The sequence below is a fragment of the Staphylococcus caeli genome (assembly GCF_900097965.1).
Lineage (GTDB): Bacteria > Bacillota > Bacilli > Staphylococcales > Staphylococcaceae > Staphylococcus > Staphylococcus caeli.
Genome location: NZ_FMPG01000003.1, coordinates 172,189 through 229,859 on the forward strand (window position 1 = coordinate 172,189; position 57,671 = coordinate 229,859).

Consider the following 57,671-nt stretch of genomic DNA (forward strand, 5'->3'; position numbering starts at 1 on the left):
AATTTGTGTATTGGCATCTGCTTTTGCCTTATTTAATGAAGCTAAATCATTACGCGCATTTGCAGAATCTACAATTGGTTGTATTTGACCTACATTTGTAACATTATTTATACGATTTATGAAATCTGTCTTTTCAGCTTCCGGTAAATCTGTAAGACTATCAATTTGTTTAATTGCATCTTCTTTCGCTTTAGCAAGTGCGTTTGCTGTATCTTTTGCTTGTGCTGATGTTAATGCACTTTGCACTCCTGCTTCTGTTGTAGCACTTTGAACATTGTTTTTGTAATTAGTTTTTTCTGCATCAGACAAGTTTGTTAACGCATCTATAGATTTTATAGCTTCATTTTTCAAATTTGTTAATTGATTCTGTGTTTGTTTGGTTTGTGCTTCAACAACAATTGGTTGTATCTGGCTTATATCAGTTGCCTTGTTTATACGGTCCTTGAAAGCTGTTTTTTCTTCAGGTGTTAAATCAGTAAGGCCATCTACTGTATTATTAGCGGCAGTCTTGGCATTGCTTAGAGCATTCGCTTTGTCTTGCCGTGTCGCACTTTGAACTACACTAGGTATATTAGACTTGTCAGTCGAATTATTGACTTGATTTTTATAATTAGTTTTTTCTTGTGGTGTTAGGTTTGTTAATGCATCAATTTGTGTATTGGCCGCAGCTTTTGCCTTATTCAAACCACTTGTTTGATTACTATCTGTTGCCTGATTAACAATTGTATCAATTTCTTCTAATGTTTTCGCATCTTGAATACGTGTTTTAAATACTGCTTTGTCATTATTAGAAAGGTCAGTTAAGCCATCAATGCGACTCTTTCCAATTTCTTTCGCCGTACTTAATACAGATGCTGTAGCAGAAGTTAAAGTTGCATCCGTATTAGCATTATTTACAGTCGTTAGTAACTTCAATTTTTCATCATCAGTTGCAGTATCAAATTGTTGAATTTGGTCATTTATTGCTTTCTGTTTGTTAAGAAATGCGGACAGTTTATCGAAAGTTATGACTGCTGATTTATCGATGGCAGTTAATCCAAGGTTTACCCTTCTGTTATAACGAATTTCTACCTTATCACTTGCTTTAAAGTCTTGTGCATTCAAAATAATTTCTACATCTAATTCATTGCCTTCTGCTGTTACAGAAATAGCTTTATCTTTTTCAATATAATATGTCCCTGTAGCGCTATCATACGCCATATCTTCACCAAGATTTTTCACCGAAACAATATTCTTCTTCATCGAATCACTTAAACCGATGTCTAATCTAGTTTTTGCGTTAAAACCTAAATTCAACCCCTTAGGTGTAGACACAGGAAATCTCAGTCTAATTTGCCCATTTTTTAAATACGTCACATTTACTTGGTCTACAGTTAATGTAAAGTTTTTTGTTGATATATTATTATTATTATTTACTTGCGTTATAGAAGCTAGATCTTTATAATCTGTATTATTTTGCGGTGGTGTCACGGCTAACGTTTGAATTGCAGCTCTACTAATAAATGTGCTAGCTGATCTTAATGCTGTACGTTGACGTGTTGTTCTTTCTGAATTTGTAATGGCAGCAGGTTGATATAAATCACGTTGTTCTTGTGCTTGTTTCAAAGCCTCTGCAGTTACTGCATCCAAAATTTCTTTTGAAGAAGCTTTATTATAATCAATATCTAAATTTTCTTTTACAGCTTCAACTTGTTCTGAATCTAAGTTACTATTTAACATCGCATTTACTAACATTTCTTTTTGACCAGCATCTGCTTTGTCTATTGTTTCTTCATAATGTTTTGCAGTTGATTTCTCGTCAGATGAAGATACATCTGCTAATTCATCCACTAATTTTTTAGTGTCTGTGTCAATGTCACCATTTTTATCAACATGCTTTTCTACCGCTTTTTGTTGCTCTATATCTTGCTTTGTTTCTTTTTCTGTAGATTGTTTTGATTCTTTATCTTTTGTTTTGTCGTCTTCATTTTTTGTTTGTTTTGCTAATGTTTCATCATGTTGCTCAGCTGATTTCTTTTCATCACTGTCAGCTTCATTTTTTTCTTCTTTATTTTCAGTAGTATCTTTTATTTTATCGTTACTTGTAGTTTCTTCTTTTGCTTCTTCTGAGTTCTTGTCGTCTGTTGAAGCGTTATAAGATTTGTCTTCATTTAATTTATTTTCATCTGTTGCTTCTTCATTAGTTGTTTTCTCTTCTGTATCAGCGTCATTCTCTTGTGCTGATTCAGTATCTTGTTGTTCAGTTTTATCATCTGAATCTTGCTTCGTTTCATCGTCTGAATCTTGTTTTATTTCTTCATAAGATGATTGTTCAGTCTTTTCCTCTTGTTTCGCTTTATCTTCAGCTTCTTGTTCAGCCTGCTCATTTGCTTCCTGTTTGGCTTTCTCTTCAGCCTCTTGTCTAGCCTTATCTTCAGCAGCTTGGGCATTGATTAAAATAGGATCTATTTCAGATTCTGAATTTACTTTTTTTATATCATCAATAAATTCAAGTCTTTGATTATCACTTAAATTCATCATATTATGTAATTTTTTCTTAGCTTGCTCTTGTTTTTCTTTAAGTGCTAAAAGTGCTTGTACTTTTGAATCATCTTTTTGATTCGAACTGTCTGTTGTTGGAGTTGTTGTATTCTTTTCTTCAGTGTTCTTTTCTTCAGTATTTTTTTTCGCAGTATTACTTGCAGCTTCATTTGATGCGCCCTCAGTGTCGTCATCAACAATTCCTTGTTGCGTTGATGTAGTCCCTTCTGCTGCCTGTACTTCATTATTCACATTTTGTACACCAAAGTATAAAAGTGTCCCTACTAATATTGATGCTGTACCTACAGTGAATTTACGTATAGAATATCTATTAGCTCTATTTGGTAAAAAATCCAACTTTTTTGAAGTTCTTCTTTTATTAGCCATTATTTGTCCCCCATTAAAAATTACTCAAAAATAATATCCAATAATAAATTAATGTAAAATCTCGATTTAATATTTTATATATTTAAGTGTACGCTACACACTATAACAAACTTGATTCCAAAATAAATATAAATTGCTTAATTGTAATTAAATCTTTACAAACTATAAGTTACAAAACTTAATTCACTTGTAAAATAACTTTAGATTTCCGACATTACACACTTGCAAATAAAAAAACGCAGATTCTCAAAGAATCTACGTTTTAATAATGTTTAAATTAAATTTACATTTATTGTTCTTTCGACATATAATGTGACTTTCCTTTTAAGAAGATACTTAAAATAAATGAAATCGCACTTAGTCCAGTGGCAATGAGGAACGCACTATTTACACCATTGATTGATGCAAGCTTTTGCACAAATTCTAATACTTGTGATGTAGCCATTTGTTCCCCGCCCATTGCTTGTGCCATTTCTTGTAAACGATCTTTAATAAATGGACTTGTTTTATCTAAGGTTTGAGCATAACCGGTAGCATATTGTGTTGTTTGCGTTGACATAACAGTTACTAATAGTGCTGTGCCGATAGAACCTGCAAGTTGTCTTAAAGTATTTGACAATGCGTTTCCATGTGCAATTAACCTTTGAGGTAATGCATTCATGCTTGCCGTCATAATAGGCATCATGATGAAACTCATACCGAATGAACGGATAATGTATATAAACATTAAATGCCCATATGTTGTATTCATATTTAATTTTGTTAATTCCCATGTCGCATAAGTCATTATTGCAGTTCCTACTAAAGCTAGTGGCTTAATACCGATTGTATCTAATAGCTTACCAGCAATCGGACCCATAACACCCATAATTAATGCACCAGGTAGTAATAGTAATCCAGATTGTACAGGTGTAAAGCCACGTAAGTTTTGTAGATATAATGGTAGTAATATCATTCCGCCGAATAGGCTCATCGTTACAATCATGTTGATGACTGTAGTTAATGTAAATCCGGAATATTTAAGTACTTCTAGATTTAACATAGGTACTCGCATTGTTAATTCTCTAACTACAAATGCAATAATAAATATGACACCGAGGATGAGTGAAATTACTACGATTGGCGAACTCCAACTATTGTTACCTGCTTCACTGAATCCATATAATAATGCTCCAAAACCAATTGTACTGAATATAATGCCCGGCACGTCTGCTTTTGGATTAGTCGTAACTTGATATACCCTAAACCAAATATATGAAATTGCCAATGAAACTAAGCCAACAACAAACATTCCATAGAACATCACATTCCAATGGAAGTTTTCAACAATATAACCTGATAATGTTGGTCCAATTGCAGGTGCTAAAATCATAGCAATTCCTAATGTTCCCATCGCGGCACCACGTTTTTCAGGTGGAAAAATTGTCATAAAGACGTTTGTGCCCAATGGCATTAATATTCCGGCACCAATCGCTTGTAATACACGACCTACCATCATCATCGTAAATGAGCCTGACATACCACAGACAAGTGAACCAATTGTGAATAATGTCATTGCTACTAAGAATAATTTACGATATGAATACTTATTAAATAAGTACGCACTCACAGGAATCAAAATACCATTAACTAGCATAAACCCTGTCATTAACCATTGTCCTGTATTTGCTGAAATATTAAAATCGGTGTTAATTTTTGGTAAGGCAACATTCAATAATGTTTGGTTTAAAATAGCTATAAACATACCAAACACCATTGCAAGTAATACTTTAAGTTGTGTTGTACCCTTACCAAACATAAATGAACTATGCTTATCTTTTAACTTTTCATTCACTTTTGCTTCTTCAGAATTCGGATTTATCTTTTCATAATCTTTATCCGACTGTTGCATTGTATCAGTATCATTTATTTGTGTGTCGAACGTTTCGACACTTTCTTGTTGCTGCAATGCCTGACTAGCATCTGCTGACTCCCCGGAAGATTTTCCTACATCTTCCGCATTATTTACTTTAAATTTAGATTGATAATTTTCATTAGAATAATGATTTTCATGTTTTGTTTGTTCCACTGGCTGACTTAACTTTTTATTTTTTCTTTTAGCTAGAAAAACATTAAGCAAACCAACTAAAATGAGCGCTATGACTACGTAAACTATAATGAAGGTCATTGTCATTTATAGACCCCCCTTAATTTTTATGAATTTTAACTTCAGCGTTCATTCCTGGAACAACATTTTTAGATGGTTTTGAATCAAGTGAAATTTTCACAGGTACCACTTGAGATACTTTAGTATAATTTCCATCAGTATTTGATGAAGGCATCATTGAGAAACTTGAAGCTGTAGCTTTACCTACTTCTTCAACTTTACCTTTAAGGTCAGCATTTTCACCATCAAGTTTAATATCTACATCTTTACCTTCTTCAACATCAGCAATATCTTTTTCATCGACATTTGCTGTAATGTAAGAATCATCTAAATTATAAGCGTAAGCGATTGGAGTCCCTGCTTGAGCCACAGAACCTTCCATACCATCAGTTTTTACGATTGTACCATCTTGAGGCATTTTGACATCCATACTTTGTGACTGTCCACTATCACTTTTAGCAGTAATTTCTGCAACTTTGTCACCTTTATTTAATTTTTCATTATTTTTCACATCAAAAGACTTGATTTCACCAGAAGCTGGGGCAGATACTTTGATTTGCTCTCCATCAACTTTAGCGTTATCTGTACTTACAAAACTTGTAGCTTGATTATAAAAATGGAAACCGACTACTCCTATAATCACAAGAACTACAATGGTAACGATGTTGATTAATACCATTTTCTTCATTACTCTTTCCTCCTATTTGCTTTTAAAATTCACTTTATATATTATAGATACATGTTCAACAAAAAAACACCAACACTTGAATAGAATGTGTTGGGTAAGTTAGTTTCGCTTTTTAAGGAGAAAATATGAAACAAAAAGCAAAAACAAAAATTATTCGTAATATGATTACACTTTTAGAAGAGCATCCGTTTGAAAATATAACAATTAAAATGATTTGTGCATACAGCGGCATCAATCGTACTACTTTTTATGATTATTTTGTCGATAAATACGACTTATTATCAACGATACAGGACTATCATCTTCGTCACTACAAGCAAATACTTAACGTACTTTATGACAGTTTTGATATTAATGAGGTCAACCAAGCTAAGTTGTACCAATTTTTCAAAGTCATCCTATCTTACATTCAACGCCACTATGGTTTCTTTCACGCTATATTTGTGACGCATCCAAACCGTTATCTATTTACTGATTATGTCAAAATCACAAAGGAAACATATACTAAAATGTTAGATGACTATACAACTGTATTAAAGAAAAAGCAGTTTGTTATTTATGCCATTGGAGGACAAATTGGTATTATCTATTTTTGGATTCGTGAAGGGTGCGAAGAAACTCCAGATGAGTTAGCACAAATTTTACTTGCAAATGCTATCAAGTTAAGACGTTAATTTCATTGCTTTAAAATATGACTTTCAAGCATTCAAAGCATTTATTCTATTAAAAAAGTTGAAGTGTGACAGAGATCCAATGTTCCTAAATAGTTTTCGTAGTCGCAACACAGCAAGAATAGCTATCAGTGAAAAATTTTAAATAAAGTCATTATTAAGTTAACCAATCACTATTTAAATAGTAATCGAGGCTAGGACAGATGCGATATCCTAGCCTCGATTTTTTGTATTCCTTATAAGTATAAATTAATTTTTGTTTACTGATGGTATGTGTTTGAAAACGTAATAATTAATGACTTGTAATAAGATTAATAACACACCCGCTATCATAATGATGACGACATAAGGAATATAGCTATCTTCACCCATTATACCTACTAATGGGGAAATGAGGCCACCCAATAAGAATTGAATCAATCCCAATAAACTTGAAGCACTGCCATTACCACCAGTACGTTCATCCATAGCAATTGAAAATCCTAGTGTCGCAACTCCAGTTACAGGTGCCACTAAAATAATAAATCCTATAAACAACAACCAAATTGATGCATGTGTAAATAATGTCACTATTACAACTGCAACACCTATTAATTGTATAATCGTTAATATTCTTAATAGCACTTGTCTGTCAATATAATCAACCATTTTCCCAGTAAGTTGGCTTGAAATAATCAGCGTAATACCAATGGTTGCAAACATAATGCTAAAGTGTTGCGCAGATATATTGTAGATACGCTGTGTAATAAATGGTGACGCAGATATATAGCTAAATAATATAATAAATGTTACACCTTGAATGAGCATCGGCAAAACAAAACGCGGCGTCTGTAATAACTGCTTGAAATTCATAAATATATTGCCTAGACGTGGACTATCTCTTTGTTCTGGGGCCAATGATTCTGGGATTTTAAAAAGTGTTCCCAATAACATACTCACTCCAAATATCGTTAAAATGACGAACACCATGTGCCACGTAGCAAACGACAGTATTACGCCACCTAGCGCAGGTGCGAGTACTGGCGCCACACCATTAACTAACATAAGTAGCGCTAAAAATTTGGTTAATTGTTTGCCACTATATAAATCACTAGATATGGCTCTGGAAATCACTGCGGCAGCACCACCACAGAAACCTTGAACAAATCTTAGTGCAACCATAAACCAAATATTATCAACAAATATAATACCAATACTTGCTAATGTGAATAATGACATTGCGATAAACAATGGCTTTTTCCGTCCAACAGCATCTGAGATTGGGCCAACAAATAGATTACCTATCGCTAAACCTATCATGAAAAAGGATAATGTTAATTGTACATTAGACGTAGTTGTATTAAAATCTGATTGAATTTGGGGCAACCCAGGCAAAAACATATCGATTGATAATGCACCTATCGCCGTTAATGCACCTAATATCACGACAAATGACAGGGGTTGCTTTTGATTGTTTGGTTGATTAGACATTTTCTTCTCCTATTATAAATAAATGTAAGTATATTAAATAAAAATAGTTATCCGTTAATATTAAACATTTGGACAAATCAAAGCTAGTTCGCATGTTTAGTTCTATTATAATTTTAGTTATCGTCTTCGATTCAATTAAAATTATAGGCGACTGCATTGTTGTTATTATATCTTTAACTATGACGCATTAAAACCTTATTAGACAAATTAAATCATAGCAAATATTAAAATGAGTGGGAAACGTAATCAAATCATTGTGATTATATTGCCCACTCTCGCTATTTATATAGCCTTATATTTTATTTGACTTGCTAATTGATTGTGCCTACACTAACTACTCGGAATATTTCACAACTTTGAAGTCATTAGCACTATCATCGCTTTCTAGTTGATAATCAACTTTCCCATATTGGCCATTTTCCTTTAAAGCTTGTGCAGTTACATAAAAAATATTACCTTGTTTCACTATATCTGTAATTTGTGGTTGCTGTAAATAAGACATTCTATTTGATTTTACACCACTTTTCGTCGACTTATAATTATCAGTATCTTTCTTAAGATAACTTGAAACTAATGAAAAGTCACTTTGACTGTGTGCCATATTGATTGCCGAGGTGTAATTACCGAAAAAATTAGCCACCTTATTTCTGAAACTATTTTCTTCTTTTTCCTTTTTATCAACGTAATCTTGAATTTCATCATCATCAAACGTTAATGTCACTTTTGTTTTATCTTTTAAATTATCTGTTTTCACAACTGTTTCAGCTGTTTTGAAGGTCTTTTTCTTAGCTTGTCCTTCTGCAGATATTGTCAGATCTTTTGTTTTCGGATATGGGCCAATTTCTTTAGATTTTGCATAATCATATGTCTTATCATTAATTTTCACTTTAACTGAATCTTTATCTATTTCTGATGCACCATCGAGCTCTACTTGAATATACGCCTCATTAAAGTCTTCATGGACATCGACTGTTTCATTATTACTATTATTAAAATTAAATTTAAGCTGGCCTTCAAATTGTCCATTATCTGTTTCTTTTTTACTATCTAATGTATAGTTTCCTGGAATATACTTCCCTAATGAAGTCGTTTTATTTTTTTCAGCAACGACTATTTTCTGCTTGTCATCTGATTTGAATTTATATTTAGTGTCATATTTCGTTTTTATAATCGCTTCCTTAGTTGGTGCCGTAAAACTCATATTGTCAAAAAACATATAACGTCTACCGTTTTTGCTAATTCGTAACACATTTTCACCGTTTTTCGCAGTAACATAATTAGATTCTTTCGTATCACTTTCATTTAGCTTTTTAATTTTTTGATTAACGTCTTTCACAAAATTCTTCATACCAACTTCATCTCTTATGTATTGGATATAAGCAGTTGCCTCATTATTGTCAACGCTATTATTTTGTGTGCTCAAAATTGTAGAAAGTTTCTGAGTATCGTTATTATCAACGGCATTTATTAATATTTCAGATTGTGCTTCAGGTGAATTAAAGTTTTTTAGTAAAAAGAAGATAATAATCAGTAAAATGATGATAAAAAATGCAATCCCCCACGGAATGATTTTTCGTGCCCTGATATTCGTTGCTATTACATTATCTTTAGATGAACGTGTCATCGTTTTAGTATCTTCTTCTTGTTTCAATTGATGTCCACAATGACCACATTTTCGCTGTCCGTCCCTAACATTGCCACCACACTTAGGACACTTTCGCATTTTATCACCTCGTTACTTTTAAAATTCACACTATCACGACATTTTAACATACATCATGTCAAAACCACATAATAGCGCATACTACTTCGTTTTTTTAATATGGTTTAATCATTTATCCTATTCTATTTGCCTTCTTTATTATTATATGAAAATTAAATTGAAAATGATATACGCAATTAGTCCAATACCTATTTTCTATGGTGTACGTATAGTTTCTGTTCAAATTTGTGTCATCTAATATCCTTATTTCGTATAAATATATTAATAATTTACTCATCCATTGTCTATATTTTTTTGCTATGCCTGTTCATTTTTTATATTAAAATGTTTTAATCGTTGATCGATAATTTCAAGTACATATCTTGCTTGCTCTATTTCGTCGTCTGATAAATCATATAACATATCACTGACTATCTCATTAATAACTGACTTACTTTCACGATTAAACTTTTCTCCTTTTTCAGTTAACTTGATATATTTCAGGCGTTGATCAGTGTGCGTATTAGACTTATCCCACTCAACTACACCTGCATGTATTAATTTTTTTATTCTTCGACTCACTGCTGCTTTATTAACGCCTTGTTTTTCTGTTATTTCTGTGAGTGTCATTGCTTTTTCATGTTCCAACATAAGAATTACGTTTGCTTGTTCTTTCGATATTTTATATTCTTCTCTTAACGCCGTTAATAATTTAGCAAGTAACGTATTAACATCATCTATAAATTCTCCCATAAATTCAATATGATTACCTAAATTTTTCACCATGCAATCCACCCCTTTTTTAAAAGCCACAATTCAATAATATTGACAATGATTTGTTGTTAATCATACCAGTATTTTAATCCTTGAAAAAGTTATATCTCACATTTTCTGATTGCTATAGATGCTTATATATAAATTTTCAATATTTCCTTATTTACATTTGCTTATTTTCTAAGATTACACTACATTTAATATACTAAAACGTTCTGGAGTGAAGCATAAATATGTTGTCATTATTTTTATGTACCCTTATATTAATTTCCTATTTATGTATGTTTTTCAACTTTAAATATACTGCACAACTTGCTATATATATTTCCCAGGTAATATTGGGCTTTATTTCCATTATTTTACATATAGGTAACCACACTTTCCCTATCGACTTAACCTTTGTCATGTGTATTGGTGTGCTATTACTACATATAAAGCATAAACATTTAATGCAAACACGTTTAAGCGCATTATTTTTAAAACGACTTTATTATATCGCTTTTAAACTCATGGTGTTTACATTGGCTTGCTTTTACATAACATTTAGCCCCATCGCAATCAATGTCATATTCTTATGGATATCAGCTATTGCATTTAGTGCAGCATTTGCGTTTATTTGTTATTTGTCATGTTCTTCAACTTTTTCTAAAAATAAACCTGCCTATGACTTTGATGTTATTTTAGTGTTAGGTGCTGGCATTTTTACTGAACAGGTCACACCCATGCTCGCCGACCGACTAGATCGTGCATACGCACTTTACAAACATAAACCAAATTCTCACATCCTTGTCAGTGGTGGTCAAGGCCCTGATGAGCCGATTTCAGAAGCACTCGCAATGCAACGTTATTTAATCTCACTGGGTGTCAATCCGAGCCAGATATTATTAGAAGACCAATCAACGAGTACTTTGGAAAATATGCAATATAGCGCTCAAATTATACAACACTACTTTACCAGTCCACCTAAAATAGTTTGTGTTACAAGCCAATTTCATATTATGAGGGCTCTACGTTTTGGTCAAAAATTCAAATTACGGCTTGTTGGTGTTGGTAGTCATACACCCTATCATTTTTTTGAAGTTGCACTTATTCGGGACTTTTTAGCACTTATGTATCAATACAAAGTATTGCTTACCGTATATTTTGCTACATTATTTTTTATATGTATCATCGCTTTTTGGCATATTCCAAGCATTTAGAACTTGGTACAAAAATCAAATTTTCTAATAGCAATTTTATAGATTCTCCCCGACATGACAGACTAGAATTAAAAGCTTGATATACGCGCATTTGTATTTTAAAGATCTATTTTTGTCATAGTCTCGTAACTTATCTTAAAAACACAAAAAGAGAACTGTCCGACAACCAATGTCGACAGTTCTCTTTTGTTAATATCAAGTAAATTTTAGTCGTTTACGATAACACCATTATCTAACTCAATTACTCTATCTGCATATTCAAATAAACGCTTGTCATGTGTGATCATGATGCCAATCATTTGCTTGCTTTGAATTTGTTGTTTAATCATTTCAATGACTTCAGTTGCACGTTCAGCATCCAAACTTGCTGTTGGCTCGTCTGCAAGAATGATTTTAGGTTGATTCATTAAAGCTCTCATAATCGCTACACGTTGTTTTTCGCCACCTGATAACATATGTGGAAAGACATTTAGACGATGTGCTAAGCCAATTTGTTCTAGTAACTTTTCTGCACGTTCATTAGCCTCTTTTTTAGACAGACCCGCTTCACGACCAATCGTTGTTAGTTGTGCGCGTACTTTTAAATAAGGTACAAGATGTGATGATTGAAAGATAAAACCAATTTCATTCAATCTTAATTCTGATGCCTTCTGTTCACTATCGTATAATGGTTTGCCATTATAAAGAATATCTCCACTATTTTGCGATAATAGTCCTCCTAAAATTGTTAATAATGTTGTTTTACCTGAACCTGAGGCACCATTGAGTATTACAAACTCGCCTTCATTCACTTCAAAATTAATGCCTTTTAATACGGGTGTCTCTGATTGACCTTTACCAAAGGATTTCTTAATGTCTTTGACTTGTAAACTCATTATTCTCCACCTCCAATTGCTTCAATAGGATCCACTTTAAACAATTTAATGAATGATAGCGCAGCGCCTACAATCGCTACAACAATAAATATACCGACAACTAATAATAAGTTAGACACTGTGACATGAAATGGCATTGACACAGGCATTATGGTAGATAATCCACTTATAATAACCACTGAAATAATAACGCCGATCATTGTTGTAATGAGTATTTGTATAACTAGTGCACTCAATAGATGTCTCGTTTTGATACCAATTGCTTTTAATATGCCAATTTCTGGAATTTTTTGTATCGTCATAACATAGAAAAATGCACTTAATACAATTGCTGAAATAACAAATAAACTGACAATCATCATGTTTAATGGTGCTTGTTCTGCTTGATAACTTGCGATTTCACTAGTAATGTCGTCTTCGCTAAACACTTTCACACCTGAATTATTATTTATTTTATCTTGTTGCGCTTTAGTTAAATCTTTAACTGGATAAACTATGCTTACTTGTTTGTTGAGTTGATCAAATCCATGATTACTCATCATTACTACTGAACTATGTGAGTACATCGTATCATCGAGAATACCTGATACTTTTAATTTTTCACCGTTTTTTGTTTCAATGGTATCTCCAACTTTAACGCCATCTGCAGTCAATTTGTTGTTAATTGCAATTTCATTATCTTTAGTTGGATACTGTCCTTCTTTTAATGTTGGCTTTTCATTAGCAACAGTATTTGTCATTATGACATCTTCATCATTTTTATCAATTTTTAATGTTTGTGATGCCAATTTTAAAGGTTTTTGATTCGTAATATCTTCAATTTTCTTTTGCTGTTCTGGTTTAATTACCGATTTTTCAATTTGCGGTTTTTTATTGTCCTGTAATACATATTTATCTGTTTTCATATTATCTAACATTGATATGTTTTCTCTTGCTAACCCTTGTGCTAAACCACTTATAAATAACACCATAATTCCAAGTAATAATATAATCAACATGATTAACATATAACGAAATTTATAATATTTTATCTCTTGCCATGCTAATTTCATCAATACCCACTCCTTCTCTAAAACTTATATTTAGAGTTTAATCGCGAAATGTGAACTGAATATGAACTTTATAAAATAATTTAGATTTTTACTATTTGTATAGTCATATTATTACATTTATAATAACTTTAATACTTTTTTTAAGGAGTCGTGGCACATGACAACATGCCTAATTGTCGATGATGACAAAAAAATATTAGAATACGTTTCTAATTACATCCAGCGTGAAGGATTAAGCACAGTGGTTCAATCTAGTGCGGAACAGGCATTATCCTATCTTGAATCACACCAGGTCGATATCGCTATTGTTGATGTCATGATGGGAGGCATGAGCGGTTTTGAGTTATGTAAGATTTTGAAGGAAGATTATGATATGCCCGTGATTATGTTAACAGCACGTGATGCTTTAAGTGATAAAGAACAAGCATATCTGACTGGTACCGATGATTATGTCACGAAACCGTTTGAAGTCAAAGAACTTATTTTTAGAATTAGAGCTGTATTAAAACGGTACAATATTAATGCGTATAACGAACTTACAATCGGTAATATTACTTTGAATCAAGCATATTTAGAAATTCAATCTGCCTCAAAATCAATGAACTTGCCGAATAAAGAATTTCAATTGTTATTTTTACTAGCATCAAATCCTAAACAAGTCTTTAGCCGAGATGCTTTAATAGAGAAAATTTGGGGATTTGACTACGAAGGTGATGAAAGAACTGTCGATGTTCATATTAAACGATTAAGAAAGCGCCTAGAAAAATTAGAAGCATCTATCACTATTCACACAGTGCGTGGTCTAGGCTATAAGGTGGATGATCATGTTTAAATCTCTATATACACGAATCGCCGTCTATACCATCGTCGTCATGTTATTGTGTGCCATTCTAAGCTTTCTATGTACAAACATTATTTATCACAATCATCTTAAGGCAAATAATGACGCTAAAATTATGCGTACGCTAAAAGACTCTCTTGAATATCAAAAACATTCAAACATAGATTCAGCAGCTCAATTTTTCAATCATTTAGGAGAAATGAATTACCAAGTCATGACTGTTACAGAAAGTGGTAAACGTACCTATTATGGTACACAGTTCAGGAAAGATAATTTAGACTCCGATACCGTACAAACTGTTTTAAATGGCAAACATTATCATGGTATCAAAGATTTACCGTACAATCCTTTTATTACTGGTTTTTTTGAAAATACGACACAAAACACAGTTGGCATGTCATTTAAATCTCAAGGACATACATATGCTGTATTCATGCGCCCTGATATTGGTAAAACATTCAGTGAATTTAGAATATTTTTAGCGATACTTATCACATTATTACTATTTTTCTCTATTATTTTAATGATTTCATCAACATATACAATCATTAAACCAATTCAACAATTGAAACATGCAACAAACCGATTAATGCAAGGTAATTTTAATACTGCTATTCGTGTTACTCGAAAAGACGAATTCGGTACTTTGCAGTATCGTTTTGATCAAATGCGACTTTCACTTAAACAATTAGACGATATGAGGCAACACTTTGTACAAAATGTTTCTCATGAAATCAAAACTCCACTAACACATATTCATCATTTATTAGATCAACTAAAATTTGCTAAAAATGATGAAGTACGTGCTGAGTATATTAATGAAATTTATCAAATTACGACCCAACTCAGTGACTTAACAAAAGAACTGTTGTTATTGTCCGAAATAGATAACGACTCACATTTAGATTTTAACGATACGATTGCTTTAGACCAATTGCTCAAGAAAATTATTCGCCACGAACAATTTTTGGCAAATGAGAAAGAGCTTGTCATCATGTCTGATTTAGCAGAAATTACTCTAATCGGAAATGAACGATTACTTTATCAAGCCTTTCAAAATATAATTACAAATGCTATTAAATATTCGGAACATGGTGGCACGATTGACATCAGCCTATCAAATCATTTAGATTCTATTGTATTTGAAATCATAGATGATGGCCAAGGTATGACTGAAGAAACACAAAAACGTTTGTTCGAACGTTTTTATAAAGCAAGCAATCATGATAATAGCAACGGACTTGGATTAGCGATAGCCAAAGCAATATTTGAATTACACAATGGTACTATAGCTGTTCATAGTGTAAAACATGAAGGCACTACATTCACTATCACACTCAATCACAACTAAAATCATAAAAAGGAGTCTATGGTCAATGACCGATAGACTCCTTTTTGATGATGATGCATATTTATCATTAATTAATTTTTAAGTATTTCGTTATTTCTTTATTTAATTGCGTATATAATGCTTCATTATCTGATAGTTTCATTCCATATGAAGGAACTATAGCTTTAACTTTTTCTTCCCAAGTTGAAAACTCATCTTTATAACAACGTTTCAGTAAATCTAACAAGATATCAACCGCTGTAGAAGCACCGGGTGACGCACCTAATAAAGCTGATAACGAACCATCTTCAGAAGTAATGACTTCTGTTCCGAATTGCAATGTTCCTTTACCTTCATCAGTGTCTTTAATGACTTGTACACGTTGTCCTGCTACAACAATATCCCAATCCTCACTCCTAGCATTAGGTACAAATTGACGTAAATCTTCCATTCGTTCCTCATTTGAAAGTGTAAGTTGTGAAATAAGATATTTTGTTAAACTCATTTCTTTCACACCTGCTGAAAGCATTGTAATTAAATTGTTCGGTTTAACTGATTTGATTAAATCCATATTGGATCCAGTTTTCAAGAATTTTGGTGAAAATCCTGCAAATGGTCCAAATAAAATTGTACGTTTACCGTCGATATAACGTGTATCTAAATGTGGTACAGACATCGGTGGTGCACCAACTGGCGCTTTACCATAAACCTTGGCCAAATGTTTTTTTGTAATAGATTCATCTTTACAAACTAGGAATAAACCACTAACTGGGAAGCCACCGATATGTTTAGATTCTTTGATTCCAGTTTTCTGTAATAACGGTAGACTTGCACCGCCAGCACCTATAAATACAAAATCACTTTCAACAATGATGATATCCTCTGTGTCTAAATTTTTGACTTTTACTTCCCAAACGCCATCTTTACGTTGTTTAAGATCTTGAACTTCATGTTTATAATTCAATTCAACTTGTTTGTCGTCGAGATTTTCAAACAGTTTTTTAGTTAAGGCACTGAAATTGACATCAGTTCCTGTTTTATCATAGCTCATTGCCATAGGGATATGTGACGTTCTACCTTCCATCATTAAAGGTACCCATTCAGCTATTTTCTCTTTATTATCAGTAATAATCATATTATTAAATAATATATTATCATTTAAGCGCTCTACACGTTTCTTTAAAAATTCTACGTTTTTAACGCCTTGTACAAAGCTCATGTGCGGTACGGATTTAATAAATGCTTCAGGGTTAGCTAATTGACCTTGTTTCACTAAATAACTCCAAAACTGCTTAGAGACTTGGAACTGTTCATTTATTTTAACAGCTTTTTTAATATCAATCGTTCCGTCTTTATTTTCACTTGTATAGTTTAATTCACATAATGCAGAATGACCTGTTCCGGCGTTATTCCATGCATTAGAACTTTCTTCTGCAGGCGTCGATAACCTTTCATACATCTTAATTTCTTTCTCAGGTGCGAGTTCTTTTAATAAAGTTCCAAGTGTTGCGCTCATAATACCGCCACCGATTAAGATGACATCTGTTTTGCTATGTATTGTACTCATAACAAATACAGTCCCCCTTTTATATGTGTTTAATAGAAACGTGACCTCCATTTTTTTAAAATAAAGCGTTTTCTATACTATAAAAATAAAAAATTGATTCTAATTGCCCATTATTAGCTACGCAATCATACATACATTTCATACCTCTCTAATTATATACGTAATTCTTACATGAAAAAAGGGCTTTCAGAAATTCTACAATAATTTTGTTTATATGTGTTAACTAGAATATATCATACTTTTACAAATATACTCATTAAAAGGTAATGATACATACTATTTCATAAATCATTCATGAAGCGCTATATTATATGACAAAATATTTTTTATCCGTATTAAGTTTTCGCTTTCCAGTTGTAACACTAAAACAACGCTTTTAATCATATTCTTAACAACGCCAATTTAACTAATCATGTTATAATAAATTTCAATTTACATTTCGTAAAAACTGGAGGTCACTTTATGAAATCTATTACTTTTTTCATGCATAATGTGTATGCAATGGGTGGTACTGTCAAATCTATTTCACAAACAGCAAATATTTTAGCTGAAAAAGGTCACCAAGTAGAAATTATTTCTGTGTTTAAAAGCAATGCATCACCCTATTTTAAATTGCATCCATCAATATCAATAAAATCACTTATTAATTATCAATTACACCCTTTTAACCTTAAAGATATTTTGTTGAATCGCATTTCAAAATTCACTAATTTTTCCAGACCTAAACATATATCTCAATTTGAACCAGGACTTAATCAATTTTCTCACTATATAGAAAAGAAAATGATTAAAGCGATTAAAAATGTCAAAACAGATGTAATAGTAGGTACACGTGCAAGCTTTAATATCTTAGTAGCAAAGCATGCATCACCATACATTGAAAAAATAGGCATGGAGCATATGAATTTCGAAGCACACCCAGAACCATATCAACAAGAAATTATTAAAGCCTATCAACGTTTAGATAAAATTACGACACTTACTACAGCCGATAAAGTCAATTACCAATCACACATCCACATTCCCACATTCGTTGTGCCAAATATTATTAACGAACCACGTTTAAACCTTCAAAAAGCAAAGATTATATGTGCTGCTGGGCGTTTAGAATATGAAAAAGGATTTGATTTACTTATTAAAAGTATCATACCCATCCAGAAAATCGTACGACAATTTGATTATCAAATTCACATTTATGGTGATGGCAAAGAGCAACGACACCTTGAGCAACTAATTAAAAACAATCAGCTTGAAGATATTGTCATACTTCAAGGTCCAACACAACACCTAAACGAAAAATTGGCATCAAGTGAAATTACAGTGATTCCATCACGTAATGAAGGCTTCGGCATGGTTATACTTGAAGCAATGAATCAAGGTAGCGTAGTTGTCAGTTTTGATGGTAATGCAGGACCTGACTCTATTATCCAAAATAATATCAATGGCTATCTCATAGAACATGATAATATTGAAGCATTAACAATTAAGTTACGCCGTCTAATTAATCAAGAATTTAAAGATGAAGTTATAATTCGCAATGCATACCAGACTGTTGACCAATACAGTCCTGAAGCAATTTACAAAGATTTTTCAACGATGTTAAATGCATAAAGTATAATTATTAAAATCATAATTCTTTAAACACAAATATCATACGTAAAGGCTGAGACATATATATCCCAGCCTTTACGTATTTTTAAATTTATTTATCAACCATAAACTGTTAAATAAACAAGTTTAGTAGGAATGTCCAAATACATACAAATATGAGTAGTGCTACACTATAGCGTAACGTCATTTTTAATAATTCTGATTCTTTACCTACTTGTTGTACTGAAGCAGTCGCAATTGCAATAGATTGTGGAGAAATTAATTTAGCTGCTACCCCACCTACTGTATTGGCTGACACTAATAAAGCTCCACTTGCACCAATGTTATTAGCTACTGCTGACTGAATTGGTGCGAATAATGAATTATTATTAGTAACTGATCCAGTTAAAAATACACCAATCCATCCTAAAATTGGAGACAGTAATGGGAATACACTTCCTGTTTTCGCTATACCTTCACCCACAGCATTGCTCAGTCCTGCATATGTCATTAGTTTAGAGATAACCAATATAAAACAGATTGTTATTATAGGTAACCACAATTCTTTAAGAGAAACTTTAAACAAATGTACACCATCTTTAAACTGAACCTTTTTAGACATTAGAATAGTAATAATAATGACCAGTAAAATAGCAGTCCCTGTTTGACCGATAATATTCAAAGGCAATGTGATAGCTTTGTTCGCAATATCACTATATGTTCCTGGAATCGTAATATTAAAGACGAAAGACGCTAGCGCACCACCTGGCGCAAAGAGGGATTTAAATGTTGGCGCACTCCATATCATTACGATAACTGTCAGAATCACGAATGGACTCCAAGCATAAATAATTTCTTTGGGTTTATGTTTCGTAATTGCTTGTGGTTGCTCACCTTCATTAATTCTAAAAATATGCTTTGGTTGGAATTTTTTAGAAAACAACGCTAGTGCTAACATAGCTCCTAAAGGTGGGATAATATCCGCTAATTCAGGTCCGATAAATACTGTAATAAGACCTTGTAATATCGTGAATGTAATACCTACCACTAATATAGAAGGTAATGTTTCTTTGATACCTCTAAATCCATCAATAATCCAGATTAATAAAAATGGTATTAATAAATTTATGAAAACAAGTGTTAGTGCTGACATTGCTGAAACTGCTAGTACGGATACATCTTTTGGTAAACCTAGAGTGTCAATTACTGTAATTGGTAAACCAATCGCACCAAATGCTCCAGCTGAAGCATTCGCAATTAAACATAACATTGCTGCTTGTAAAGGTGCAAAACCAAGTTGTGTAAGTAATAATGCACAAATCGCAATAGGAACACCGAATCCCGCAGCCCCTTCTAAGAATCCATTAAATGCAAAACCAATTAATAATAATTGAATGCGCTGGTCTTGTGAAATGCTAGAAATACTATCTTGAATGGTATTAAATTGACCAGTCTCATTGGTAATTTTGTATAACAATACAGCCATGACTACAATATAGCCTATTGGTATAATACCTTGAAAAAAGCCTTCTACTACTGCACCTGATGCAATTCTCACAGGCAATTTAAAACATACAATAGCTATAACTATTGTAACCACTACCGTAGTAATAGAAGCATAAATACCTTTCATTTTAAATAGTGTTAAACATAGTAAAAATAACACGATAGGTATTGCTGCAACAATAGATGATAACAAAACGTTATCAAAGGGGTTGAACGTTTCTACAAACATTTGACTCACTTCCATTTTCTATTTTTTTATTTACTTCTAGGGAGTTAAAAGTAAATACATCTCTTAATTGTGATTTTTTTCACAATTAGATTATAACATTTTTCATACCAAACACAATAGAAAATTTAGCGTATTTTTTCCCCTTTCTCCTTTAATTTTTTACGCTTTAATATTCATATAACTAACAATTTAAAAATGAGTTTTTTATAAAATAATTATCGCTACTGTTTGCTTTTATCACATATTACTATCGTGGTAGAATAGGTATATTAAATATTGAGTAGAGGGATTAAGATGATTAAACAAATTAAGATGACAACGATCCATCTTTTAGAAGCACAATTAAACAAAGCACAACAAGAAGGATACACTCATTTCGTTTTAACAAATGAAAGTATTGAAATATATGATCCTATGCTAGAAGCAGTAGAACTTAAACCATATACAATTGTTGCCGATTATACAGTTTGCCAACAATATCAAAATGATTGTACATACTATGGAAAATCAAATATTACATTTAATGATTGGATTGAAAATATTAATCATTATCCAAATGTTATTTTTCATATAGAGACTGCTCAATCTATATTAAAGCAATTCCAAATCAACACTATATTCGATTTAGCTGTAATTTCATTGTTAGAAGATGATATTGTCACTGATAGCCATGTCGTCTTTAATTTTGAAACGGTTATGACAACAAGCAAAGATATATGGGAAGATATTCAAAATTTATCACCACTTGATACAACTAAATTCAACTTGAATAAGCTTGCCTATCTTCACAAAAATTCGATACCGTTTAAAAAAAATGAAATTCTACAACCTGAGTCTATGCGATTCATTGACAAGTGTCTTAGCCATTCAAATTTCAGATGTCCACATTGGATTTTCAAAGGTATAGAGCGACACTTTGAAAAAAAACATCAAAATATGAGTTATATCTACGCTAAAGATAAAACAAAAGTTAAGAATCATATTGTTTTCTTAGGGTTTGATTACGGTTTTAGAGGGAATTCTCGATATTTGTTTAACTATTTTGCAAAACACTTTACGAAACTCCCTATTTATTTTATTACTGATGATGTAAGTGGGCCTAATTTTATTAAACCAAGTGATCCACAAGCGACAACACTCATCGAAACTGCACAAGTAGTTATTCTGGAGAGTTATATCCCTGACAACCTTAAACCTAATGGCACAATCATACAATTATGGCATGGTACGCCTATTAAAAAATTATTTTTAGACAGTTCCGAACCACATCAGAATCTGAATATTTATAATTATCGTGCTCGAAAATATAATAAATGCTTACAACAAGATTATTTTGTCAGCGATTGTGCTTCAATGATAGGTTACTTTAAAACTGCCTTTCCACAACAGAAGACACATATGCTTAATTGTGGTTATCCACGTGTACGTTATTTATTGGACAAACAATCAGATAAACCTTACATTACATTTATCAAGCACGAGCTAAAATTAGACCCCAATAAAGAGACATTATTATATGCACCGACCTGGAAATCAACAAACGATACTTCCGACTTGTTGCCAATCAGTGATGCTCTATTAAATAAGTACAATGTTATCTTCAAAGGACATGTTGAAGATAAAGCAAATACAATCCCAGAGCATGCAATTATCGCGCCACAGCATATTGAAGTTCAAGATTTGTTATTAGTATCCGATATCGTATTAACCGATTACTCTTCAATCATTTTTGATGCACTATCAATAAATAAAATCGTTTGCCAATATACACCAAATCATGAGCAATATCTATCTGAACGCGGTGTTTATGATGAAGTCATGCACGCACTATCCACAGTTAGATATAGTGATTCAAAAGCATTGCTTAATGATTTAATCAGTCATCAGATGAAAGAATTAAATGATATCGACTTTATTAACAAAGACAATCATGCATTCGAAACACTCTCTCACATTATTCATAAATGTACGAAAACAAAATAAATTTGTAACACATAACAAAAAGAGCACAGGCGTCTATATTGACTGCCCGTGCTCTTTTTTTATTGTATAAGCATTATCTTATTGTTGATATGCTGGATCTACAACCCTAACAGTACCTTGTTGATCTACTGTCGCAATCATATACGTACCTGGCTGCGCTTGATTTTGGAAACTAAAAATATAACTATATGCACCACTGCTTCCTTCAATAGCATAATCATTATATGGATTAGTTTGACCATTTAAGCCGTTCACTTCAGCCGCGGCATTATCTAATGCTGTTTGGAAATTAGGTAAATATTGTAAAGCACTTTGCGTATCAGTACCACCTGCAGTAATATTTTGAGCTACTGGCACTGCATTTTGTCCTTGATATGGCGCAACATATTGTGATCCACCAGTATTACTACTTGTATTACTAGTAGCATTATCATTATTACCACTATTCATTGAGCCACTGGCATTACCATTATTATTTGACGCCGCTGAATCGTTACCATTGTTAGCACTGTTTGTATTGCTTGAATCATTAGAACCATTCGTATTACCTGAATTCGCATCATTATTTGATGCTTTATCTGAACCATCTGAACTACTATCATTATTATCATTTGACTTACTGTCTGAATTCTTTTCTTTGTCTTTATCTGAGCTATCATTGCTCTTCTTATCGTTGTTCTTAGAATCTTTTGATTTATCCTCAGAAGATTGCTTGTCTTTCGAACTATCGTCTTTCTTACTGCTGTCATCACTACCATTTGAACATGCTGCAAGTGCTAGAGATAAGGTTAATACTCCTGCTAAAAGCTTTTTCATATAAAACGCCTCCTCGAAATGACTATATTATTTACCTAGTAACCTATGTTTTATGTATATTGTCCTATAGGCTAGATAAGGTTACTTTATTATTCACTATAAATTAAAAACTAAACACCTTTCAAGCAAATTTTTTCAATTTAAAATATAAATTTTACAAAATCAAAACATTTTTTAAATATATGTCAATTTTTCCAAAATCACCTAGGTTATGGGTACATCATTTAACCAATTTTAATGCAATCATCTACGACTATTAAACTTCTCTTTCCATAATTAAATCTGTATCTATAACATCGCCAGTATAAAATTGATGTTCACCAGTCACTGTAAAGCCTTGCTTTTTATAAAAATTAAATGCCTGAGCATTATGTTCCCATACACCTAGCCAAACTTTCGTCTTATTTAATCGTTTTGCTTCTCCTATAGCAAATTCAATGACACGTTTTCCCTTACCTCCACCTTGAGCTTGTGGTATAAAATAGATACGTTGAATTTCCAAATATTCGGGTCCTTTGGGTTCAGTCTGAGCTACATTGATATTTAATTTAAAATAACCAACAATTTCATTATCTTCTTTAAAAAAATACGTGAATGAATCTTCATTTTGTAATTCTTGTTTTAATTGTTCAACTGCAAATGCTTCATTGAAGTAAGCATCAAAATCTTCTTCTGTATAAACCCCATGTTCAAATGTTGTCTTAAAAGTGAATATACTTAATGAACGCAACTTTTCCACTTCATCTATTTGTACCGTTTCAATTAATTGACTCATAATATCCACACCTCTCATTACTATATTAATCATTAGTATACTAAATACTCTTTATTGATACTATTAATAATGAATTACATGGAGACAACTTTTCATTTCAACTTATATTAAAATAACTTTTCTTATTAATTTTAATGCAATAATACTTTTAATGTTATACTAAACCGCTTACTTATTAATTCTCTTAATTCGGCATATTGTGTAATATGCAATTACATGATAAAGTAGGTCTAGTTTTTTAATTGTTCGTAAATTTAATCATAAGGGAGTGCCATAGGGCAATGACGAATACATTCAAAGCCTTTGTAGTCGAAGAACAAGACGACAAAGTAACACACCAATATAAAGACATGACTATAGATGATCTTCCTGAAGGCGAAGTACTGATTAAAGTAAAATATTCAGGTATTAACTATAAAGATGCACTTGCAACAGTAAAAGACTCTAAAATTGTAAAATCATATCCGATGGTACCTGGAATTGATTTAGCTGGCGTAGTTGAACATTCAGATACACACGCTTTCGATGAAGGTGACGAAGTTATTGTTACAGGCTATGACTTAGGGACAAGTCATTTCGGCGGTTTCAGTGAATATGCACGTGTCAAAGAAGAATGGGTTGTGCCATTACCTAAGGACTTAACATTCGAAGAAGCAATGATTTATGGTACAGCAGGTTATACTGCCGGCCTAGCCATTGAAAAATTAGAACATAATGGTCTATCAATCGAAAAAGCAGATGTACTCGTACGTGGTGCCTCAGGTGGTGTTGGTACATTAGCAGTAATGATGTTAGACAAAATTGGATTTGATGTCGTCGCAAGTACTGGTAAAACAGATGCAGAAGAACAACTGAAAGCTTTAGGTGCAAAAGAAGTAATTTCACGATTCACTGAAGTTGACGAAAGAGCATTAGGTAAGCGTACATGGCAAGGCGTCATCGATCCAGTGGGTGGCGAAAGTTTATCCCAAATCGTTAAACAGTTAGACTATAATGGCATCGTTGCCTTGATTGGTATGACTGCTGGTACTCAGTTTAAAAGCTCTGTATTCCCATTTATACTTAGAGGTGTGAGTATTATTGGTATCGATTCAGTTTATTCTGAAATGAAGCAACGTAAACAAATCTGGCGTCGCTTAGCGAAAGATTTAAAACCTGATGGATTACATGATATTAAACATGTAGTTAAATTTAATGACATCGAATCAAGTATCAACCAAGTACTAGAACATACTAATTCTGGTCGTTTTGTAATTGATTTTGAAGCAAAATAATGTACTGCCATATGACAATTCATATAAACCGAGATTAAGTATCGAACTTAATCTCGGTTTTTTAAACTTTAATTTAATATAGCTTATTTTCTTTTCAAAATGTATATAATTACATTCCATATAAATAGTTATTAATAAATAAAAAAGTTATACTTTAATATTTACAAGTAATATATGAAAGCGTATACTAATCATTATCGAATACCAACAGGAGGGTTATTATGGGAATTAAAGTAAATAAAAAGCTCATCTTTTTCCTAGGTGCTCTAGGTGGTTTACTCTATGGTTACGACATGGGAGTCATCTCAGGTGCCCTATTATTTATAAGAGATGATATACCTTTAAACAGCTATACAGAAGGTTTTGTTGTTTCATCTATGCTAATCGGTGCAATTTTAGGTTCCGGTGCTAGCGGCCCCTTATCCGATAGACTTGGACGTAGACGAGTCGTATTTATTATTGCCATTATCTATATCGTCGGTGCTTTAATATTAGCCTTAGCACCTACAATGCCAATATTAGTCTTAGGTCGACTTGTCATCGGTTTAGCTGTAGGTGGCTCTACTGCGATTGTACCAGTTTATTTATCTGAAATGGCACCAACTGAACAACGTGGTTCACTCAGCTCACTTAACCAATTAATGATTACGATTGGTATCTTATCTTCTTACTTAATCAACTTAGCATTCACACCTATTGAAGGTTGGAGATGGATGTTAGGACTTGCGATTGTACCATCATTGATTCTATTAGTTGGTGTTGCATTTATGCCTGAAAGTCCAAGATGGTTGCTTGAACATAGAAGTGAAAAAGCTGCACGTGATGTTATGAAATTAACATTTAAAGATTATGAAATAGACAAAGAAATTGCTGATATGAAAGAAATAAATCGTATTTCTGAAAGTACATGGAATGTACTCAAGTCTCCTTGGTTACGTCCAACATTGATTATTGGTTGTATTTTTGCGTTACTGCAACAAATTATAGGTATTAACGCCATTATTTACTACGCACCTACAATTTTTAGTAAAGCTGGTTTAGGTGACGCTACTTCAATTTTAGGTACAGTAGGTATTGGTACTGTCAATGTATTGATCACTATTGTCGCTATTATGATTATTGATAAAGTAGATCGTAAACGTTTATTAGTCATTGGTAATATTGGTATGGTTGCGTCATTACTCATTATGGCAGTACTAATTTGGACAATAGGTATCCAATCTTCTGCATGGATTATCGTAGCATGTCTAACACTATTCATTATTTTCTTTGGTTTCACTTGGGGACCCGTATTATGGGTAATGCTTCCAGAATTATTCCCAATGCGTGCACGTGGTGCTGCAACAGGCGCTGCTGCTTTAGTATTATCTATAGGAAGTTTACTTGTAGCACAATTCTTCCCAATTTTGACTGAAGTGTTATCAGTTGAACAAGTATTCTTAATCTTTGCGATTATTGGTATTTGTGCACTTGTCTTTGTCATTAAATACTTACCAGAGACTCGTGGCCGTAGTTTAGAAGAAATCGAAGCTGATTTACGTTCTAGAACAAATGCTACTGATGCCAATATTCATGAATCAAAATAATTCATATATTGAAAACAAAGAGTGAATCGCTCATGCGATTCACTCTTTTTAATATTTTCTATACATACCACATGAATGCGGTTCTGTAGTAATAAATCCATATTGAGCATATAATTGATCTGCAGGATAATCAGCTATCAAACTTATATAGGTTCCTTCTTCAGCCTCAGTTTCAATAAATGACATAATCTGTGACATTATTGTTTTACCATAACCTTGACCTTGATAGTCAGGGTGTACAGCGATATCTATAATTTGAAATGCTGTACCTCCATCTCCAATTACACGACCCATAGCGATAAGTGTTTGCGCATCATAAATCGCCACATCAAAACAGGCGTTATGAATCCCCTTCTCTGCCGCTGCTTGTGACTTCTCACTTAAGCCAGCAATTCTACGCATATTTCTATAATCTGATACACTTGGCGCTTTATGTTTGATCTCAATCATGGTACAAACCTCCAATTTCAAATGTTCTAATATCATCTTACCTTAAACTCATTTATAAATACATTAAAAATAAGCGGAGACAATCTTCATTTGTCCCCGCTCATTACTAACAATCATCTTATTTTTATAAATATTTTTTCATTACAACTTTATTTGATTCTTTAAAAATATCATTATGACTTGATACATAACCTTCAGGCTTAGCTTTTGGCTCAATGTATAATTTAGCCAAATTCGCCGCATTGGCTGCATCACTGAATGCACTTGCAATCAAATGTGCCTTAGCCTCATGATAAATAATGTCTCCGCAGGCATATAGCCCCTCAATACTTGTCGCAGTGTTACCAAAACCTTTAATACTATATTCATTAAACATGTCTACCTTCGTAGATGATTGATTTAACAACGTATTCTCTCTATCAAAACCGTGACTAATAACGACATCATCAAAGTGACGAACAGTCTGTTCACCCGTTTCAATATTTTCCAAGACAACTTGATCAATATTTGTTTGAGATTCATCGCCAATTAACTGGTGAATATGTGTGTTTGGTAACTTTTCAACTTCAAGTTGTTCTAATAAATTTCGCATTGCTTCATAACCTTTGATGTCTGCTTTACGGTATATCAACGTTACACTTTTAGCATAACCACTTAAATCATTCGCCCAGTCTAATGCAGAATTCCCACAACCTGAAATCAATACATCTTTATCTTTAAATTTCTTAAGGGATTGTACGACATAATGAAGATTTGTCAGTTTATAGCGTTCTGCATCTTTAATGTCTAATTGTTTAGGATTAATAATGCCGCCACCAATCGCAATAATCACTGCTTTAGATTCAAATACATGACCTTGGTCCGTCTCTACTTCAAAGTGCTGCTCCGCAATTTTTCTAATATCCACGACGCGCTCATTTAAATTCACTTCAGGATTAAAATGCAAGCCTTGTTTCACAGTATCTTCAATCACTTCATAACACGGCTTTGGTGCTAAACCACCAATATCCCAAATGATTTTTTCGGGATAAACATGCATTTTCCCACCAAGTTTATCTTGAACATCTATAATTCGTACGTTCATACCTCTTAGTCCCGAATAAAAACTTGCAAATAAACCAGCAGGGCCACCACCGATTATAATAACGTCATCCATTTTGCTTCCTCCCAAAAATAAGACTTGTCTCTTATTTCCATTATGCTATAATTGATAACGATTATCAATGAAAAGGTAATTTTTTTAAAAAAATTAACTAGCAGAGGAGTTACAACAATTGAAAAAATTATTATTTTTAGTTTTATGTTTATTATTATTTGTAGGCGCTTGTAGCAACGATAAATCAAGCAATAATGATTCAAAATCTGATGACAATGGTCAAAAAGTTTTTAAAGATGATACAAATAAGAAAGTTGAGATTCCAAAAGATCCAAAACGTATCGTCGTTTTGCACCCTACATATGTTGGTGCGCTTGTTAAATTTGATCACAAACCAGTTGCAGTACCTAAATTTGTTGAACAGAACAAAGTATTAAATGATGCCACAAAAGGCGTAAAACGTATCGACAATACAAGTATTGAGCAAGTTACAACTCAAAAACCTGATTTAATTATTACGACTGTACAAGATAAAAATATTAAAAAATTACAAAAAATTGCACCAACAATTGCCTTTGACTCAGAAAAGTCTAATTATAAAGATCATACATTGAAACTCGCAGAAGTTGTTGGCGAAAAAGATAAAGCACAACAATGGATTAAACAATGGGATAAACAAATGGCAAAAGATAAAAAAGCATTAGCACCTGTCATTAAAGGCAAATCAATCTCAGTCGTACAACAAACACCCAAAGGAACGATGGCTTTTAGCAATCACTTAGGCCGTGGTACAGAAATTTTCTATGATGGCTATGGTATGAAACAACCTGAAGCACTCGCGAAAGCTACAAAAGATAAATTTGCTACACCATTGAGCCCAGAGAAATTCACAGAGTACATTGGTGATTATGCAGTTGTTGCTACGAATGGTAATAAAGAAGCAGATTTTGAATCTACAAATTACTGGAAAAATCTCCCAGCAGTAAAAAATAACAATGTTATTAAATTTGATGTTTCAGAAACACAATATAACGATCCAATTTCACTAGAAAAACAACGTGATATTTTCTATAATGCTTTAAAAGCTAAAAAATAAAAATCAACAAAAAATGCAATAACAAAAAAATCGAGAAGCTAAGATAACATTTACATGTCTCAGCGTCTCGATTTTTTAATTTCTTGGGTTTTTAATAATGGCGTTTCTTAATAAAAAGAATAATAAAATAAATCCTACGGTTAACGTAGTATGTCCAATACCTGCAAACCCTGCAAATGATTCAGGAACTTTCAGCCCTATAACTTGATATGTTCCTTTTGTAAACATCATACCTATTGTTGTTAGTACTCCAATATTATAAATGATGAAGAACCAATTAAATAAATAATAGCTATCTAATTTAAATATTTTGACTGTTGGTAACAAAATAAGATGCATAAACATACCTAATATCAGTGTATGTGTGTGTACGACAACAAGTTGTGTATCTCCAGTAAAGTGATGTGCTAGCGTTAACTCACGATAGTAGAAACCACTTAATAATCCTAAAATAGTATAAATTAAAAAAGCATAAAGTACTCTACGCATAGATAATCCTCCTCAAGCATATTATAGGACATTTGTGAAGAAATTACAGTGACAATTCTTCAAACTATCCACTTGTTTTTAATTCGAAGATCAATCTCTAACCTATGCAATAGACACATATCTAATGTTCATTCTACTATTATTTATATACCGCCTGACCATCCAGTCACAGTAAATATATACAGTAAGATGGCTCCTACCAATATCCACAGTACAAAGAGTGGCAACATAAATTTAATCCAAGACCCGAAATTTGCTTTCGCTATAGCGATTGCCCCGATGGTAGCTCCAAGTGTTGGTGTCATTAAATTCCCTAAACCTCCACCAAACGATAATGACGTCAATAGTATTTGGTCATTCACACCTAGCGTTTCAGTCACAGGTTGTAATATTGGAATCATCACACTCATAAGTCCTGACCCTGAAGGAACTAAGAAATTAAATACTAATGCCACTAAAAACACTATAATGGACACCAATCCAGAAGGCGCTCCATCTAGTTGTGTTGTCAGTACGTGAACAATTGTACTTAGTATTTGCCCTTTTTCTAAAATAACACTAATTGTATTAGCCATAATTATAGCAAATGCCACAACCAACATTGGCTTAGCACCGTCTAAAAAGCCATCTACCATGTCGCTTGGCGTTTTACTTTTTATCATATAAGCCAATACAAAACTAATACCAAAGACTGTAATAAAGACACCGTTGCCATATTTCTCAGTCCATTTAAACAAACCATTACCAAGTGCTAAAATAATTGGTGTTAAAACGACTAATAACACTACACTATAATCTCTCCAATTGACTTGACGTTCTTCAATAGTAATGTCTTGTGAAGACATATTCCTAATATCTAACTGCCATGCACGTGTATTCATCAAACTACGATTCGGATCTTTAATCACCCTTTTGGCATACCATACCACGTAGAGAAGCGTTACTACGAAAAAGACACCATACATAATCGCTCTTCCACCATAGCCTGAATAAAGTGCTACATCTGGATAAACAATTTGCCCAATTTTGTCCATACCTGAGGGTGAAACTGAAAATGCCATATAAAGTGGTAAAAACGTAATTGCTAGAGCCATGAGCGGGTCTAATTTTAATCGATGAACTAGAATGACGCCTAATGTGACAAAGACAATCATTTGGTCACCACCGACAAAAAATCCTATAAAGGCCATCAGTGAAAATAAACCTATAACTAAGGGCAATGCCCCTGCAGATTCAAATCTATAAATCATATAATTAGTTAGTTTCTTAACAGAATCTAGTTGTAGAATACCTCCCATTGCACCACCTATAAATAGTAACAGTGTCACTGTTTGCGCAGATTTTATACCACCATTAAGTATTAATGTAATTGCATAAATAGGATTCACTGGATTCTGTGTAATCGAATGATATGTGTCTTGGACAATTGCACCGGATTTATCAGTATTAAAAGTGCCCGCTGGAATGACATATGTCAAAAAACAAGCAAACATCATCATCATCAACATGATTAGTAATACATGGGGTAATTGAAACTTTTTCTTGTCTTGTACGATTACTTCATTTGTCGTTTGACTGACATGTCTATATGGTGTTGTACTTGATTCTGACATAGTGATCCACTCCTTTTTAATAAAAAAATAGACACAACGCTATTGATTTTAGTTGTGCCTATCAACCTGAGTTCTGTTACTTTGCTGTATGCATGGGTCTGAGAAATTAGTTATGTCCTCGACTCAATGAATACTTTGTTTACTATACCTATTTTCTTTATACGGTATTCCCATATGTTGCCTTAACGTCGTACCTTGATAGCCCGTATCATAGTAACCTTTGGCTTCTAAAATAGGTAAAACTTCATTTAAAAAATCATCGTAAACCGTGCCATATATATGTGGTCCGAATATAAACCCATCTGCTGCACCATCTTCAAACCATTCAATCAATAAATTTGCAACGGTTTCATAAGTACCAGTGAATGGTGAACGACGTACAGTTTCTTCAAGTGCTACTTCTCTTAACGTTAAATGCTTTTCTTTTGCACGTATTGCTATGGCATCTACAGTTGCGCGGAAACTATTTTGCCCAATATTACCTAAATCGGGGAATGGTGCGTCTAAATCATATTGACTAAAGTCATGATGATCATAATATCTTCCTAAATAATCCAAGGCTTCTTCAATATTCGTTAGTGCTTTGATTTCTTCATATTGTCGTTCAACTGCTTCTTCAGTCTTAGCAATAATCGGTGCTAAAATGGGATAAACTTTAATATCATTTGGATTACGCCCCTGTTCGATTGCTTGCTGCTTAATACTGTCATAGTTGCGTATTGCAGCGTCTTTGTCTTCACCTAGTGTAAAAATTGCATCTGCATATTTGGCAGCATATGCTTGTCCTTTAGGTGATGCACCCGCTTGAAATATAACAGGTTGTCCTTGTTCAGACCGACCGGCATTTAAAGGACCCTTAACTTGAAAATATTTCCCTTCATAGTTTAAGGTGTGCATTTTTGCTCTATCCAAATATCTACCATTGGTTTTATCAAACGTAAATGCATCATCTTCATATGAATCCCATAGACCTTGAACGACTTGTAAATGTTCTTCTGCAATATCGTATCTGACATCGTGTTCTGGATGATTCCCTTTACTATAATTATCTGCACTGCCTTCTAATGGTGAGGTCACTACATTCCACCCTGCACGGCCATGACTAAGTCTATCGATAGTTGCCAATTGTCTTGCTACTGTATATGGTTCACTATATGAAGTCGATATCGTGCCAACAAGACCTATGTGTTGTGTCACAGGTGCAAGTGCTGCTAATAGCGTCAATGGTTCATGTCTATCTAAAAAATGAGGAATAGATTTCTCATGAATATATAATCCATCTGCTACAAATACAAAACTGAAACCTGCTTGTTCGGCACGTTTGGCAATATTAAGTTGAAATTCAAAATTCGTACTGGCATCATTCGGAACTTGATCTGATTTCCATGCATTCATATGACTACCTGGTCCATTCAACATGATGCCAAAGTCTAATTTTTGCTGGCTCATACAATCCCCACTTTCTTGTTATATATTTCTGTAGCTGGCGCAAGTTGTTCTACTGTTTTCACTCTAAGTGCGTGGTTAGCAACTGGCATATGAATCATAAATTCATCGATGGCTCCATCCCTATTTAATTGATTCAATTCCGACTTAATTGTCTCAACATCGCCACTTAATACTTCCGTTTGATTTGCTGTCACTTGAAATTGTTCAGGACTTTGCACTTTAAAATCATCAAGTTGTTCTTTCGTATTCACGGTTATCTTTCTACCATCATCAAAGTGCAATGCATAATTCGTGCGTCCCGCTTCAACCATTCGTCTTTCATCTTCATTGTCTGTTATAACTGTTGCTACAGTTACAATCACTCGCCCCTCAGGATATTCTGATTTATACTTGCGAATCGCTTTATGCAAGATTTCTTTATCTGAATTTATAAAATATGCAAATACAAAACCTACTTTTTCTTTAGCAGCTAAAATCGCTGAGCTTTCACTTGCACCTAACAGAAACACTTCTGGTCTTGACACTTCATCAGCACGAATTGCAGTTTGCAGGTTGTGATAATCTTCATCCTTTTGAAAATCATGTCGATTAAAACGATTCAACAACTGAAATTTTTCTTCAAATGCTAAAGGTGGCGATTTAAGTTCTGACTGTAATGTTTGCGTTGCTAATCGGAATCCCCCTGGCGCCTTCCCAATACCTAAATCCACACGGTTTGGCGCGATTTGGCTCATAAAATGAAATTGTTCAATCACTTTAAATGGACTATAGTGTTGCAACATTACACCGCCAGAACCAATTCGTATATGCTGCGTTTGATTTAGTAAATGTGTTACTAAAATTTCAGGACTAGTACCTACTACCTCTGGAATATTATGATGTTCTGACACAAAAAAGCGTTTATAATTTAATCGATCCGCTAATTGTGCTAACGCTACTGTACGCGAAATGCCATCCCTTACACGCTCATCTTTTGCTATTGGGCTTTGATCCAAAATACTCATCGATGTCATTTGAAATCCCCCTCGTTTTAATTTTCTGAAAATTATATTAAATGTAATACTATGCGTGATTTTAATTTTTGTCAAGTATTCTTATCGTTTTACTAAGGATTAATATAATAAAAAAGCTTACATGCATAGAATCACCTATGCACATAAGTTAAATTGGATTTATTTTAGATTTAATCTTTAGTATACCTACTCAATTATAGTGCTGTATAGCCACCATCAATTGTGACTACACTACCTGTAACAAATGACGAAGCATCTGATGCCAAGTAAAGTGCTGCACCTTGTAATTCTTCAGGTACACCAGGTCTACCTAACGGGGTAAACTTCATCCATGTGTCTATCATGTCGCCACCTTGTGCAAAATAATCTTTTGTCAATTCTGTTTTCATATAACCAGGTGCAATCGTATTTACACGAATACCGTGTTCAGCCCACTCACTTGCTAAACTTTTCGTAAACATAATAACTGCACCCTTAGAAGTATTATAAGCCGCCTGTGGTTGTGGCGTATTCACAATAATGCCTGACATAGAAGAAGTGTTTATGATTGACCCCTTCTGCTGTTTAATCATCACTTTGCCAACTTCTTGTGATACGAGAACCATGCTATTTATATTCACATCCATATTTTTAACCCAACGATCGTATGGCATGTCCTCAAATTTAACGTGTTCATTGATTCCTGCATTATTAAATAAAATATCAATGCGTCCGAATGTTTCCATCACTTCTGCAACCATCTGTGAAACATCTTGTTGACTTGTGACATCTACTTTGCATGCTAATGCTTTGTTCCCTGTTTCTGTTTCAAATTCAGCTGCTGTTTCTTGTGCTAAAGCTAGATTAATATCTGCTATAACTAAGTGTGCACCTGCTTCTGCAAGTCCTTTACCCATTGCTTTACCAAGACCTGATGCACCACCAGTTACAATAGCAACCTGTCCATCTAACTTGAACTTATCTAAGACACTCATCTTTGTGACCTCCATTTTTGATTATGCTACTAACAATTGTAAAATAAATATTTTAATAACGATAGCGAAAACGCTTACTCTTATGATTTTCTTTTACATAAAAAATGCACAGGCATTCAGACAACAAATATTGCCTGAACCTCTGTGCCCCAGTTTACACCATACTTAATATGACCAATTTACTGGTGTTTCTTCATCTTCATCTTCATCAGTTTCTATTTCATCAATATCAATCATTGATTCCGAAATATTTCTTGAATGATAACCAATTCTTTCAAGTATTGCAATCATATCTAAATATAGTAATCCACCTTCTGGCGTACATTCTCCAGAACTTAATCGTTTAATATGTTTTTTTCTTAAATCATGCTCTAAACGATACGATTCATTACTTATTTTTACAATTTCATCACGTTTCATTCGGTCATATACATCAAACATATCAATTGTTTTATCAAATGACGTAGTGACATGATCGTATAGTCGATTAATACTCACTTCTGCTTTTTCTGAAATTTGAATTTGACTCGTCTGTTCTTTCTTCTTATCCAATAAATAAGCTTCTGACAAACCTGCTACTTTTAAAATTGTGCGATTAACGTCTTGTAACACTGACATTCTTTCTGCATCTTTTTGAGATAATTTCTTTTCAGATATCTTAGTTAAATATTGACGCACATTGTCATACATATTATCAATTGCTGCGTGTTTATGGATGATTTCTCTTTCTTTTTTATCATCGTAACTGTTCACACTTTTAAGCATTGCGAAGGTCATATGACCAATGTTTTGTATTTCTTCTTGTGCTTCTTGTAAAGCAATACTTGGTGCTCTGTTAATTAAGTTTTTATCTAACGTTCTTGGTTTATATTTTTCATTTAAATCTTCACCTGGAACAATCTTCGTAACGATCCATGCTAAGACAAAAATAAATGGTAATTGGATCAATGTATTAGTGATGTTAAATGTTCCGTGAGCAAATGCTATAACCATTTCTGGTTTCAAGTTTAAAACACCTTGCATCCATTCTATAACCATTTGATAAACCGGTAATATGATTAAGAATATCGTTGCGCCTATTACATTAAACATAACGTGAACAGCCGCAACACGTTTTGCTGCAAGTGATCCTGCCAAGCTCGCCAATACTGCTGTAATTGTAGTACCTATATTGTCACCTAAAAGTACTGGTAATGCACCATGTAAGCTAATTAAATCGTTAGCGAAGAACCCTTGTAAAATACCGATTGTCGCACTTGAACTTTGAATGATAACCGTTAGTATCGTACCTGCCGCTAATCCATAAATCGGATTAGATGACATGTCTAGCATTATTTGTTTAAATCCTTCCAAATCAGCTAAAGGTTTCACAGCACCACTCATAAGCTCTAAACCATAGAACAATGCACCAAAACCAAATAGAATCATACCTACATTCTTAACTTTACGTTTTTGAATAAAGAAGATTAAAAATGCACCAACCGCTAAAATAGGGAGCGCATACGCACCAACGTCTATACCTATAATAAATGCTGTAACCGTCGTACCTATATTGGCACCCATGACTACCCCAATAGCTTGTCTCATTGTCATAAACCCTGCACTTACGAGTCCGATGGTAATAACTGTCGTCCCCGAACTACTTTGAATCAAAATTGTTACAATCATACCTGCAAGTACACCCATAATTGGATTACTTGTAAACGTATTTAAGATGTTTCTAAGACGATCGCCGGCAGCTGCCTGTAATCCATCGCCCATTTGCTTAATTCCGTATAAAAATATACCTAGTCCACCGATAAAAGTGAATATTATCTCCATTACAGAAGAATCCATTGTTACACCTCTTTAAATTATTTGTAAACTATGTGAATTGTACCTTATTTTTGTTAAGTTATTGTTAATTTAACATTAAAATGTCAAAGCAATTACTAAATAAAGTTGTAATATGATTGCAAAATTATAAATACTTCTCATAGATGCTGTCACAACAGACTTCTAAACAATATATAAACGATTAACTTTTATGCTATAAATTTTAAATTGCTTATCATTTACTAGACTTTACAAATTTCTAATCTTAAATTATATTTCTTTACTAATATTTATATACTATTATGCTATTCAATGATCATAAGCGATTGATTTTCACACAAAAAAAGCACCTAGCAGTATAAAAACATGCTAGATGCTTGAACTCATATTATTTAATTTTAAGATGGTACTTCTGTACGTTTATCACTATGTTTTCTTACCATAGCTGCTGTTATTGCTGAAACAATACCAAAGAGAATAAATCCAACAAACATCCACATTGTCGCATTCATTTCTAATGGTTGATTCATATATAATAATTCTCTGAGATATTCACCGTAATGTGTAAACGGATTCCAGCTTACGATATAATCTTGATAAAATTTTGGCAACATTTGTTTCGGGAACATCACTAATTGCATACTAAAGAACATAGCAATAAAGAAGATTGGTATTGATTTCATGCCTAACCATGTCATAACACCTAAAATCAATCCTATAAAACCAAGTAAAGCAATTGAAACAAAGAGACCAATTTTATTGATATCCGGGAAATCAAAGCCTTGTACTCCTGACATGAAGTATACATATCCAAAGCCACCGATAAATGCTGTAACAACAGCGATTGCCAATTGTCCTAATGACGCAATGATACGTTGAGATCGTTGAATATTATCAGATGTTCTAAATGCAAAGAATAATAATATAGACGCCACAATAGAACTGACCCATACAGGCATAAACATTAAGAATGATGCATTACCATTACCTTGATGATCCTTAACTTTATTCACTTTATGTTCTGAAACATTAACTGGCTGTGTAATACCTTTAATATCACTTGCGCTGACCTTCACATCTTGCTTCTCTAATGAAGTTAAACTCTGATCCATTATTTGCTGATTTAATTTGTCCCCCATACCTTTTAAGACTTGTGTTGCAATTTGGGACGCTTGCATATTTGCACCATTATTTATCAACGTTTTAAATGAAGCACGTTGCACTTTGATGTCTTGTGAACCACCTGCTTTAGCCATTTTAGCCTGCATTTGCTGCGCTTGCTCTGGTGGAATTTCACCAGATTTTACCTTATCCTGCATTTCTGATTTTTTACTATCCATAACGACTTTTTGCGTTTTGCTCATCGCATGTTTTGAAAAGTCTTTTTCAAATATTGCCGTACCATAATATTTTTGTTCATCCAAACCTTTGCGTGCTTCTTGTTCACTACCTACTTTGACCCATTTGATAGTATCACTATCGCTATCTAATAACTTATCCTCTAATTTCTTGCCAATATTCACATCTTTATTTTGAATTTTTGTACCATCATCATGGTTAACAATTGCAATTGGTAATGCTTTAGGTTTAGGGTTATATGCTGGGTAAAATGCAATTGAAAAAATTGCAAGTACGATTAAAATTGCGATTGGTGCAATCCATAATAGTTTACTTTTGAAAATATTCATTACTTATCCTCCTTATTGAACACTTTGTTGATTATTATCTACTTTGTTTATTATAATGAGAATAATTCAAGAAACAATACGCAATGATAATCATATTGTTCTTTTAACGACATATGAATATGATTTGTCCATTAATTTACGAAAGGAGTTAATAATTATGGTAGAAGATCGTCGCGTACGAAAAACAAAACGAGCAATCAAACATGCATTTATACAATTATTATCAGACAAAGATTTAGATAAAATTACTATTCAGGATATTACGTCATTTGCAGATATTAATAGAGGTACTTTTTATTTGCATTATGAAGATAAATATCTCTTATTATCAGATATGGAGGATGAATATATAGCCGGTTTAGCTGATGAAATCCAATTTTATAAAGTCATAATGGAAGATTTAAATATTGAGGATTTTGCCAAAAATTTTTCGGAGCATGTGTTGAAAAGCATTATTTTACATATTTATCATAATATTGATTTTTATCAAATAATCTTTAATTTAGAGCGTAAAAGTCATATTGAAGAAAAAATTTCTGAACTAATGTATGAAAATATGGCCAAAAATGTGAGTAATATAAATAGTATCTCTGGTATTCCGTTAGATTATTTTCATAGTTATGTATATGGTGCTACAATTTCATTCATAAAACATTGGGTGAGAGACCCAAATAGAATGGAACCAGATGTCGTTGTTGATTATTTATTTAAGATTATTTTCAACGGTCCCCTACGTCTCATGGCTAATGCACAACTAAAGTGATATAGTAATAGAATCCTTGTCAATATTACATTTCTTCGCTAATATATGTAAGAGTTTCTAAGAAAGGACAACGTTATATTATGATAACTGCATATAAACATGGACAAAACCACGAAATTATTGAATCTGAATTAAATCAAAGCGCATCTTGGATTAATGTCGTTGATCCGAATTGGGAAGAAATCGAAACTTTAATTGAGCGTTATAATATTCCTGAAGATTTCATTCGAGATCCTCTCGATTCTGAAGAAAGTGCGCGTGTTGAATATGATGAGGATACTGGTTATTCACTCATCATCATTGACTTACCTGTCGTTAATAATCGAAATTTAAAAGTATTATCTTTTATTACTATTCCTTTAGGGATTATTATTGGTAATAAAAAAATTATGACTGTGTGCGAGGTTGAAAACGAATTTCTAGATAATTTTACGCGTCAAAACATAAATCTGCATTTTCACAGTCGTTTTGCATTAAATATCTTGCTAACAATTTCAAATCACTATAATAGAAATTTAAGATTACTTAATAAAACACGTTTACGTATTGAACGTGAATTGAAAAATAATGTTACAAACAAACAATTATATAATTTAATGGAAGTAGAAAAGAGTTTAGTGTACTTTTTAGCAGCGTTAAAAGGCAACGAAAGTATTGTTAAAAAATTATTCCGCTTGCCTGCAATTAAACGCTTTGATGAAGATGAAGATATTTTAGAAGATTTAGTGATAGAAAACAACCAAGCGTTAGAAACGACGCGTCTTTACACAGACATCCTAGAAAGTATCACAACTTCTTATGCATCATTACTATCTAATGAAATGAATAACACAATGAAAACATTGACCTTGTTCACAGTATTTCTGACGTTGCCGACCTTAGTATTCAGCTTTTTCGGTATGAATGTCCCCTTACCTATAGACGATCACAGCTATATATCTTGGCTTATTGTTATTGGCATATCACTCGTTATTGTTTCTATAGTAGGTGCATTTTTATGGAGAAAACAAAAATTGTGAAGGTGCATTAAAAAAGCACAATCTTAAAAAATTTTAAGATTGTGCTTTTTTATTCGAATAATAACTCAATTTATTTATTTAGCAATTTCCTTGTTGCTTTTTCGATATGACAAAGCGTAAGTTACGCCAAATGCTACAACGAATGCTATGAGCATGCCAATACCATAATGTAGCCATCCATGATTTTGACCACTAATTGAAATAAAACCAGGGATACCTGCTGTACCTAAAGCAATTGCTTTAACTTTAAAGAATGAAATATACGCTGCACCAATACCTGAGCCTATAATTGCACCAATGAATGGATATCTTAGTTTTAAATTCACACCAAACATTGCTGGTTCAGTGATACCTAACAATGCTGAAATACCAGCTGCAGATGCAACACCTTTAAGTTTTTTATTTTCCTTAACTATGAAGAAAGCGGCTAATGCTGCTGCACCTTGTGCAATATTAGACATCGTTGCAATGGGGAAGATAAATGACCCACCCGTAGATGAACTATCCGCGATAAGTTGTGTTTCTATTGCAATAAAACTATGATGCATACCTGTAATAACGATTGGTGCATAAAGCAACCCAAAGATGAGTCCACCTATCGCACCGCCAAACTCGTATAACCATGTTAAGCCATCTGAAAGCCAATAGCCTAGCGTACGTGTAATTGGCCCTACAAATGAAAATGTTATAAATGCTGTGACTAAAATAGATAATAACGGCGTTAATAAATTATCTAATACTGTTGGCACTACTTTACGTAATGCTTTTTCAATCGTTGCTAATATATATGCAGCAACTAACATTGGCAGTACTTGCCCTTGATAACCAACTTGATTGATATTTAATCCAAATATATTCCAATGGGGTATAGCTTTACCTTGTTCTAAAGCTTTTGGATAGTCATATGCACTCATTAAATCTGGATGCACTAAGATCATACCTAATGCAGCACCAAGAAATGCATTACCTCCAAAACGTTTCGCTGCACTAAATCCTATTAAAATAGGAAGCAAGGTAAACGGCGCATTTGCAAAAATGTTAATCATTTCTGCTAAACCTTTGAACTGATCATGCACATCGATTAATGATTGTCCATCGTAAAAAATACCTGGAGCCGTCAAGATATTGTTAATTCCCATTAATAAACCACCTGCAACAATCGCTGGTATAATAGGAACAAATATATCTGATAACATCTTCACAAATCTCTGGAACGGATTCATATGTTTATTTCCTTGTGCCTTCACTTCAGATGTCGTAGAGGCTTCCTTACCTGTAATTTGCTCTAATTCGTAAAAAACTTTATTTACCGTGCCAGAACCAATAATGATTTGATACTGACCTCCAGTAGAGAACGTGCCTTTGACAACATCCATTTTCTCAAGTGCTGCTTCATCAACGATACTTTCGTCTTTTAAGACAAGTCTTAATCGAGTAGCACAATGAGCCATTGCGTCTACATTTTCTTCTCCTCCGATTGCTTGTAATATCTCTTCTGCTGATTTTTTATAATTCATTTACTTTCCTCCTATTCAACGGAACCGGTACCAAAATACTCAACACCATTATTGTAACCGGTTCCATTTAAGAACGCAATCTTATTTTCTAATTATTTTTACTTATACGATGGCTTATCCCTATTATTATCCAAGAACGATTAATTCTTCTTCTGTAAATAAATCATAAGCTCTTATTTTTTCTATAAAATAGTCTTGTAATTTTTGCATATTTTGTTGATTGGTTGGTGCATTTTTCAAATGAATCTCCCAAGCCCTAGCAGGACACTCTGTATCATAGAACATTTTATGCAATTTTACAGTTTCTCTATTGACTGGCAACTTATATTTTTGTAATAACATTGCAGCAATTTTAAAACTTGCTTCTTCATTCTCCATAAAGTCTTCATCAGATAAGATTCCGCCTATTTTCGACTGACATCTTTCAATACCAATATAATGCGCATTCGCAAATGTATGACCACAATGCCATTCTATATTCTGAGATGGATGAAACCAATAACATGTATTTTTATCAACATAGACACAGGCCCACCCTTTTTCTAGTTCACCACGCGCTATTCTATTTTGTAACCATTCAATATAATCTTTTGCAGCATAATTTTCTGCATCGTCATGCAATACTACCCCGAGCACTTCAGTTTTAAGCTCAGTGATTATTTCAAATTGGCTATAAAATTTCGAATAAATATGTTCCATATATTGCTCCTTTACAAATTTACTATTTGTTTTAAAAATTAAGTACTTTCATATAGAAATTTATCTCATCTTTTTTTGATTGATTTTGCAAAATTTAATTTTAAGCATTAAAACACTTTATAGAATATAAAAATATTTATATTTAAAGTATTAAACTTCACATTTTTTTGTAATATAATGAAAATTAAACAATGCATCATTTCAAATTATTTTCAGGAGTTGCTTCTTAATGGACAATACGCTTTTATGTATTCATGAATATTTGAATACACCAACACGACGCTCTATTGACCAAGTCAAACTTTTCTTTTCATTAAATAACCAATTAGAACTTACCATAAATGGTAGACATATATCAGCTGGTAGCCGAATGCTCATCGTGAATCACTGCGACTTATACCTTATTTCACATGCTGAGCAACTTGTAGAAATGAGTATTCCAGTTAAGTTGTTTACCAAGATGGATAAAAACTTTTTCAATTGTTACTATAATTCAAAATTAATAAATTCTGATACTTACTTGAAGTATCAAATTTTAACGATGATTCAGCAATTAAGTCAGTATGATAACATAGACGCAACTCAGGTTTCTGAAACTATTACAATACTTAACAAGGAAGCTAAAGTTGAATGTGACTATGCGTATATCCCATCCGTTGATTCTGAAAATACACTATTAAATAAAATTACAACATTTATAAAAGCGCACATTACTAAGCCTTTATTATCCAAGGATGTATCTCGTACATTTTATATTTCCGCTCCCTACATTTCTATTTTATTCAAAAAATATTTAGGCATGAGTTTCAAACATTATATTACTAGTCTTAAAATCGCATTATCGCTTGAAGAATTAGTTCAAAATAGACAAACAATCTATTTCATCTCAGAACAATATGGTTTTAATCATTATTCTAATTATACTCACCAGTTCAAACAATTTTTAAACACAACACCTAATGAATTTAGAAAAGCATTTCAAACAAAGCATCCTCTGCGTGTCACTTTAATTAACAGTGACATAAGTGACTACCAAGTTTATTTAAATCAATTAACATCGAGTAAACCACAAACAATTAACCAATATACTATAGACTTAAGTAAACTTACTTTTAATGGTACTACAAAGGCGCCCACGCTCTTTATACACGTAGATAATTTAATGGACATTGTTCAATCTGATTTAAATCCTAAACTTAATTTCAAGGATTTAACAAAGGTATATATTTTAATTAACAATAGTCGAAAGCTGGCACTAGAAAGTTTGAGTTTAACTGGTATGATTGATTTTATAGATACGCTTTTTTCTAATTATGTTGGAATTGCAATCAGAATTAAATCTGTATCACAATTTGATAGTATCGAAGCAACAATCTTACAATTTTTAAAATACAAATCCGAATATACACAACAAAAGAGAGCGTATAACTTCCTTATCTTGCTTGATGCCATGCATATTTCATTAACTGATATTAACCGCTTATATATCCGCGTAAAAAACTTAAACGTCAATTTAAATATCGAAGTAGGCATCACCGTGGAAGGTGTTATCGAGCAATCACACAACTTAAAAAATGCCTATAATCTCTTACACAGATTGCATTTTGATTATTACTTCTTAGATATTGAACAAGAAACAGTCCGTACATCACTAAATAAAAAAGATAATCATTTTCACAATGATATGAGTTATTTTGATTACTATAATAAAGTTATAGAAGATGCGCAAATTGACAATACAAAATGTGTATATACAAAACTTAGCAAACAAGGATTCAATTCGTATGATAGAACACAGCCTCTAAATATGAATGATTTAATGTGTCATATGCTCATTATGTTGAATCATGGATGTGGCGTTGGATATGAGTTAATACGAAAGGAAGAATCTGACATCGCACTCATGAATAGTCATGGTATATTCGAACCGTTAATGTACTTATATCAATTTGTCAGACCTTTTCTTGATATGCATGTAGCAATAGGAGAAAACTATATTGTATATAAAGAACAACGAACCTTACATTTATTACTATTCAATGCTATACATCAAATATTACCTACAGATGATGTGCAACACTATATACTTAAAGAGGATGTATTACCTTCAGATATAACTTTATTTATTCAAACATTGAATAGAGAGCATGGTTTTATAGATTATGCATTACCCGCTTCATTTAATAACACATATATTGATCGATCACTACTAAGATATATTGAACAATCTACAATTCCTAAAGCAGAAATAAGACATCACTCTCGTTCGGAAACGCCATTACACTTCAAATTACACTATGATGAAATTAAATATATACGCATTTTACCGACGTAATTAATACTCTTTTTATAATAAAAAAATGAGCATGACATGCGTAGCATTCAATCCTTTGAATATTACGCTTATCATGCCCATACATTTTAATATGTTTCAGCATCATAATCTTTACTTTTTAGGTTTATAATCTTCTTCAAACGCATTATATTTAGCTTCTTTGACATTTTTCTTAGTTTCAGTGTCAAATCCTTGTACTAAAATACCTTTATATGTACTGATTGGTTGAATGACATATGTGTAATCTTTGTCGTCTTTAAACTTAACTTGCTTATAATACAGCCCCTTTTTACCACTATACAATGTTTTTTCAGATTTAATCTTATCAGTCAATTGGTGCTCTTTCATATAATTATCTACTAATTCTAAATTTTTATGTCCTTGATAAGTACGTAAACCAAAGAAAAATACGATTGCAATTACCAGTGATAACACTAATAGACCTATAATTTTTAAAAATGTCTTCATCATTAATCTCCTTTTATTGAATCAATCTCTCAAATTACTCGTATCACAAAATGATAGCGTTGCATTGATACATCGCTACTATTTTTTTATCCATAATATTTTTATTATGACTGATTATTTTTCATTTATAAAGCATTCAAACGTTATTGTAACAAAATCTTCTTAATTAATATTATATAGGTGGTTCTAAAACACAAATATATATCTATAAAATGATAGAATTCATCTATAAAAAGCAATTATAGAGAAACGCTTCCATTCAAATTAGTCTTGTTGTTATGATTCGTCTATTTATTTTGTTACCACATATAATTTTGCATCAAGGAGTTCAATAAATATTATATAATAATAGTAGTAAAGAGGCGCACAACTGTTGCTTGACAATGGACATCGTTCATAATAATCTTAAATTCTATAAGGGGTGATTTAATGGAGGAGAAGGAGAGCACATTAGAACGACAATTATGTTTTTTATTTTATGTTTCTTCAAAGGAGATAATAAAAAAATATACAAGTTATTTGAAAGAATTTGATTTAACTTATACTGGCTATATTGTGCTATTAGCCATTAGCATAGATGAAAAAATAAATATCAAAACGCTTGGTCAACGCGTATTTTTAGATTCAGGTACACTTACGCCATTATTAAAAAAACTAGAAAAAAAGGGCTATGTAACTAGAACACGTGAGATTGACGATGAACGTAATTTACAAATCGCGTTAACTTCTAAAGGTATAGATGTTAAAGAACCACTTTCTAAAATATCCAAAAAAGTATTTGGTGAGTTTAATATGGATATTGAAGAAGCCGTTGAATTAAAGCAAACCTTGAAAAATTTTGTTAATAAGAATTTTTCTGAAGATATTTAATGATTGTGAGGTTGAGTAATGTCAGTTTATTTTATGACTTTACTCACCTCTTTTTTTGACTATCACCAAATTTAACATGCACGTCAAATACCTCAAATTTGAGATCCTTATTATTCATTCCTCTCTATACTATTCTTTGCAAACCTTTGTTCATGTAATACAAATGATTTCTAGCGTAAAATGAGACCCGAGTTAAATACATGAATGATTTATCATTATCAATATGAGTCTTGTCAAAAGAACAACATAAATTTTGATGCAAAATAAAATACAAGCATACATAAATGATGATACCCTATTAATTAGAGAAGACCCATAAAATTATTTCTAGGAGAGATGTACAATGAACTTTGAAAAGAAACCATTTAACAATTCATTTTTTGAAAGTAACCCTAGTGAATTATTCAAAGATTTTGGCCGTCAATTTTTCGAAAAATTCCCAGACAGCACAAGTATTAAATCAGATGTGAGAGAACTTGATAAAGCTTTTATTGTTGAAGCAGAATTACCTGGTATAAAAAAAGAGAATATCAAACTACAATTTGAAAATAATATACTTACAATAGAAGGCAACCAAGTCGTTGAAAATACTGAAAATGAAGAAAAAGGACGTATTATTCACCAAGAACGTAATTACAGTAATGTCAAACGACAATATCCTTTTGACAACGTAGATGAAACAGCCATTAAAGCATCATATGACAATGGCATACTCACTGTTACATTGCCTAAAAAAGCACCAAATAATCAACCTGTTTCTAATATTCACATTGACTAAGTGATGACATAGAATTTCAACATTTATAATCTTTTAATACTTCACATATGGCTCACGTACTTAGAAAGTACAAAACTGGGAGTGGGACAGAAATCCATTTCTCTAATAAAAATTTCTTAGTCCCACCCCGGCAAAGATGACTAAGGTTGGAAAGTTCACCTGAGCTGAAGCTCATGCATAAGTCTCACTAACTTAATAAATTAAAGCAGTGAGACTTTATATTTTCAATTCAGTCATCCACTGCCTAATTTGATAAGAGCCTGAGACATCTATTTACGTCCCAGGCTCAGCTTTTTTATGCCAATCGATTTAATTTTTCACGTTTTACAATGTGAATCATAGTGATTAAAGCAATCGCACCAAAAATTGCTAGTAAGATAAATGAGAAGTGACTTGTTCCAGTGATGCTCGTCACGTAAGCAATAACTAATGGTGGGAAGAAACCACCTAATCCTCCCATCATGGATACGATACCATTTGCAGACCCTGCTTCTTTGCCAAAGTAAGATGGTACAAGTTTAAAGATTAATCCATTTCCAACTCCTGCACACATACTAATAAGTAAACAGCCAATCGTGAAGAGTAATATATGACTCGATAATCCAAGTATAATTGCTCCTATAATCATTAATACAAAGTCAAAGATTAATAATACCACTGCATTAAATTTATCACCTAATACACCACCAAGTGGTCTTAGGAACGTGGCTAATGCAATAAAGACACCCGCTCTAATTCCAGCATCTACTTCTGTAATACCAAAATTTTGAACTAAAAAATTAGGTAAAAACAACCCAAATGCTACAAAGGAACCAAACGTTATAAAGTACCATAATGATAAATAGTGAAGTCTTAAATCTTTCATTAAAATTTTATATTGTTTTATAAGTGGAACCTTTATTTTAGGTTCTTTCGGATCACCTAATAAAAACATTAAAAGTGCAAACAAAACGATGACAATCAAATAACATCTTACCGTTGTCTGCCAACCAATAATACCTGCAATCGGTGGTGCCAAGAAAGAAGAAATTGCAGTTCCAATATTTCCCATGCCATATATACCATTAGCTAAGCCAACTTTTTCTTTAGGGAAATATTTAGGTAATGCTGTTACACCTACAGAGAATACTGCACCTCCAACTCCAAGAAAGAATCCGGATGCCATAAGCATGGCTGGTGTTTGTGCTTGACTTAAAAAGTAAATTGGGAATAATAAGATGATAAAACTACAGAAGAACACCCACTTCGCGCCTATAATATTCGTGAGATATCCAAAAGGTACTCTCAATATTGAACCTAGTATAACTGGAATCGCCAATATAATAGAAAGTTGGCTACTTGTAATCTGCACATCTTGTGAAATATAGGGCATTAATGGTGCGATAATACTCCAAGCCATAAAACCTACTACCAGACTTAACGATTGCAATGTTAATTGAAAACCACCACTCGCTTTGTTCATTTATTTCACCTTCATTTTAAATTTTTTATAAGTAGCCAAGTAATCTACAAGTTGCTCTAAACATTTTTTGGCGTAAATTGGTTTAAATTACTAAAATGTTGCAACTGATGTACTATATGTAAGTCAAAATGTATTTCTTTATAGACTACTGGCTACAATGCTATTATAAAATCTTTGTGAAAAATTGAACATAAGGATTATCCCTTAAGTCTTCGCATATTTTCCCTACATCCTATTGGAATAAAAAATAAAAAACAGTACGTATCGTTACACATATTATTGTGTAGTGACACATACTGCTTTACTTGTTATCGTCTCAATTAAAAATCTATTAGCTTTTTCTTCATGGCATACTCTACTAATTCTGGTTTGGATTTTAATTCTAACTTCTGCATGATATGTGTTTTATGTGCTTCGACTGTTTTCACTGACACGAAAAGTTTTTCAGCTATTTCTTTATTACCATAACCTTTTGCGATTAATGGTAGTATTTCAATTTCTCTCTTTGAAAGTATTTTAAACGGGTCTGACGTAGAGCGTGTATCATCCGCGGAATGATTGACAAATTCATTAACTAAAGACGTTGTTAATTTCATATCAACATAAGTTTCTCCTTTGTACACCGTTCTAATGGCTAGCAATAGTTGTTCATCAGGAGAATTTTTAAGAATATAACCCTTTGCCCCATTTCTTAGAACATGAAATAGATACTCTTCGTCGTCGTACATCGTCAATATTAAAATTTTTGTTTCTGGAAAACTTTCGGAAATTTTACTTGTCGCTATAAGTCCAGATTCACCCGGAGGCATGCTTAAATCCATAATTAATACATCAGGCTTGTATTTCATTACCTTCTGATACGCTTCAACACCATCTGCAGCAGTGCCAACCACTTCCATATCTTCTTGATAGTTTAAAATCATTGAAAAACCCGTGCGCACTACTGCATGATCGTCTGCAATCACTATTTTCACAATTAATTTCTCCTTATTCCCTAAATTGGAACTTCAAGTGTAACAATCGTACCTTTTCCCATTTGTGTGTCGATATTTACGTGTGCATTTACAAGTTCAGCACGTTCATTCATGCCATAAAGTCCCAAGCCAGTTCCCTGTGGCTGGTCTGTCTTTATGAATCCTTTACCTCTATCAATAATTTCTGCTATTAAATGTGTCTCGCTAACATGCACTTCAACATCAATAGTATCTACATTGGCATATTTAATCGCATTAAATAATGCTTCTTGTACAATGCGATAGACCACTGTTTCAATTTCATTATCAAACCTACGCGCGTCTAAATTAGCACGGTAGACTACCTTCACACCATAATTAGCTTCTACTTGTTTGAAATACGTCTTAAATGCTGCATCTAGACCCAAATCATCTAGAGACGATGGTCTTAATTCAACAGATAAATTGCGAATGTCATCAATTAATTTGGACATTAGCCCTTCGATACGTTTAGACCCTTCAACAAGCTGTCCCATTTCTTGTTGGTATTTTAGTAATCTCAACTCAACGTCTACATTTAAAAGTTCCTGTACTACACTATCATGGAGTTCTCTTGAAATACGCTTTCTTTCATTTTCTTGAGCAGATATTGTTTTTTGCATCATTTTACGTTGATACATCTTATCATGTCGCTCAATTTGCGGCGACACATTCTGCAATGTAAATGCTTTAATACCTTTTTCTTGATCTATCGTTTGATATGTTGCAGCAAATGGCTCAACCGTGCCTCTCGTCGTCTTCATAAATACTTGAAAGCTAGTATTGCCAATGTGTTGAGCTTCTAAAAAACAATGTTTACATGATTGCAAATCAAACTCATTGGTATATCCATCACAATGATTGCATATTGCATTTGTCATTCCTTCGTAGTCATTGTCCAAAGCAATGATGTCATTTGCAGCTTGATTCATTGCGATGACTTTTCCTTGTTTATCAACGAATACTATTTTCTCAGACGTATGATTAAAATATTGCATGAGTAGCTGTTGCACATCATGTGCTTGATTTATCTTCATGAGCTTCACCTAGTCTTCTTCACAAAATACGCCCAATTTGTTATGAAATGATATGAATTCATGATTTTTTGGTAATGGGCGATGATTTCTTTGTCCTAACAATAATACACCATAAACGTTTCTATCATACCAGAGTGGAATTGCAATCATTGCGGTCAATTGTTCACATAAAACGATCGGATATTTGTGCTGATCCTGTGTAGATAAAGTGTCTGCCACATCTTCAATTACCATACGTTTTCCAGTCTTCATCACATTACCTGCAAGCCCTTTGCCTTTTCTTAACACAATCAATTTATAGCGTTCGTTCAAATTCCCCGAAACATAACACCATTTTATTGGAGAAGCATGACTTGCTTGTTCATAAAATGCAATACCTGCAAAATCAAAACCCTCTTCAGCGCGCATTGAATCCAATACAGATTGATAATGTATATTTTCATTTAATGATAATGCATTCAACATATCTCCTCCATTCATACTTTATGTTTTCGATAAATAATATAACTTCGACTCGCATAAGTTAATGGTACACTCCATACATGTACTAATCTGCTAAATGGCCAAAATGCCATAATGACAAGTCCTAATAGTATATGCATTTTAAATGCTAGCGGTACATGCACCATTAATTGCGCATCTGGTGAAAACATAAATAAATGTCTAAACCAAATTGAGATGGTTTCTCTATAGTCAAACGATGGGGTTGTCATATTTGTTACTAACGTTGCATAACAACCCATAAAAACAATTGCTAATAGTAGGAAATTTACAATAATATCAGATGCTGAGCTTAACTTTCTAATGTTCTTAATTGTGACACGTCGCGCGGTCAACAACAGCATACCGATTAGCGTTATTATACCAAAAATACTACCGATATACACAGCACCTATATGGTATAAATGATCATTAACTCCTACCGCTTCAAGCCATGATGCAGGAATCAACAGTCCTACTACATGTCCCATGGCAACAGGGATAATACCTAAATGAAACATTAGGCTCCCCCATTTAAGCTGTTTTTTTTCAATAAATTCACTAGATTTGGCAGTCCATGAAAATTTATCGAATTTAAAGCGTGCGAGATGTCCTATGATAAATATGGCTACACATAAATATGGCAAAATTACCCACAAAAATTGATTAAACATTTTGCTTCACCTCGATTACTGGATCGAGACATGCTTTTAACGTTTCTCTTAGTCCTTTAACTAAGAAATAATATGGGCTATTCTGCTCAGCCAATTGATTGGCCATTGCGAATGTACCATCCTCAATAATCATAACGACAAACTCGATATTACCTTTAGCACGAGAATCGTTCTGCCACTGCGCAATATAAAGAAATTCAAGCATTAAAGGTAGAAAGTCTGATAATTCGTTGTCTGCCATTTTTAAACCAAACATTTCATATAATACTTTTAATTTAGCTAATAGCTGTCCACGTTCTTTTTGTGTATCAAATTTATTATACGTCATATACATAGGTGCCGTTTTATTAAAATCAAACGTATCTGAATATAATTGTTTTATTTGTAACAAGCTTAACTCATACATTTGTTCACGATATGTTTTCACATCTTGATAGGCTGGATGCTGTGGTGTAATGATTTCTTCGAATGTCTTTGGATGTAAGGTCAATTTTTCAGGAAAAGAGAATTGTTGTGCGAAATAACCAAGCGTTTCCTGATATTTACTAAATTGCGTAAGATTAATCACGGAAAATCCCTCCATAGAACTGCTCGTTATATATTTCTTGACCTGATTTTTCTGAAGCTGTAGCAACAGGTACGCCACATCCTTCACAGTTTGATCCAAAGTATTCTCCACCATATCCTTGGCTACCTTGTGCACGATACGTATCCATATATGTCTCTTTATGCGATGTTGGAATTACAAATCGATCTTCATGTTTAGCGATTGCAAGTAAACGATACATATCTTTCGTTTGTCGTTCAGTCATACCAAGTCTCGCTAATTTTTCATCATCAAATGCTTTTTGTGTCACTTGAGAACGCATGTAGCTACGCATCATTGCCATACGTTGCAGCGCTAATTTTACAGGTTCAGTATCACCTGCAGTGAATAAACTCGCGAGATACTGTATTGGTAAACGCATTTCTTCTATAGCCGGAAAGATCATATCTGGATTTCTATTAGCATCCATCGCTGTTTGACCTTCAAAGTAACTCATAATTGGACTTAGTGGCGGACAATACCAGACCATAGGCATTGTGCGATATTCTGGGTGCAATGGAAAAGCGAGTTTGTATTCAATTGCTAATTTATAAACTGGTGAATTTTGCGCTGCCTCTATCCATTCCAATGCAATGCCATCTTTTTGAGCTTGTTCAATAACATCTTCGTCATAAGGATTTAAGAATAAATCTAGTTGTTTTTCATATAAATCTTGGTCATTTTCAGCAGTTGCCGCTTCTTCAACTCTATCTGCGTCGTAAAGTAATACACCTAAATAGCGCATACGTCCAGTACACGTTTCTGAACAAACTGTTGGCATACCTGCCTCAATACGTGGAAAACAGAATGTACATTTTTCTGCTTTATTCGTTTTCCAGTTGAAATATACTTTTTTATACGGACATCCTGTCATACAATATCTCCATCCACGACATGCCTCTTGGTCAACAAGCACAATACCATCTTCATCACGTTTATACATTGCTCCAGAAGGGCAAGATGCAACACAACTTGGATTTAAACAATGCTCACATAATCTAGGCAAATACATCATAAATGTTTCATCAAATTTAAATTTAATATCTTCTTCAATGCGTTTAATGTTAGGGTCTTCTGGACCTGTTACGTGTCCACCTGCTAAATCGTCTTCCCAGTTAGGTCCCCATTCTAAATCTAATTTCTCTCCCGATACCAAAGAATGTGCTTTAGCAACTGGTGAATGGTTTCCTGCTTGAGCAGTTGTGAGATGTTCATAGTTGTAAGTCCATGGCTCGTAATAATCTTTAATGACTGGCATATTGGGATTGTAAAATATTTTTCCTAAGGCTATTTTAGACAGTTTACTACCTGATTTCAGTTCTAATTTACCTTTCTTATTTAAATACCAGCCGCCTTTATATTGTTCTTGATCTTCCCAGCGTTTCGGATATCCAATACCTGGTTTCGTTTCTACGTTGTTAAACCACATATATTCTGCACCTGGACGATTCGTCCAAGTACTTTTACATGTGACACTACAAGTATGACATCCTATACATTTATCTAAGTTCAATACCATTGCAATTTGTGCTTTAATCTTCAAGCCAATCAACCTCCTTCAGCTTTCTCACTGCTACATAAACATCTCTTTGATTCCCAATAGGTCCATAATAATTAAAGTGGTAACTGATTTGTGCATAACCACCTACAAGTTGTGTCGGTTTCAAGTGAATACGTGTTGGTGCATTGTGTGAGCCACCACGCGTATCTGTAATTTGTGACCCTGGTGTTTCAATATGTTTATCTTGTGCATGATACATAAACATCGTACCTTTAGGCATACGATGCGAAACGACTGCCCTTGCTGTTACTACACCATTACGGTTGTACACTTCCAACCATTCATTATCTTTAATATCATGTGCTAATGCATCTTGATCCGAAATCCACACGGTTGGACCACCTCTAAATAGTGTTAACATATGTTGGTTATCTTGGTACGTGGAGTGAATATTCCATTTACCATGTGGTGTTAAGTAACGCAATACTAACGTTTGATTATTTATCGTTACTTGCTTATCTTTCGTGCCAAATACCATAGGTGGCAACGTTGGTTTATACACTGGCAAATTCTCGCCAAATTGTTGGAATACTTCATGATCAATATAGTAACTTTGACGACCTGTTAACGTTCTAAACGGTACCAATCGTTCTATATTCGTCGTAAACGGTGAATAACGTTTGCCATTTTTATTTGATCCTGGAAATACTGCAGTAGGTATAACTTCTCTTGGTTGCGCTGTAATATTTAAGAACGAAATTTTTTCTGATGCACGTTCACTTGAAATATCTTTTAATGGCATACCTGTTTGTTGCTCTAAATCTTCATAAGATTTCTGTGATAATTTACCGTTTGTAGCCGAAGAAAGATTTAGTATCACATCTGCTGCACGTCTTGCAGTATCCAATCTTGGTCTGCCATTTTTCACTGAAGTTTCATCTGTTTCACTCCATGTGCCGACCATACTTTTCAGTTCTTCGTATTGCTCTGACACAGAAAAACTCACACCATGTGCACCTATCTTCGCATGTTCTAAAAGGGGGCCCACTGTAACATATTTATCAAATATCTTTGTATAGTCTCGGTCAACAACTGCAAATCCTGGCATTGTTTTTCCTGGAATTGCCTCGACTTCACCTTTAGTCCAATCTTTCACAATTCCATTTACATTCGAAATTTCTTGTTGTGAGTCATGAGCGAGCGGTGTTGTAACTACATCTTTATAAGTACCTTGCAAATGCACTTCTGCTAAATCTGATACTGCTTTACTTAATGTCTTGAAAATATCCCAATCTGAACGTGATTCCCATAGCGGGTCAATCGCTGGATTGAACGGGTGCACAAATGGATGCATATCCGTAGACGATAAATCATGTTTTTCATACCAAGTAGCTGCTGGTAAGACAATATCAGAATAAAGTGGTGTGGATGTCATTCTAAAATCTAAAGATACGAGTAAATCTAACTTACCTTCTGTATCTTCACGCCATTCTATTTCTTCTGGCTTCATGTCTTCATTAGGTTCTGCCAATAATCCTGATTTTGTGCCTAATAAGTGTTTCATAAAATATTCTTGTCCTTTAGCAGAACTCGATATTAAATTAGAACGCCATAAGAATAACGTTTTAGGATGATTTTTCTTTAAATCTGGATCTTCAATAGCAAATTTTGTATCTCTAGATTTCACTTCATTTATAGCACGTTTTAATATGGCTTCATTATTAAATTCGCCCGCATCTTTTGCATCTTCACCAAATGACAAACTATTTTTATCAAATTGAGGATATGATGGTAGCCAACCGAGTCTTGCTGCCAAAACATTGTAATCAGCTGGATGTTGATGTTTAATGTTTTCGGCTAATGGTGATTTCAGACTGTCCACTGATGATGTTTCATATTTCCATTGATCTGTAGCAAAATAAAACCAACTTGTACCATTTTGCAAACGTGGTGGTCCTTGCCAATCTTTAGCAAAGGCAATTGTATTCCAACCTTCAATCGGTCGACATTTTTCCTGACCTACATAATGCGCCCAACCACCACCATTAACGCCTTGACATCCACATAATAGGACTAAATTTAAAATCGAACGATAAATTGTATCTGAGTTAAACCAATGGTTGATGCCTGCCCCCATAATAATCATGGAACGTCCTTTGGTATCAACAGCATTTTGTGCAAATTCACGACCGACTTGCGTCACAACATCTTGTTTCACGCCTGTAATTTGCTCTTGCCATGCAGGTGTGTAATATGATTGTGCATCGTCATAACCTTTCGCTTCCAATTCATGATTAAAGCGTTTAATGCCATATTGACTCGCCATTAAATCAAATACAGTCGTGATGTACTTTGTCTCCCCATTTGCGATTGTCACCTTTTTCACTGCAATAGGTCTTTCAAATACACCATTGCCTTCATTATCAAAAAATGGAAATTGAATCGTTTGTAATTCATAATCATGTTCTACAAAACTCAATGCTGGATCGATTTGACTGCCATCTTCATTCTCTAGCTTCAAATTCCACTGCTTGTCTTTCTCCCAACGTTGTCCCATTGTGCCATTTGGAACTGTTAATTTTTGTTGAATATTATCAAAAATTACTGGTTTCCATTCACTATGTTCTGTTACTTCCCCTAGGTCATGTGCCCGTACAAAACGCCCAGCTTTATAACCTTTTTCATCTTCATCTAACATAATTACAAAAGGCATGTCCGTATACTGTTTTGCATAATTAATGAAATGTTCATTCGGATTATTGATATAATACTCTTGTAAAATAACATGCGTCATAGCCTGTGCGACTGCTGCATCTGTGCCTGGATGAGGTGCTAACCAATTATCCGCAAATTTCACATTTTCTGCATAATCCGGTGCTACAGAAACAACTTTCGTGCCTTTATAACGAACTTCCGTCATAAAATGTGCGTCCGGTGTTCTCGTTAATGGTACATTGGATCCCCACATCATAATGTAAGATGCATTGTACCAATCACTTGACTCTGGTACATCTGTTTGTTCACCCCAAATTTGAGGGGATGCTGGTGGTAAATCTGCATACCAATCATAGAAACTTAACATTTCGCCACCTAGTAAACTCATAAAACGTGCACCAGATGCATAGCTCAGCATAGACATAGCTGGAATTGGTGTGAATCCAGCTAATCTATCTGGACCAAATTTTTTAATTGTATAAATAATTTGTGCGGAAATTAACTTTGAAACATCTTTCCAATTTGTTCTTATAAGTCCACCTTTACCACGTGCTTGTTTATAGTATTTAGCCTTTGCTTCATCTTCTACAATTGAAGCCCATGCTGCTACGGTATTATTGTCATGCTCTACCAGTGCATCAGTCCATAACTCCCATAACTTTCCACGAATATAAGGATAACGAATACGTAATGGACTATATTCATACCAAGAGAACGATGCCCCTCTAGGACATCCACGGGGTTCAAATTCAGGCATATCGGGTCCACAACTCGGATAATCTGTTTGCTGATTTTCCCAAGTAATCACACCATTTTTCACAAATACCTTCCATGAACAAGAACCAGTACAATTCACTCCATGCGTTGTTCTTACAACTTTGTCATGACTCCAACGCTCTCGATACATTTTTTCCCATTCACGACTTTTACTTTCCAATATTGACCAATTGCCATTAAATTTTTCTGTAGGTTTAAAAAATTGTAATCCAAATTTCTTCATTAAAAACACCCTCTCACATCATTCATCAATCACTGAGCAATTTTTCCACAAATTTTAAAATTTCTACTTTCTCAACTAAATTGTACATTTTTTCACAAATTCAATGTATTA

At 33.3% G+C, this 57,671-nt stretch carries 46 protein-coding genes and 1 pseudogene (1 of these 47 running past the window's edge); 14 read left to right on the top strand and 33 right to left on the bottom strand.

Going from position 1 to position 57,671, the window contains the following annotated elements:
- The 4 genes and pseudogenes from BJS11_RS05705 to BJS11_RS05715 all read right to left on the bottom strand — a co-directional run.
- Window positions 1–2,772, bottom strand: the beginning of a protein-coding gene (locus BJS11_RS05705) for an LPXTG cell wall anchor domain-containing protein (protein WP_425337474.1). The gene continues 6,642 nt to the left of window position 1, outside the view; the window shows 2,772 of its 9,414 coding nt (coding positions 1–2,772); it begins with the start codon at window positions 2,770–2,772; the stop codon falls past the left edge of the window.
- A gap of 8 nt (window positions 2,773–2,780) precedes the next feature.
- A pseudogene (locus BJS11_RS14155) lies at window positions 2,781–2,907 on the bottom strand (YSIRK-type signal peptide-containing protein); the annotation flags it as partial.
- 289 nt (window positions 2,908–3,196) lie between these two features.
- Window positions 3,197–5,080, bottom strand: coding sequence for a DHA2 family efflux MFS transporter permease subunit (locus tag BJS11_RS05710; protein WP_069995598.1), 1,884 nt, complete (start codon window positions 5,078–5,080; stop codon window positions 3,197–3,199).
- Between the two features lie 13 nt (window positions 5,081–5,093).
- Window positions 5,094–5,741 (bottom strand): HlyD family secretion protein, encoded by a 648-nt coding sequence (locus tag BJS11_RS05715; RefSeq protein WP_069995597.1) that lies wholly within the window; start codon window positions 5,739–5,741, stop codon window positions 5,094–5,096.
- Between the two features lie 125 nt (window positions 5,742–5,866).
- Here BJS11_RS05715 and BJS11_RS05720 point away from each other — a divergent pair, with 125 nt between their 5' ends.
- Complete coding sequence (locus BJS11_RS05720; protein WP_069995596.1) at window positions 5,867–6,415, top strand: TetR/AcrR family transcriptional regulator; 549 nt, start codon at window positions 5,867–5,869, stop codon at window positions 6,413–6,415.
- A gap of 246 nt (window positions 6,416–6,661) precedes the next feature.
- Here BJS11_RS05720 and tcaB read toward each other — a convergent pair whose 3' ends face one another.
- The 3 genes from tcaB to tcaR all read right to left on the bottom strand — a co-directional run bounded on the left by tcaB (window position 6,662) and on the right by tcaR (window position 10,370).
- Window positions 6,662–7,882 (bottom strand): putative multidrug effflux MFS transporter TcaB, encoded by a 1,221-nt coding sequence (tcaB, locus tag BJS11_RS05725; protein ID WP_069995595.1) that lies wholly within the window; start codon window positions 7,880–7,882, stop codon window positions 6,662–6,664.
- A gap of 334 nt (window positions 7,883–8,216) precedes the next feature.
- Complete coding sequence (gene tcaA, locus BJS11_RS05730) at window positions 8,217–9,605, bottom strand: membrane-associated protein TcaA (protein ID WP_069995594.1); 1,389 nt, start codon at window positions 9,603–9,605, stop codon at window positions 8,217–8,219.
- A gap of 297 nt (window positions 9,606–9,902) precedes the next feature.
- Complete coding sequence (gene tcaR / locus BJS11_RS05735; protein WP_069995593.1) at window positions 9,903–10,370, bottom strand: MarR family transcriptional regulator TcaR; 468 nt, start codon at window positions 10,368–10,370, stop codon at window positions 9,903–9,905.
- Between the two features lie 221 nt (window positions 10,371–10,591).
- Between tcaR and BJS11_RS05740 the strand changes: the two genes are divergently transcribed.
- Window positions 10,592–11,557 carry a YdcF family protein gene (locus BJS11_RS05740; protein ID WP_069995592.1) on the top strand — a complete coding sequence of 322 codons (966 nt, stop codon included), beginning with the start codon at window positions 10,592–10,594 and terminating at the stop codon, window positions 11,555–11,557.
- A 206-nt stretch (window positions 11,558–11,763) separates the two neighbouring features.
- On the opposite strand, the gene BJS11_RS05745 is transcribed toward BJS11_RS05740, so the two are convergent.
- Both BJS11_RS05745 and BJS11_RS05750 read right to left on the bottom strand, forming a co-directional pair.
- Window positions 11,764–12,432 (bottom strand): ABC transporter ATP-binding protein, encoded by a 669-nt coding sequence (locus BJS11_RS05745; RefSeq protein WP_069995591.1) that lies wholly within the window; start codon window positions 12,430–12,432, stop codon window positions 11,764–11,766.
- On the bottom strand, window positions 12,432–13,484 hold the full coding sequence (locus tag BJS11_RS05750; protein WP_069995590.1) for an ABC transporter permease: 1,053 nt from the start codon (window positions 13,482–13,484) through the stop codon (window positions 12,432–12,434). Before BJS11_RS05750 ends, BJS11_RS05745 begins: the two co-directional genes overlap by 1 nt.
- A 157-nt stretch (window positions 13,485–13,641) precedes the next feature.
- Here BJS11_RS05750 and BJS11_RS05755 point away from each other — a divergent pair, with 157 nt between their 5' ends.
- Together BJS11_RS05755 and BJS11_RS05760 are read left to right on the top strand one after the other, a co-directional pair.
- The gene (locus BJS11_RS05755) at window positions 13,642–14,316 is read left to right on the top strand and encodes a response regulator transcription factor (RefSeq protein ID WP_069995589.1); all 675 of its coding nucleotides are present in this window, start codon (window positions 13,642–13,644) and stop codon (window positions 14,314–14,316) included.
- A complete protein-coding gene (locus BJS11_RS05760) occupies window positions 14,309–15,676 on the top strand; it encodes a sensor histidine kinase (protein ID WP_069995588.1) in 1,368 nt (455 codons plus the stop codon). Before BJS11_RS05755 ends, BJS11_RS05760 begins: the two co-directional genes overlap by 8 nt.
- A 67-nt stretch (window positions 15,677–15,743) precedes the next feature.
- Here the strand turns inward: BJS11_RS05760 and mqo are convergent, their stop codons facing one another.
- Entirely contained in the window at window positions 15,744–17,222 is a 1,479-nt protein-coding gene (gene mqo / locus BJS11_RS05765) for a malate dehydrogenase (quinone) (protein ID WP_069995587.1), read from the bottom strand.
- Window positions 17,223–17,684: 462 nt separating this feature from the next.
- On the opposite strand from mqo, the gene BJS11_RS05770 reads away from it, so the two are divergent.
- Window positions 17,685–18,833 (top strand): glycosyltransferase family 4 protein, encoded by a 1,149-nt coding sequence (locus tag BJS11_RS05770; RefSeq protein WP_069995586.1) that lies wholly within the window; start codon window positions 17,685–17,687, stop codon window positions 18,831–18,833.
- A 112-nt stretch (window positions 18,834–18,945) separates the two neighbouring features.
- Here the strand turns inward: BJS11_RS05770 and BJS11_RS05775 are convergent, their stop codons facing one another.
- A complete protein-coding gene (locus BJS11_RS05775) occupies window positions 18,946–20,547 on the bottom strand; it encodes an L-lactate permease (protein ID WP_069995585.1) in 1,602 nt (533 codons plus the stop codon).
- A 294-nt stretch (window positions 20,548–20,841) separates the two neighbouring features.
- Here BJS11_RS05775 and BJS11_RS05780 point away from each other — a divergent pair, with 294 nt between their 5' ends.
- The gene (locus BJS11_RS05780; protein ID WP_069995584.1) at window positions 20,842–22,530 is read left to right on the top strand and encodes a CDP-glycerol glycerophosphotransferase family protein; all 1,689 of its coding nucleotides are present in this window, start codon (window positions 20,842–20,844) and stop codon (window positions 22,528–22,530) included.
- A 78-nt stretch (window positions 22,531–22,608) separates the two neighbouring features.
- On the opposite strand, the gene BJS11_RS05785 is transcribed toward BJS11_RS05780, so the two are convergent.
- Both BJS11_RS05785 and BJS11_RS05790 read right to left on the bottom strand, forming a co-directional pair.
- A complete protein-coding gene (locus BJS11_RS05785; protein ID WP_069995583.1) occupies window positions 22,609–23,346 on the bottom strand; it encodes a hypothetical protein in 738 nt (245 codons plus the stop codon).
- A 256-nt stretch (window positions 23,347–23,602) separates the two neighbouring features.
- Complete coding sequence (locus tag BJS11_RS05790) at window positions 23,603–24,121, bottom strand: GNAT family N-acetyltransferase (protein ID WP_069995582.1); 519 nt, start codon at window positions 24,119–24,121, stop codon at window positions 23,603–23,605.
- Window positions 24,122–24,402: 281 nt separating this feature from the next.
- On the opposite strand from BJS11_RS05790, the gene BJS11_RS05795 reads away from it, so the two are divergent.
- Both BJS11_RS05795 and glcP read left to right on the top strand, forming a co-directional pair.
- Window positions 24,403–25,395 carry an acrylyl-CoA reductase family protein gene (locus tag BJS11_RS05795; RefSeq protein ID WP_069995581.1) on the top strand — a complete coding sequence of 331 codons (993 nt, stop codon included), beginning with the start codon at window positions 24,403–24,405 and terminating at the stop codon, window positions 25,393–25,395.
- Window positions 25,396–25,616: 221 nt separating this feature from the next.
- A complete protein-coding gene (gene glcP / locus BJS11_RS05800; protein ID WP_069995580.1) occupies window positions 25,617–26,981 on the top strand; it encodes a glucose transporter GlcP in 1,365 nt (454 codons plus the stop codon).
- A 48-nt stretch (window positions 26,982–27,029) separates the two neighbouring features.
- Here glcP and BJS11_RS05805 read toward each other — a convergent pair whose 3' ends face one another.
- Entirely contained in the window at window positions 27,030–27,431 is a 402-nt protein-coding gene (locus BJS11_RS05805; RefSeq protein ID WP_069995579.1) for a GNAT family N-acetyltransferase, read from the bottom strand.
- A gap of 124 nt (window positions 27,432–27,555) precedes the next feature.
- Window positions 27,556–28,587 (bottom strand): NAD(P)/FAD-dependent oxidoreductase, encoded by a 1,032-nt coding sequence (locus BJS11_RS05810; RefSeq protein ID WP_069995578.1) that lies wholly within the window; start codon window positions 28,585–28,587, stop codon window positions 27,556–27,558.
- A gap of 118 nt (window positions 28,588–28,705) precedes the next feature.
- Here BJS11_RS05810 and BJS11_RS05815 point away from each other — a divergent pair, with 118 nt between their 5' ends.
- Window positions 28,706–29,623, top strand: coding sequence for an ABC transporter substrate-binding protein (locus tag BJS11_RS05815; RefSeq protein WP_069995577.1), 918 nt, complete (start codon window positions 28,706–28,708; stop codon window positions 29,621–29,623).
- Window positions 29,624–29,698: 75 nt separating this feature from the next.
- Here BJS11_RS05815 and BJS11_RS05820 read toward each other — a convergent pair whose 3' ends face one another.
- The 7 genes from BJS11_RS05820 to BJS11_RS05850 all read right to left on the bottom strand — a co-directional run bounded on the left by BJS11_RS05820 (window position 29,699) and on the right by BJS11_RS05850 (window position 38,664).
- A complete protein-coding gene (locus BJS11_RS05820; RefSeq protein WP_069995576.1) occupies window positions 29,699–30,112 on the bottom strand; it encodes a DUF2871 domain-containing protein in 414 nt (137 codons plus the stop codon).
- A 143-nt stretch (window positions 30,113–30,255) separates the two neighbouring features.
- Window positions 30,256–31,725, bottom strand: coding sequence for a Na+/H+ antiporter NhaC family protein (locus tag BJS11_RS05825; RefSeq protein WP_069995575.1), 1,470 nt, complete (start codon window positions 31,723–31,725; stop codon window positions 30,256–30,258).
- 123 nt (window positions 31,726–31,848) lie between these two features.
- Window positions 31,849–33,174, bottom strand: a complete 1,326-nt coding sequence (locus BJS11_RS05830) for an LLM class flavin-dependent oxidoreductase (RefSeq protein ID WP_069995574.1) — start codon at window positions 33,172–33,174, stop codon at window positions 31,849–31,851.
- Entirely contained in the window at window positions 33,171–34,187 is a 1,017-nt protein-coding gene (locus BJS11_RS05835; RefSeq protein WP_069995573.1) for an MsnO8 family LLM class oxidoreductase, read from the bottom strand. Before BJS11_RS05835 ends, BJS11_RS05830 begins: the two co-directional genes overlap by 4 nt.
- A 194-nt stretch (window positions 34,188–34,381) precedes the next feature.
- Entirely contained in the window at window positions 34,382–35,161 is a 780-nt protein-coding gene (locus tag BJS11_RS05840) for an SDR family NAD(P)-dependent oxidoreductase (RefSeq protein ID WP_069995572.1), read from the bottom strand.
- 165 nt (window positions 35,162–35,326) lie between these two features.
- Window positions 35,327–36,997: a Na/Pi cotransporter family protein gene (locus BJS11_RS05845; RefSeq protein WP_069995571.1), complete on the bottom strand. Its 1,671-nt coding sequence runs from the start codon at window positions 36,995–36,997 to the stop codon at window positions 35,327–35,329.
- A 377-nt stretch (window positions 36,998–37,374) separates the two neighbouring features.
- Complete coding sequence (locus BJS11_RS05850) at window positions 37,375–38,664, bottom strand: YhgE/Pip domain-containing protein (protein ID WP_069995570.1); 1,290 nt, start codon at window positions 38,662–38,664, stop codon at window positions 37,375–37,377.
- 157 nt (window positions 38,665–38,821) lie between these two features.
- Between BJS11_RS05850 and BJS11_RS05855 the strand changes: the two genes are divergently transcribed.
- Together BJS11_RS05855 and BJS11_RS05860 are read left to right on the top strand one after the other, a co-directional pair.
- Entirely contained in the window at window positions 38,822–39,427 is a 606-nt protein-coding gene (locus BJS11_RS05855; RefSeq protein ID WP_069995569.1) for a TetR/AcrR family transcriptional regulator, read from the top strand.
- A gap of 80 nt (window positions 39,428–39,507) precedes the next feature.
- Window positions 39,508–40,446 (top strand): magnesium transporter CorA family protein, encoded by a 939-nt coding sequence (locus BJS11_RS05860; protein WP_069995568.1) that lies wholly within the window; start codon window positions 39,508–39,510, stop codon window positions 40,444–40,446.
- Between the two features lie 74 nt (window positions 40,447–40,520).
- Here BJS11_RS05860 and BJS11_RS05865 read toward each other — a convergent pair whose 3' ends face one another.
- Both BJS11_RS05865 and BJS11_RS05870 read right to left on the bottom strand, forming a co-directional pair.
- Window positions 40,521–41,963 carry a sucrose-specific PTS transporter subunit IIBC gene (locus BJS11_RS05865; RefSeq protein WP_069995567.1) on the bottom strand — a complete coding sequence of 481 codons (1,443 nt, stop codon included), beginning with the start codon at window positions 41,961–41,963 and terminating at the stop codon, window positions 40,521–40,523.
- Window positions 41,964–42,089: 126 nt separating this feature from the next.
- Window positions 42,090–42,662: a peptidoglycan recognition protein family protein gene (locus BJS11_RS05870; protein ID WP_069995566.1), complete on the bottom strand. Its 573-nt coding sequence runs from the start codon at window positions 42,660–42,662 to the stop codon at window positions 42,090–42,092.
- Window positions 42,663–42,891: 229 nt separating this feature from the next.
- Between BJS11_RS05870 and rsp the strand changes: the two genes are divergently transcribed.
- Window positions 42,892–44,997 (top strand): AraC family transcriptional regulator Rsp, encoded by a 2,106-nt coding sequence (gene rsp / locus BJS11_RS05875; protein ID WP_069995565.1) that lies wholly within the window; start codon window positions 42,892–42,894, stop codon window positions 44,995–44,997.
- Between the two features lie 111 nt (window positions 44,998–45,108).
- Here the strand turns inward: rsp and BJS11_RS05880 are convergent, their stop codons facing one another.
- Window positions 45,109–45,465 carry a DUF3139 domain-containing protein gene (locus BJS11_RS05880; RefSeq protein WP_081333100.1) on the bottom strand — a complete coding sequence of 119 codons (357 nt, stop codon included), beginning with the start codon at window positions 45,463–45,465 and terminating at the stop codon, window positions 45,109–45,111.
- Window positions 45,466–45,894: 429 nt separating this feature from the next.
- Between BJS11_RS05880 and BJS11_RS05885 the strand changes: the two genes are divergently transcribed.
- Together BJS11_RS05885 and BJS11_RS05890 are read left to right on the top strand one after the other, a co-directional pair.
- Window positions 45,895–46,335, top strand: coding sequence for a MarR family winged helix-turn-helix transcriptional regulator (locus tag BJS11_RS05885; protein ID WP_069995563.1), 441 nt, complete (start codon window positions 45,895–45,897; stop codon window positions 46,333–46,335).
- Between the two features lie 343 nt (window positions 46,336–46,678).
- Entirely contained in the window at window positions 46,679–47,113 is a 435-nt protein-coding gene (locus BJS11_RS05890; protein WP_069995562.1) for an Hsp20/alpha crystallin family protein, read from the top strand.
- A 295-nt stretch (window positions 47,114–47,408) separates the two neighbouring features.
- Here BJS11_RS05890 and BJS11_RS05895 read toward each other — a convergent pair whose 3' ends face one another.
- From BJS11_RS05895 to BJS11_RS05930, 8 genes are all read right to left on the bottom strand, one after another.
- Window positions 47,409–48,575: a nitrate/nitrite transporter gene (locus BJS11_RS05895; RefSeq protein WP_069995561.1), complete on the bottom strand. Its 1,167-nt coding sequence runs from the start codon at window positions 48,573–48,575 to the stop codon at window positions 47,409–47,411.
- A gap of 320 nt (window positions 48,576–48,895) precedes the next feature.
- Complete coding sequence (nreC, locus tag BJS11_RS05900) at window positions 48,896–49,549, bottom strand: nitrate respiration regulation response regulator NreC (protein ID WP_069995560.1); 654 nt, start codon at window positions 49,547–49,549, stop codon at window positions 48,896–48,898.
- Between the two features lie 20 nt (window positions 49,550–49,569).
- Window positions 49,570–50,604 (bottom strand): sensor histidine kinase, encoded by a 1,035-nt coding sequence (locus BJS11_RS05905; RefSeq protein ID WP_069995559.1) that lies wholly within the window; start codon window positions 50,602–50,604, stop codon window positions 49,570–49,572.
- Window positions 50,605–50,613: 9 nt separating this feature from the next.
- Window positions 50,614–51,069: a nitrate respiration regulation accessory nitrate sensor NreA gene (nreA, locus tag BJS11_RS05910; RefSeq protein WP_069995558.1), complete on the bottom strand. Its 456-nt coding sequence runs from the start codon at window positions 51,067–51,069 to the stop codon at window positions 50,614–50,616.
- Between the two features lie 11 nt (window positions 51,070–51,080).
- On the bottom strand, window positions 51,081–51,758 hold the full coding sequence (gene narI, locus BJS11_RS05915) for a respiratory nitrate reductase subunit gamma (protein WP_069995557.1): 678 nt from the start codon (window positions 51,756–51,758) through the stop codon (window positions 51,081–51,083).
- Window positions 51,751–52,326 (bottom strand): nitrate reductase molybdenum cofactor assembly chaperone, encoded by a 576-nt coding sequence (narJ, locus tag BJS11_RS05920; protein WP_069995556.1) that lies wholly within the window; start codon window positions 52,324–52,326, stop codon window positions 51,751–51,753. Before narJ ends, narI begins: the two co-directional genes overlap by 8 nt.
- A complete protein-coding gene (gene narH, locus BJS11_RS05925) occupies window positions 52,319–53,887 on the bottom strand; it encodes a nitrate reductase subunit beta (protein WP_069995555.1) in 1,569 nt (522 codons plus the stop codon). The genes narJ and narH overlap by 8 nt, the downstream gene beginning before the upstream one ends.
- Complete coding sequence (locus BJS11_RS05930; protein ID WP_069995554.1) at window positions 53,877–57,560, bottom strand: nitrate reductase subunit alpha; 3,684 nt, start codon at window positions 57,558–57,560, stop codon at window positions 53,877–53,879. Before BJS11_RS05930 ends, narH begins: the two co-directional genes overlap by 11 nt.
- Between the last annotated feature and the right edge of the window lie 111 nt (window positions 57,561–57,671).

Excerpts from the sequence above, each read along its gene's own strand:
- BJS11_RS05710 (WP_069995598.1), bottom strand. The coding sequence starts at position 5,080 with ATGACAATGACCTTCATTATAGTTTACGTAGTCATAGCGCTCATTTTA.
- BJS11_RS05715 (WP_069995597.1), bottom strand. The coding sequence starts at position 5,741 with ATGAAGAAAATGGTATTAATCAACATCGTTACCATTGTAGTTCTTGTG.
- BJS11_RS05720 (WP_069995596.1), top strand. The coding sequence starts at position 5,867 with ATGAAACAAAAAGCAAAAACAAAAATTATTCGTAATATGATTACACTT.
- tcaB (WP_069995595.1), bottom strand. The coding sequence starts at position 7,882 with ATGTCTAATCAACCAAACAATCAAAAGCAACCCCTGTCATTTGTCGTG.
- tcaA (WP_069995594.1), bottom strand. The coding sequence starts at position 9,605 with ATGCGAAAGTGTCCTAAGTGTGGTGGCAATGTTAGGGACGGACAGCGA.
- tcaR (WP_069995593.1), bottom strand. The coding sequence starts at position 10,370 with ATGGTGAAAAATTTAGGTAATCATATTGAATTTATGGGAGAATTTATA.
- BJS11_RS05740 (WP_069995592.1), top strand. The coding sequence starts at position 10,592 with ATGTTGTCATTATTTTTATGTACCCTTATATTAATTTCCTATTTATGT.
- BJS11_RS05745 (WP_069995591.1), bottom strand. The coding sequence starts at position 12,432 with ATGAGTTTACAAGTCAAAGACATTAAGAAATCCTTTGGTAAAGGTCAA.
- BJS11_RS05750 (WP_069995590.1), bottom strand. The coding sequence starts at position 13,484 with ATGAAATTAGCATGGCAAGAGATAAAATATTATAAATTTCGTTATATG.
- BJS11_RS05755 (WP_069995589.1), top strand. The coding sequence starts at position 13,642 with ATGACAACATGCCTAATTGTCGATGATGACAAAAAAATATTAGAATAC.
- BJS11_RS05760 (WP_069995588.1), top strand. The coding sequence starts at position 14,309 with ATGTTTAAATCTCTATATACACGAATCGCCGTCTATACCATCGTCGTC.
- mqo (WP_069995587.1), bottom strand. The coding sequence starts at position 17,222 with ATGAGTACAATACATAGCAAAACAGATGTCATCTTAATCGGTGGCGGT.
- BJS11_RS05770 (WP_069995586.1), top strand. The coding sequence starts at position 17,685 with ATGAAATCTATTACTTTTTTCATGCATAATGTGTATGCAATGGGTGGT.
- BJS11_RS05775 (WP_069995585.1), bottom strand. The coding sequence starts at position 20,547 with ATGTTTGTAGAAACGTTCAACCCCTTTGATAACGTTTTGTTATCATCT.
- BJS11_RS05780 (WP_069995584.1), top strand. The coding sequence starts at position 20,842 with ATGATTAAACAAATTAAGATGACAACGATCCATCTTTTAGAAGCACAA.
- BJS11_RS05785 (WP_069995583.1), bottom strand. The coding sequence starts at position 23,346 with ATGAAAAAGCTTTTAGCAGGAGTATTAACCTTATCTCTAGCACTTGCA.
- BJS11_RS05790 (WP_069995582.1), bottom strand. The coding sequence starts at position 24,121 with ATGAGTCAATTAATTGAAACGGTACAAATAGATGAAGTGGAAAAGTTG.
- BJS11_RS05795 (WP_069995581.1), top strand. The coding sequence starts at position 24,403 with ATGACGAATACATTCAAAGCCTTTGTAGTCGAAGAACAAGACGACAAA.
- glcP (WP_069995580.1), top strand. The coding sequence starts at position 25,617 with ATGGGAATTAAAGTAAATAAAAAGCTCATCTTTTTCCTAGGTGCTCTA.
- BJS11_RS05805 (WP_069995579.1), bottom strand. The coding sequence starts at position 27,431 with ATGATTGAGATCAAACATAAAGCGCCAAGTGTATCAGATTATAGAAAT.
- BJS11_RS05810 (WP_069995578.1), bottom strand. The coding sequence starts at position 28,587 with ATGGATGACGTTATTATAATCGGTGGTGGCCCTGCTGGTTTATTTGCA.
- BJS11_RS05820 (WP_069995576.1), bottom strand. The coding sequence starts at position 30,112 with ATGCGTAGAGTACTTTATGCTTTTTTAATTTATACTATTTTAGGATTA.
- BJS11_RS05825 (WP_069995575.1), bottom strand. The coding sequence starts at position 31,725 with ATGTCAGAATCAAGTACAACACCATATAGACATGTCAGTCAAACGACA.
- BJS11_RS05830 (WP_069995574.1), bottom strand. The coding sequence starts at position 33,174 with ATGAGCCAGCAAAAATTAGACTTTGGCATCATGTTGAATGGACCAGGT.
- BJS11_RS05835 (WP_069995573.1), bottom strand. The coding sequence starts at position 34,187 with ATGACATCGATGAGTATTTTGGATCAAAGCCCAATAGCAAAAGATGAG.
- BJS11_RS05840 (WP_069995572.1), bottom strand. The coding sequence starts at position 35,161 with ATGAGTGTCTTAGATAAGTTCAAGTTAGATGGACAGGTTGCTATTGTA.
- BJS11_RS05845 (WP_069995571.1), bottom strand. The coding sequence starts at position 36,997 with ATGGATTCTTCTGTAATGGAGATAATATTCACTTTTATCGGTGGACTA.
- BJS11_RS05850 (WP_069995570.1), bottom strand. The coding sequence starts at position 38,664 with ATGAATATTTTCAAAAGTAAACTATTATGGATTGCACCAATCGCAATT.
- BJS11_RS05855 (WP_069995569.1), top strand. The coding sequence starts at position 38,822 with ATGGTAGAAGATCGTCGCGTACGAAAAACAAAACGAGCAATCAAACAT.
- BJS11_RS05860 (WP_069995568.1), top strand. The coding sequence starts at position 39,508 with ATGATAACTGCATATAAACATGGACAAAACCACGAAATTATTGAATCT.
- BJS11_RS05865 (WP_069995567.1), bottom strand. The coding sequence starts at position 41,963 with ATGAATTATAAAAAATCAGCAGAAGAGATATTACAAGCAATCGGAGGA.
- BJS11_RS05870 (WP_069995566.1), bottom strand. The coding sequence starts at position 42,662 with ATGGAACATATTTATTCGAAATTTTATAGCCAATTTGAAATAATCACT.
- rsp (WP_069995565.1), top strand. The coding sequence starts at position 42,892 with ATGGACAATACGCTTTTATGTATTCATGAATATTTGAATACACCAACA.
- BJS11_RS05880 (WP_081333100.1), bottom strand. The coding sequence starts at position 45,465 with ATGAAGACATTTTTAAAAATTATAGGTCTATTAGTGTTATCACTGGTA.
- BJS11_RS05885 (WP_069995563.1), top strand. The coding sequence starts at position 45,895 with ATGGAGGAGAAGGAGAGCACATTAGAACGACAATTATGTTTTTTATTT.
- BJS11_RS05890 (WP_069995562.1), top strand. The coding sequence starts at position 46,679 with ATGAACTTTGAAAAGAAACCATTTAACAATTCATTTTTTGAAAGTAAC.
- BJS11_RS05895 (WP_069995561.1), bottom strand. The coding sequence starts at position 48,575 with ATGAACAAAGCGAGTGGTGGTTTTCAATTAACATTGCAATCGTTAAGT.
- BJS11_RS05905 (WP_069995559.1), bottom strand. The coding sequence starts at position 50,604 with ATGAAGATAAATCAAGCACATGATGTGCAACAGCTACTCATGCAATAT.
- nreA (WP_069995558.1), bottom strand. The coding sequence starts at position 51,069 with ATGTTGAATGCATTATCATTAAATGAAAATATACATTATCAATCTGTA.
- narI (WP_069995557.1), bottom strand. The coding sequence starts at position 51,758 with ATGTTTAATCAATTTTTGTGGGTAATTTTGCCATATTTATGTGTAGCC.
- BJS11_RS05930 (WP_069995554.1), bottom strand. The coding sequence starts at position 57,560 with ATGAAGAAATTTGGATTACAATTTTTTAAACCTACAGAAAAATTTAAT.